The sequence below is a fragment of the Mycobacteriales bacterium genome, from assembly GCA_035690485.1.
Taxonomy (GTDB): Bacteria; Actinomycetota; Actinomycetes; order JAFAQI01; family DASSKL01; genus DASSKL01.
In genome coordinates this window covers 57672-105317 of sequence record DASSKL010000043.1, presented here as the reverse complement: position 1 = coordinate 105317, position 47646 = coordinate 57672, and the positions used below count along the sequence as shown (strand labels likewise).

The window sequence follows — 47646 nt, the reverse complement described above, 5'->3', positions numbered from 1 at the left end:
CGTAGGTCGTGCGCATCCGCAGTCGCTGCGCCTCGAGCAGCTTGCCCTGCTTGTCCAGCTCGGCCAGCCGATCCTCGAGCTCGGCCTCGATGCCGGCGATAGCGCGTTCCATCCGCTCGGGACCGGCGACGTAGTGCGTCGCCGGGAAGACGAACATCGTGTCGTCGTTGCTGACCACCTCGCCGGTCAGCGGGTGCAACGTCGAGATCGCCTCGACCTCGTCCCCGAACATCTCGATGCGGACGGCCAGCTCCTGGTAGACCGGGAACACCTCGATCGTGTCCCCGCGCACCCGGAACGTGCCGCGGGTGAACGACAGGTCGTTGCGGTTGTAGTGCACGTCGACGAGCCGGCGCAGCAGCACGTCGCGCTCGATCTCCTCGCCGACCCGCAGCCGCACGCACCGGTCGACGTACTCCTGCGGGGTGCCGAGCCCGTAGATGCAGGAGACCGACGCGACGACGACGACGTCGCGCCGGGTGAGCAACGACATCGTCGCCGAGTGGCGCAGCCGCTCGACCTCCTCGTTGATCGAGGAGTCTTTCTCGATGTAGGTGTCGGTCTGCGGAACGTAGGCCTCGGGCTGGTAGTAGTCGTAGTAGCTGACGAAGTACTCGACCGCGTTGTGCGGCAGCATGTCGCGCAGCTCGTTGGCGAGCTGGGCGGCCAGCGTCTTGTTGGGCGCCATGACCAGTGTCGGCCGCTGCAGCCGCTCGATCAGCCACGCGGTCGTCGCCGACTTGCCGGTGCCGGTGGCGCCGAGCAGCACGATGTCGCGCTCACCCGCCCGGATGCGCCGCTCGAGCGCGTCGATCGCCTCGGGCTGGTCGCCCGACGGCGCGAACTCCGACACCACCTCGAAGCGACCGTCGCGGCGCGGCAGCTCGAGCTTCGGCTTCTGCGGCGTCACGGTCACGACATCGACGGTACGCCGGACCGCCGACAGTCCGGGAACGCGAGAACCCGCCGCGAGCGCTACGTGGCGACGCCGGCGTTCTGGGCGACCAGGGCGCGCCACACCTCGTCGACCTGTGCGTCCAGCTCGTCCAGCGCGACGTCGTTCCAGATCACGTGCGTGGCCACGGCCAGCCGGTCCTCGAGCGACGCCTGGGCCGCCATCCGGGCCCTCGCGTCGGCCTCGGTCATGCCGCGCAGGGCGACCAGCCGGTGCAGCTGGGTCTCGGGGCGGGCGGCGACGACCACCACCGCGTCGTAGGCCCGGCCGAGCCCGGACTCGACGAGCAGCGGTACGTCGTGGACCACGATCGCGGCGGGGTCGGCGGCCAGCGCCGCCTCGAAGCGGGCCGTCGTGGCCGCGCCGACGAGCGGGTGCACGATCGCGTTGAGCCGCTTGCGCTGCTCGGGGTCGGCGAAGACGATCCGGCCGAGCGCCTCCCGGTCGAGCGCCCCGTCGGCGAGCAGCACCTCCCGGCCGAACGCCTCGACGATCGCGGCGAGGCCGGGGGTGCCCGGCTCGACGACCTCGCGGGCGAGCAGGTCGGCGTCGATCAGGACGGCCCCGCGCGCGACGAGGCGCCGGGACACCTCGCTCTTGCCGGACCCGATCCCGCCCGTCAGGCCTACGCGCAGCACGGCGCGCAGTCTGCCATCCGCGGCCGGTCGGGTCGGGCTCGGAGGAGGGCTACTCCTCCGAGCCGCCGCCGGTCAGCTTCTCGCGCAGCGCAGCGAGCGCCTCGTCGGAGGCCAGCGCACCGGTTGCCTCCTCGCCCTCGGAGCTGTAGCTCGAGGACTGGGCGGCCTCGGCCTCGGCCTGCTGCGCCTCGGTGACCTGCTTCTGGTGGGCCTCCCAGCGGGCGTGCGCCTCGGCGTACTGCCGCTCCCACTCGGCCTGCTGCTCCTCGTAGCCCGGCAACCACTGCTGGCTGTCGGAGTCGAAGCCCTCCGGGTAGAGGTAGTTGCCGGCCTCGTCGTACTGCGCCGGCATGCCGTACTGCGTCGGGTCGAAGGAGCCCGCGACGGCCTCGCCGATGGTGCCCTCGTTGGCCTGCTTCAGCGACAGCGAGATGCGCCGGCGCTCCAGGTCGATGTCGATGACCTTCACGAAGATCTCGTTGCCGACCTGCACGACCTGCTCGGGGATCTCGACGTGGCGCTCGGCCAGCTCCGAGATGTGCACCAGGCCCTCGATGCCCTCGTCGACGCGGACGAACGCGCCGAACGGCACCAGCTTGGTGACCCGGCCGGGCACGACCTGCCCGATGGCGTGGGTGCGGGCGAACTGCTGCCAGGGGTCCTCCTGCGTCGCCTTCAGCGACAGGGAGACCCGCTCGCGGTCCATGTCGACGTCGAGGACCTCGACGGTGACCTCCTGGCCGACCTCGACGATCTCCGACGGGTGGTCGATGTGCTTCCACGACAGCTCGGAGACGTGCACGAGACCGTCGACGCCGCCGAGGTCGACGAACGCGCCGAAGTTGACGATCGACGAGACCACGCCGTTGCGGATCTGGCCCTTCTGCAGCGTGGTGAGGAACGTCTGGCGCACCTCGGACTGCGTCTGCTCGAGCCAGGCGCGGCGGGAGAGCACGACGTTGTTGCGGTTCTTGTCGAGCTCGATGATCTTGGCCTCGAGCTCCTTGCCGACGTAGGGCTGCAGGTCGCGGACCCGGCGCATCTCGACGAGGGAGGCGGGCAGGAAGCCGCGCAGGCCGATGTCGAGGATCAGGCCGCCCTTGACGACCTCGATGACCGTGCCGGTGACAATGCCGTCCTCGTCCTTGATCGTCTCGATCGTGCCCCAGGCGCGCTCGTACTGCGCGCGCTTCTTGGACAGGATGAGGCGCCCTTCCTTGTCCTCCTTCTGGAGGACGAGGGCCTCGATGTGGTCACCCAGGGTGACGACCTCGTTGGGGTCGACGTCATGCTTGATCGACAGCTCGCGCGAGGGGATGACGCCCTCGGTCTTGTAGCCGATGTCGAGCAGCACCTCGTCGCGGTCGACCTTGACGATGACCCCGTCGACGATGTCGCCGTCGTTGAAGTACTTGATGGTCAAGTCGACGGCGGCGAGGAAGTCCTCGGCCGAGCCCACGTCGTTGATGGCGACCTGCGCGAGGGCGTGTGCGGGCTGGGAAGAGTCGGGACGTGCGTCGGTGGCAGTCGTCATGGAGTGGGTCGGTCTCCGGCTGGATGGTGGCTCGGGCGGACGCGCGGGGGGCCCTTTCGTTGCGGCTGCCGAGACCAGATTTCCGAAGACTTCGATATCGACACAACGAGCGCGAGCCTGCTCCGTCCGAGGTCGCGGCGAAGGCCCACAGCGCTCCGATCAGGATAGGGGCACGCCTCCGCACAGGTCAACGCGGGCATAGCGTGTGCCGCCGTGGACGATCGCGACGACAGCGCGCCCGGCACCGCGGCGGTCGTACGCCGGCCCGTGAGCCGTCCGGAGACCACCAGGGCCAACCTGCGCTGGTGGGACGGGGCCGCGGACGACTACCAGGCGGAGCACGGCGAGTTCCTCGGCGACGCCGACTTTCTCTGGTGCCCCGAAGGGCTGCGCGAGAGCGAGGCCCGGCTGCTCGGCGACGTCCGCGGCCGGCGGGTTCTGGAGGTCGGCTGCGGCGCGGCGCAGTGCGCGCGCTGGCTCTCCGGCGCCGGGGCGCGGGTGGTCGGCGTCGACCTGTCGGCCGGGCAGCTGGAGCACGCCCGGCGCTTGGCCGGGCGCACCGGGGTCGTCGTACCTCTGGTGCAGGCCGACGCGCAGCTGCTGCCGTTCGCGGACGGGGTGTTCGACCTGGCGTGCTCGGCGTTCGGCGCGGTGCCCTTCGTGGCCGACTCGGCGGCGGTGATGCGCGAGGTCGCGCGGGTGCTGGCCCCCGGCGGCCGGTGGGTGTTCGCCGTGACCCACCCGATCCGATGGTGCTTCCCTGACGACCCCGGGCCCCGCGGGCTGACCGTCGAGACGTCGTACTTCGACCGCACCCCCTACGTCGAGGTCGACGGCACGGGGGCGGCCACCTACGTCGAGCACCACCGCACGATGGGTGACCGCGTGCGTGAGATCACCGACGCCGGGTTCGACCTCGTCGACCTCGTCGAGCCGGAGTGGCCGGCAGATCACGACCGGCCGTGGGGGCACTGGAGCCCGCTGCGCGGGCGGCTCCTACCCGGTACCGCCATCTTCCTCTGTCGGCGGCGCGCGGAACCGGCCACATCCGTGCGATGAGCCGGATGAGGACGTAGCCTCTCCGCTTGCCGGCGGCCGCGCGTCCGGGTTCGGCCGGCATCCCCCTTCGCAAACCCCTCACCGCCCCATCGCGAGGACCACGTGCTTCGTCCCGTTACGCGTAAGCATCGCCGTTTCCTACGCCCCCGTGTCGTCGTGCCCGTTGTCGCGGTCGGCGTGGTCGCGGCCGCCGTCCCGGTCACCGTGCAGCTGAGCCGGGTCTCGTTGCGGGTCGACGGGCCCCGCGACGGCGCGCTCGTCGGTGCGTCCGAGCTGAAGACGGCGTCCTTTCACGTGGTCGCCGACGGCAACTCGAGCGACCGCGTGACGATGCGGCTCGACGGCAAGCCGGTGACCGGCGAGCACGAGGGCAAGGCCGTGGTGGTCCCACTTGCCGGCCTCGCCGACGGCGCCCACCGGCTGGTGGTCGAGCTGCCCGGCAAGTTCCCGGGTGCCGGCGCGACCGTGCGCCGCTCGTTCACGGTCGACACGACCCCGCCGACGCTGCGCGTCGACGTGCCGAAGGCCACGTCACTGAAGCAGGCGGTGACCGTGACCGGCACCGCGGCGGGCGCGTCGTCGGTGCTGGCCGACGGCAAGAAGGTCGCGGTCGACGCCGGCACGTTCTCCGTGCACTACGCCACTCCCCCGGTCGCCGCGAAGATCGTGGCCCGCGACGCCGCCGGCAACACGACCGAGCAGACGATCGACGTGCCCGTGCGCTACCCCAACAAGATCCGCGCTATCCACGAGACCGGCCTGTCGTGGACGTTCGACCGCGACCGCAACGAGGCGCTGCAGCTGGCTCGGCAGCACAAGATCAACGCGGTGCAGCTCGACATCAAGGACGAGGACGGCATCGTCAACTTCGACCCGGGCGTGGCGCTCGCGTCGCAGGTGGGCGCGGTGCGCAAGTACTACGACCCGGCGAAGGTCGCCGCGCAGCTGCACGCGCTCGGGGTGCGGCTGATCGGCCGCATCGTGGCGTTCCGCGACCCGGCCCTCGCCGGCTGGGCCTGGAACCACGGCCACAAGGAGTGGGTCATCCAGACCCCGACCGGTCAGCCGTGGGGCAACGGCGGCTACGGCAAGGCGTCGTTCACGAACTTCTCCGACCAGCACGTGCGCGACTACAACATCGCGATCGCGAAGGCGGCTGCGAAGGCCGGCTTCGACGACGTCATCTTCGACTACATCCGCCGGCCCGACGGCAACTGGAACGCCATGCGGGTGCCGAAACTGCCGCACACCAACGCCGCCGCCTACCAGGCGATCAACCAGTTCGCGGAGCAGTCGCGGGCGGCGCTGCGGCCGCTCGGGGCCTTCGTCGGAGCGGCGCTGTTCGCCCAGGCCGTCAACGCCCCGCAGGACACCGCGCAGAACGTCCCGCAGCTGGCGAGGTACCTCGACGTCGTCACGCCGATGGACTACCCGTCGCACTGGTTGCACGGGGAGTACGGCGTACCGGATCCGAACGCCGGCCCGCAGGCGACCTACGACATCGTGCACCGCTCACTGACCGACTGGGCCAAGGCGGTGAAGGGCACCAACTGCGAGGTCGTCCCGTGGCTGCAGGCCGAGGACTTCCGCGGCAACTACACGCCAGCGATGATCGCGTCGCAGATCAAGGGCGCCCGTGACAGCGGCATGCCGGGGTTCATCCTCTGGAATGCCAACGCCTACTACCTGAAGTGGGAACCGGCCCTGACGGCCGACGCACCGCGCGTCATCGGCTGACCGCACCGTCGGGCTGCAGCGCGTGATGGGATGCGGTGTCGTGACGACATCCTCCGAACATCCGCTGGCCGCCGAGGGGTTCTCGCCGCCGGGGACCGGTCTCGACCACACCTTCGGGGTGGAGTACGTCGAGGTGACCGGCGACCGCGTGGTGCTGCGCTGCGAGGTGAAGCCGACCATGCTGCAGCCCTACGGGATCGTGCACGGCGGCGCCTACTGCGCGCTGGTCGAGTCGGCGGCGAGCATCGCGGCCGGCACGTGGTTCCGTGGCCGCGGCCAGGTCGTCGGGGTGGCCAACCACACGAACTTCGTCCGGGCCACCCGGGCGGGCACGCTGACCGCCACCGCGACCCCGGTGCAGCGCGGCCGCACCCAGCAGCTCTGGCAGGTCGACATCGTCGACGACACCGACCGGCTCGTCGCCAAGGGCGAGGTGCGCCTCGCCAACGTCACCGACGCGGACCGCCTGGGCCGCTAGGCCACCCGACATCGACGCCGGGCGGGGCGGCCTAGTGGCCGGCGTCGTCCCAGGTGGTGCCGAAGCCGACCGAGACGTCGAGCGGGACGTCGAGCCGGTAGGCGTTGCCCATCTCGCGGCGTACGAGCGCCTCGACCTCGTCACGCTCCCCCGGCGCGACCTCGAGCACGAGCTCGTCGTGCACCTGCAGGAGCAGCCGGCTGCGTAGGCCGGCGTCCTTCAGCGCCACGGCCACGTGGAGCATCGCGATCTTGATGATGTCGGCCGCGGAGCCCTGGATCGGAGCGTTGAGCGCCATCCGCTCGGCCATGGCCCGGCGCTGACCGTTGTCGCTGGTGAGGTCGGGCAGGTAGCGCCGCCGCCCGAGGATCGTCTCCGTGTAGCCGTCGCGCCGCGCCTGGTCGACCACTCCGGTGAGGTAGTCGCGGACGCCGCCGAAGCGCGAGAAGTAGGCGTCCATCTGCCCGCGCGCCTCGTCGGGACTGATGCCGAGCTGCTGGGCGAGGCCGAACGCGGACAGCCCGTAGGCCAGGCCGTAGGACATCGCCTTGATCCGCCGGCGCAGCTCGGGGTCGACCTCGCCGAGGGGCAGGTCGAAGGCCTTCGACGCGACGTAGGCGTGCAGGTCCTCGCCGGAGTTGAAGGCCTCGATGAGCCCGGCGTCGCACGACAGGTGGGCCATGATGCGCATCTCGATCTGGCTGTAGTCGGCGGTCATCAGCTCGTCGAAGCCCGCGCCGACGACGAACCCCTGCCGGATCTCGCGGCCCTCGGCCGTGCGGATCGGGATGTTCTGCAGGTTGGGATCGGTGCTCGACAGCCGGCCGGTCGCCGCGATCGTCTGGTTGAAGGTGGTGTGGATGCGGCCGTGGTCGTCGACCATCGGCATCAGCGAGTCGACGACGGTCTTGAGTCGCGACACGTCGCGGTGGCGCAGCAGCAGCGGGATCAGCGGGTGGTCGGTCTGCGTCGCCAACCAGGCGAGTGCGTCAGCGTCGGTGGTGTAGCCGGTCTTGATCTTCTTGGTCTTCGGCAGGCCGAGCTCGTCGAAGAGGATCTGCTGCAGCTGCTTGGGCGACCCGAGGTTGAACTCCCGGCCGACGCAGCCGTAGGCGTCGTCGGTGACGCGCTTGACCTGGTCGCCGAACCGGTCGGACAGCGTGGCGAAGTGCTCGAGGTCGGCGGCGATGCCGGTCTGCTCCATCTCGGCGAGCAGGAACAGCAGCGGCAGCTCGACGTCCTGCAGCAGGCGCGCGCCCCCGCGACGGTCGAGGTCGGCGTCGAGCGCGTCGGCGAGGTCGACGACAGCCCGGGCCCGCACGACCTCGGCCTGCGCCGTGTCGGCCTCGTCACCGCCGTCGAGGGAGAGCTGACCGTCGCTGGGGGCCTCCGCGCGCAGCTCGCGGCGCAGATAGCGCAGGGACAGGTCGGCGAGGTCGAAAGCCCGCTGCCCGGGCAGCACGAGGTAGGCGGCCAGCGCGGTGTCGCTGCTGATGCCTGCCACGGTCCAGCCGCGCTCGGCCAGCGCGTGCAGCGGTCCCTTCACGTCGTGGGCGGCCTTGGGTACGCCGGGATCCGCGAGCCACCCGGCCAGGGCCCGCTCGTCGTCGTCGGTCAGCTGCGTCGGGTCGATCCAGGCGCCGCTGCCGTCGGCGGCCGCCAGCGCGAGGCCGGTGACGACGCCGGTGCCGCGCCCCCAGGTGCCGTGCACCGACAGCCCGACGCGACCCGCGCCGCGGGCGTGCGCGTCGAGCCACTGCGCGACGTCGCCGGGCCCGAGGACCGCGCCGTCGACGTCGAACCCCTCGTCGGCCTCGGGCTCGACGGCCTGGAGGGTCTGGTAGAGCCGCTCCCGCAGCACGCGGAACTGCAGGGTGTCGAAGAGCTGGTGCACCTCTTCCCGGTCCCACTGGCCGAGGTGCAGGTCGTGCGGGCCGACCGGGAGCGCCACGTCGCGGGCGAGCTCGGTGAGCTGCCGGTTGCGCAGCACACCGGCCAGCCCGGCGCGCAGCGCGTCGCCCGTCTTGCCGGTGACCTCGTCGACGCGGTCGACCAGCGCGGCGAGCGAGCCGAACTCGCGGACCCACTTGGCCGCGGTCTTCTCCCCCACCCCGGGGATGCCGGGCAGGTTGTCGGACGGGTCTCCGCGCAGGGCGGCGAAGTCGGGGTACTGCGCCGGGGTCAGGCCGTACTTGTCCTGCACCTCGTCGGGCGTGAACCGCGTCATGTCGCTGATGCCCTTGCGCGTCATCAGCACGGTGACCTGGTCGTCGACGAGCTGGAGCGCGTCGCGGTCGCCGGTGACGATCAGCACCTGCATGCCGTCGCGCTCCGCCTGCGTGGCCAGCGTCGCGATGACGTCGTCGGCCTCGTAACCCTCGGCGCTCACGATCGGGATCGCCAGCGCGGTCAACACCTCCTGGATGAGGCTGACCTGGCCACGGAAGTCGGCGGGAGTCTCGGACCGACCCGCTTTGTACTCGGCGTAGACCTCGCTGCGGAAGGTCTGCCGCGACACGTCGAACGCGACGGCGACGTGGGTCGGCGCCTCGTCGCGCAGGACGTTGATGAGCATCGAGGTGAAGCCATAGACCGCATTGGTCGGCTGCCCGGTCGTCGTCGCGAAGTTCTCGACCGGCAGGGCGAAGAACGCCCGGTAGGCCAACGAGTGCCCGTCGAGCAGCAACAGCCGCTCGCCCTGCGCGTCCACCACGCCGCCATCGTAGGTGCGCGGGCCGACAGCCCCGCGGCCCGCCGAAACCTCACGGTCCGTCGAAACGGCGCGGGCCGCCGGCCTTCGCCGAGCCCGACGGTCAGCTGCGGCCGGCGCGCGTCAGCCGCCGGCGGGAGATGTCGTCGATGAGCGAACGCTGCCGGGGGGCGGCCAGCCTGCGGCGCAGCGTGGACACGTGAGCGACCCGCCGTACGCTCAGCGGCGCGAACCCGAGCCGCGCGTAGAAGCGGTTCGCCTCGCGCAGCGCGGGATAGGCGCCGACGAGGACATGGTCGAGCCCGATCTCGTCGGCGTAGGCCGCCGCCGCCGCGAGCAGGGCGTGGCCGATGCCGCGCCGGCGGAAGCGGTGGCGTACGACGAGGTGGCTGACCGTCAGGGCGCGCTCGTCGGTCAACGGCCCGAGCGAGGCGGTCGCGAGCACGGCCATCCCGGCCGGGACCTCGTCCTCGGTCGCGACGACGACGCGGTAGCCCGGGTCGGCGAGCGCGCGGTACAACCGGCCCTCGACGTCGTCGGCAGGCCACCCGGGATCAACGGCGAGGGACTCGCGGCCCTCGACCGCGCGCAGCTCGCCGAGCAGCTCGACGAGCTGGGGCACGTCGACCGGTAAGGCGACGCGCGTGACCACCGGCGAACGGCTCACGGAAGCACCCCTCGACACCCGGCCGACTCGAGGTCGGACCACGCAAGTAGGAAGCAGGCTTCCCCGCAAGCCCGACGGAGCGTACGCCGTCTGTCACTCACTGTGCAGGCGACGTCCGCAACGTCCGCATGTGAGCGGTCTGCCCGCTGACGCCCCTACCCGCGCCGGGTGTGGTCGAACTCCCTTGATACGCAAGGAAAATATGACGAGGTCGAGTGCCCCGGAGCGTTGACCGGAGGCCGCGGACCTCGCTACCTTGCGCTAAGCGACGGGGCCCGGACTCTGAGTAGACAACGTCTACGCGCGGGGAAGGCGCAGACGGCACCAAAGGACCGGGCCCCGCTGCGCGCTCGAGGCCCTCGTGCCTCGCCGCCCGTTACGCGCCGGGCACGAAGGTGCCGTCGACGACACCCTGGGCGACTTCGCGCATCGAGCGCCGCCCGTCCATCGAGACCTTCTGGATCCAGCGGAACGCCGCCGGCTCGGTCATGCCGTGCTCGGTCTGCAGCACACCCTTGGCCCGGTCGATGATCTTGCGGGTGGCGAGCCGCTCCTGCAGGTCGGAGACCTCGGACTCCAGCGCGGCGATCTGGGCGTAGCGGCTCAGCGCGATCTCGATCGCGGGCAGCAGGTCGGACTTGGAGAACGGCTTGACCAGGTACGCCATCGCGCCGGCCTCACGAGCCCGCTCCACGAGGTCTCGTTGCGAGAACGCCGTGAGCATGACAACCGGCGCGATGCGGTCGCGGGCGATCTGCTCGGCGGCGGTGATGCCGTCCATCACCGGCATCTTCACGTCGAGGATGACGAGGTCGGGCTTTGTCTGCTGCGTGAGCGAAACCGCCGTCTCGCCGTCGCCCGCCTCGCCGACGACCTCGAAGCCCTCCTCCTCGAGCATCTCCTTGAGATCGAGGCGGATCAGCGCCTCGTCCTCGGCGATGACGACCCGCCGACCCTCCTGCTCGGTCACACGTCCGACCCTACCGAGCGGCGCCGGGGCCGGAGTCGAGCGCCACGATCACCCGGCGGACCGGCGTACGGCGGAGGTCCTCGGCAGCGCGCGGCGGGTGACGTGAGGCGTCAGTCGTCGCCCTCCCAGCGGCGGTCCTCCGCCTCCCATGCAGCGTTGCGTTGCTCGACCCGCTCGCGCCAGTGCTCGGCCTCGTCCCGGGAGTCGTAGGGACCGAGCCGGTCCCACATGCGGCAGGCCTCGCTCTCGGGCTCAGCCCGGCCGTGGCGCATGCACCAGAACCACCGCTCGTCCGCCATCCGCGCAGCGTACGCAGGCTCGGCCGACGCGGCCGCGGTAGCCGGAGAGCACGGGGCCGGCTGTGCAGCAACCCGGTAAACTGTCGGTGTGCCATGAGAAATCAAAAGTATTGCCCCGGTATCCCAACGGCAGAGGAAATGGATTCAAAACCCATCAAGTGTCGGTTCGAATCCGACCCGGGGCACTGAGCCGGTCATTTTGTCGATGGCGTCGTCGACAATGCCGCAATGTACGACGCTCACGTCCGTCGGCACGCCCTCGCACTGCTCGGCAGCGGCCTGTCAATCGCGGCCGTCAGTCGCCTCACCGGCGTCAGCCGAGTCGTGATCGCCGACTGGCGAAGAGATCCGCGACGCGATGAAGGCTTGTCTGCCGAACCATGTGTGTGCCGTCCACTCGCAGGGCTGCACGGCTCTCACGGCGTACTCGCAGCGTTGGCCGTGCCTTTTCCCGCAACACGGGCCGGCCCTGAAGCACGAGAGGCCGATTGTCGTGGACGAGTGGCAGGTCCTGCTCGTGAAGGCGCAGCCGCAGCAATTTCTTCGGGGCTTGATCCATTCCGACGGAAGTCGGTGCCTGAACACGGTGATGGTCAAGGGCCGACGCTACTCGTACCCACGCTGTTTCTTCACCAACAGGCCTCGCAACATCCTCGATCTCTTCGTGTGGGCGTGCGGGCTCATCGGCGTACAGGCCCGGCAGAACAACCGCTGCAACGTCAACGTGGCGCGGCGAGCAGACGTAGCGCTACTCGACACGTTCATCGGACCGAAGGCCTGAACCCCGTTCGGCCGTAGCGCGCGGCAAGATGTGACCGGTGAGCACTGACAGGTACGTCGAGCCGGGTTGGTTCACCCGCAACGTGTTCAACCGAGCCGTTGCGATGGCGACGCGGGCGGGGCTCAGCGTGTGGGGGTCCCGGGTGCTGGTCGTCCGCGGCCGCACCAGCGGCGAACCGCGCGAGACCCCGGTCAACCTGCTGACCTTCGAGGGCGAGCGCTACCTGGTGGCGCCGCGGGGCGTCACGCAGTGGGTGCGCAACCTGCGCGTCGCCGGCACCTGCGGGCTGCGGCTCGGTCGAGCCGTCGAGCAGGTCCGGGCCACCGAGCTGACCGACGACGAGAAGCCGCCCGTGCTGCGTGCCTATCTCAAGCGGTGGAAGGCCGAGGTGGGTGCGTTCTTCGGCGGGGTGGGGCCGGCGGCGAGCGACGCAGACCTGCGCCGCATCGCCCCCGACCACCCGGTGTTTCGCATCGAACCGTTGGCCTGACGGCAGCGGACCAAGGGCCGGTCCGCTCGGTCAGGCGGCCTGGGCCACATGGTGCGCGAACTGCTTGACCAGCTCGCCGCAGAACGCGTCGAGGTCGTCGGGCTTGCGGCTGGAGACCAGCACGTTGCCGCCGCCCGGGCACACGACGACCCGCTCGTCGACCCAGGTGGCGCCGGCGTTGCGCAGGTCGGTCTGCAGGCTCGGCCAGGACGTGATCTTCCGGCCGCGGACGACGTCGGCCTCGATCAGCGTCCACGGGCCGTGACAGATCACCGCGACCGGTTTGCCCGCGCTGAAGAAGTCCTTCACGAACCGCACGGCGTCGGGCTTCATCCGCAGCTGGTCGGGGTTGGCCACTCCCCCGGGCAGCACGAGCGCGTCGAACTGCGCCGGGTCGGCGTCGGCGACCGTCACGTCGACCGGGAACGTGTCGCCCTTGTCCAGGTGGTTGAAGGCCTGGATCTCGCCGGCCTCGGGGGCCACGAGCTTCGGCGTACCCCCGGCGTCTTTCACGGCCTGCCAGGGTCGGGTCAGCTCGGCCTGCTCGGCACCTTCGTTGCTGCAGAGGAAAGCAATGGTCTTGCCAGTGAGCTCGGACACGGGTGAGCCCTCCTTCGATATCGCGTACGGCGGACCAACCTGGTATGCCCGAAATACCCGCCTGCCACCGTGCCGACCGAGCACTACTGCCGCGGTGTGGGGCCAAAAGAAGATCGTCAAGGCCCCACACGGCGGCAGTAGACATAACGCAGCGCCGGCTCAGCGACGCCTCAGGAAGACGGTTCAGAAAGAGGGCTCAGCGACGACTCAGGAAGACCGCTCAGCGACGACTCAGCGACGCCTCAGGAAGACGGCTCAGCGCCGGCTCAGCGACGCCTTAGGAAGACGGCTCAGGCGATGGGGCGATCGGTCGGTTGCACCGGCGCCGGCAGCCGGGAGTCCCCGGTGAGCGATTGGTCCACCGCCACCGCGCACGCCCGCCCCTCGGCGATCGCCCACACGATGAGCGACTGACCGCGCCCCATGTCGCCGCAGACGTAGACGCCTGGCACGTCGGTCGCCCAGTTGCCGTCGCGGGCGACGTTGCCGCGCGCGTCAAACGACACGCCCAGATCCTCGACCAGCGGTCCGCGCTCGGCACCGGTGAAGCCCATGGCGAGGAGAACCAGGTCGGCGGGCAGCTCGATGTCGCTGCCCTCGACCTTCTCGAAGCGGCCGTTGACCATCCGGACCTCGTGCAGCAGCAGCGCGCGCACCCGGCCGTTGCCGTCGTCGAGGAACCGCTCGGTGTTGACCGAGAACAGCCGCTCGCCCCCCTCCTCGTGCGCCGAGGAGGTGCGCAACATCAGCGGCCACATCGGCCAGGGGGTCGAGGCGTCACGGGTCTCCGGCGGCCGGGGCAGGATCTCGAGCTGCGTCACCGACGCGGCCCCCTGCCGGTGCGCCGTGCCGAGGCAGTCGGCACCGGTGTCGCCGCCGCCGATGATGACGACGTGCCGGCCGGCGGCACTGATCTCCGGCTCGTCCTGGTCGCCCGCGGCGACCCGGTTGGCGATCGGCAGGTAGTCCATGGCCAGGTGGATGCCGTCGAGCTCGCGGCCCGGCACCGGCAGGTCGCGGCCGACGGTCGCCCCGCCGGCAAGCACGATCGCGTCGAAGCCGTCGCGCAGCTCGGCGGCGGTCACGTCGACGCCGACGTTGACGTTGGGCCGGAACGTCGTGCCTTCCGCCTCCATCTGCGCCAGCCGCCGGTCGATGACCCGCTTCTCCATCTTGAACTCGGGGATGCCGTAGCGCAGCAGCCCGCCGATGCGGTCGGCCCGCTCGAAGACGGTCACGGCGTGACCGGCCCGGGTGAGCTGCTGGGCCGCGGCGAGGCCCGCCGGCCCGGAACCCACGACCGCGACCTTGTGGCCGGTGCGTTGCGGCGGCACCTGCGGGGTCATCCAACCCTCGTCCCAGGCCCGTTCGACGATCGACTCCTCGACCAGCTTGATGGTGACCGGCTCGTCCCCGATGCCGAGCACGCAGGCGCTCTCGCACGGCGCCGGGCACAGCCGCCCGGTGAACTCCGGGAAGTTGTTGGTCGCGTGCAGCCGCTCGCTCGCCTCGCGCCAGTCCTTGCGCCAGACCAGGTCGTTCCACTCGGGGATCAGGTTGCCGAGCGGGCAGCCCTGGTGGCAGAACGGGATGCCGCAGTCCATGCAGCGGCCGGCCTGCTGCTCGATGTGGTTGTGCTGGATCTCTTCGTAGACCTCGCGCCAGTCGCGGATGCGCACGTCGACCGGGCGCCGCGGCCGGTTCTCCCGCGGAGTCTTGAGGAAGCCCGTCGGATCAGCCATGGGAAGCCGCCATGATCGCCTCGTCCACCGATTCCCCCGTCTGCTCGGCCTGCGCCATCGCGGCGAGCACCCGCTTGTAGTCCCTGGGCATGACCTTCGCGAACCGCTCCACCGCGGTGTCCCAGTCGGCGAGCAGCCGCTTGGCGACGTCGGAGTCGGTCTCCGCACCGTGCCGGGCCACGACCTCGCGCAGGAACTCCCGGTCGTCGTCGTCGAGCGGGTCGAGGTCGACCATCTCGCGGTTGACCCGCGCCGGGTCGAGGTCGAAGAAGTACGCCGTACCGCCGGACATGCCCGCGGCGATGTTGCGGCCCGTCGGCCCGAGCACCACGACGTGACCGCCGGTCATGTACTCGCAGGCGTGGTCGCCAACGCCCTCGACAACGGCGACCGCGCCCGAGTTGCGGACGCAGAAACGCTCGCCGACGACGCCACGGACGTAGAGCTCGCCGCTGGTCGCGCCGTAGCCGACGACGTTGCCGGCGATGATGTTGTCCTCGGCGCGGAACGTCGCCTCCACCGGCGGGCGCACCACGATCCGGCCGCCGGACAGCCCCTTGGCGAGGTAGTCGTTGGTGTCGCCGTACAGCCGCATCGTGATGCCGGGCGGCAGGAACGCCCCGAACGACTGCCCGGCCGACCCGGTGAACGTGATGCGGATCGTGTCGTCGGGCAGCCCGGCGCCGCGGAACCGCTTGGTCACCTCGTGGCCGAGCATGGTGCCAACCGTCCGGTTGACGTTGCGGATCGGCAGCTCCAGCGTCACCGGGGACCCGTCGGCGAGTGCGCCCTCGCACAGCTGGATCAGCGTGTTGTCGAGCGCCTTGTCGAGGCCATGGTCCTGGGTCGTGACGCAGTGCCGCGGACCGGGGACGTCGGGCACGTGCAGGATCGGCGAGAGGTCGAGCCCCGCGGCCTTCCAGTGCGCGACCGCCGCGCTGGTGTCGATCAGCTCGACGTGGCCGATCGCCTCCTCGAGGCTGCGGAAGCCGAGCTCGGCGAGCAGCTCGCGCACCTCCTCCGCCAGGAACTCGAAGAAGTTGACGACGAACTCCGGCCGGCCGGTGAACCGCTTGCGCAGCTCCGGGTTCTGCGTCGCGACGCCCACGGGGCAGGTGTCGAGGTGGCAGACCCGCATCATGATGCAGCCCGACACGACGAGCGGCGCGGTCGCGAAACCGAACTCCTCGGCGCCGAGCAGCGCGGCGATGACGACGTCGCGGCCGGTCTTCATCTGCCCGTCGACCTGCACGACGATCCGGTCGCGCAACCCGTTGAGCAGCAGCGTCTGCTGCGTCTCGGCCAGCCCCAGCTCCCACGGCCCGCCGGCGTGCTTCAGCGACGTCAGCGGCGAGGCGCCGGTGCCGCCGTCGTGCCCGGAGATCAGCACGACGTCGGAGTGCGCCTTGCTGACTCCGGCCGCCACCGTGCCGACCCCGACCTCGGCGACGAGCTTCACGTGGATGCGCGCCGACGGGTTGGCGTTCTTCAGGTCGTGGATGAGCTGGGCGAGGTCCTCGATCGAGTAGATGTCGTGGTGCGGCGGCGGTGAGATCAGCCCGACGCCGGGCGTGGAGTGCCGCGTCTTCGCGATCCACGGGTAGACCTTGTGGCCGGGCAGCTGGCCACCCTCGCCGGGCTTCGCGCCCTGGGCCATCTTGATCTGGATGTCGTCGGCGTTGGTGAGGTACTCGCTGGTGACGCCGAACCGGCCCGACGCGACCTGCTTGATCGCGCTGCGCCGGTCGTCGTACAACCGCTCGGGGTCCTCGCCGCCCTCGCCGGTGTTGGACTTGCCGCCGATGCGGTTCATCGCGACGGCGAGGGTCTCGTGCGCCTCGGCGCTGATCGAGCCGTAGGACATCGCGCCGGTCGCGAACCGCCGGACGATCGCGCTGACCGGCTCGACCTCGTCGATCGGCACGGCCGGGCGGGCACCGGTGCGCAGCTTGAACAGGCCGCGCAGCGTCATCAGCCGCTCGGACTGGTCGTCGACGGCCCTGGTGTACTCCTTGAAGACGTCGTAGCGGCGGGCGCGGCTCGCGTGCTGGAGCTTGAACACCGTGTGCGGGTTGAACAGGTGCAGCTCGCCCTCGCGCCGCCACTGGTACTCCCCGCCCACCCACAGCCGCCGGTGCGCGGCGGGGATCGGCGGGTAGGCGAGCTTGTGCCGCTCGGCGACCTCGGCCGCGATGACGTCGAGCCCGACCCCGCCGAGCCGGCTGGTGGTGCCGGTGAAGTACTCGTCGACCAGCTCCTGCGACAGGCCGAGCGCCTCGAAGATCTGCGCGCCGGTGTAGGACGCCACCGTCGAGACGCCCATCTTCGACATGACCTTGAGCACGCCCTTGCCGAGCGCCTTGATGAGGTGGTGCACCGCGGTGTCGGCCGCGAGACCGGGGAAGACGCCGGCGGCGACCATGTCCTCGACGGTCTCCATCGCCAGGTAGGGGTTGACCGCGGCCGCGCCGTAGCCAACCAGCAGCGCGACGTGGTGGACCTCACGCACGTCACCGGCCTCCACGATGAGGCCGACCTTGGTGCGGGTCTTCTCCCGGATCAGGTGGTGGTGGACCGCGCTGGTCAGCAGCAGCGACGGGATCGGCGCCCACGCCGCGTCGGAGTCGCGGTCGGACAGCACGATCAACCGGGCGCCGTTGTCGATCGCGGCGCTGACCTGCGCGCGCACGGTCTCCAGGGCCTCGCGCAGCCCGTCGCCACCGCGGGCGACCTCGAACAGGCCCTTGACCACGACACTGCGCAGGCCCGGCAGGTCGCCGTCGTCGTTGATGTGGATGATCTTGGCGAGGTCGTCGTTGTCGATGACCGGGAACGGCAGCACGATCTGCCGGCAGCTGGCCGGGGTCGGGTTGAGCAGGTTGCCTTCGGGCCCGATCGTCGTCTGCAGCGACGTGACCAGCTCCTCGCGGATCGCGTCGAGCGGCGGGTTCGTCACCTGCGCGAACAGCTGGGCGAAGTAGTCGAACAGCAGCCGGGGCCGCTGCGACAGGACCGCGACCGGCGTGTCGGTGCCCATCGACCCGATCGGCTCGGCGCCGTTGCGCGCCATCGGCGTGAGCAGGATGCGCAGCTCCTCCTCGGTGTAGCCGAACGTCTGCTGGCGGCGCAGCACCGACTCGTGCCCGTAGACGACGTGCTCGCGCTTGGGCAGGTCGTCGAGGTGCAGCAGCCCGGCGTGCAGCCAGTCCTCGTAGGGGTTCTCCGCGGCCAGGCTCGCCTTGACCTCGTCGTCCGGGATGATCCGGCCCTGGCCGGTGTCGACGAGGAAGATGCGCCCGGGCTGCAGGCGGCCGCGGTGCACGATGCTCGCCGGGTCGATGTCGAGCACTCCGGTCTCGCTCGCGAGCACGACGAGCCCGTCGTCGGTGACCGTGTAGCGGGAGGGCCGCAGGCCGTTGCGGTCGAGCACCGCCCCGATGACGTCGCCGTCGGTGAACGCGACGCACGCCGGGCCGTCCCACGGCTCCATCAGGCAGGCGTGGTAGGCGTAGAAGGCGCGCCGGGCGGCGTCCATCTGCTCGTGGTTCTCCCAGGCCTCCGGGATCATCATGAGCACCGCGTGCGGCAGGCTGCGCCCGCCCATGTGCAGCAGCTCGAGCACCTCGTCGAAGCTGGCGCTGTCGCTCGCGCCGGGGGTGACGACGGGGAACAGCCGCGACAGGTCGCCGGGGATGTCGGCGCTGCGCAGCAGCGCCTCGCGGGCCCGCATCCAGTTGCGGTTGCCCATGACCGTGTTGATCTCGCCGTTGTGGGCGATGTAGCGGTAGGGGTGGGCCAGCGGCCAGCTCGGGAACGTGTTGGTCGAGAAGCGGCTGTGCACCAGGCCGATCGCGCTCGAGAGCCGCTCGTCGGTCAGGTCCGGGAAGAACGTGCCGAGCTGGTCGGTGGTGAGCATCCCCTTGTAGACCAGCGTGCGGCAGGACAGCGAGGCGAAGTAGACGCCGGTCTCCCGCTCGGCCCGCTTGCGCAGGCAGAACGCGCGCCGCTCGAGCGCCAGGTCGGTCTCGCCCGCGTTGCCGGCGACGAAGATCTGCCGGAACCGCGGCATGACCTTCTGCGCGGTGGCGCCGACGCCGGTGACGTCGGTGGGCAGCTGCCGCCAGCCGAGGACGCGCAGCTCCTCCTCGCCGGCGATCGCCTCGATGCGACGCATCGCCTCCTGCTCCTGCGCGTCGTCGGCGGGCAGGAAGGCCGTGCCGACCGCGTAGGCGCGCGCCGGCGGCAGCGCGAAGTCGACGACCGCGCGCAGCAGCGCGTCGGGCACCTGGAGCAGGATCCCGGCCCCGTCGCCGGTCTCCGGCTCGGCGCCCTGGGCGCCGCGGTGCTCGAGGTTACGCAGCGCGGTCAGCGCCTTGACGACGATGTCGTGCGACGCGCGGCCGTGCATGTCGGCGACGAAGGCGACCCCGCAGGCGTCGTGCTCGTGGGCGCCGTCGTAGAGGCCCTGGGGGGCAGGGAGATCAGCAGTCATCGGCGATCCCGTCGTCTCGGCTTGGTCGTGCTGGCCAGGGACGACGTCGGCCCTGCTGAAGTACGGGGTCAGTCTACAACCGGACGGCCAGGGATTTTCCGAACCGGCCCGAGCCGGCCGCCGATGCTCCGGTCAGCCGCCGACGCCGGTGCCCACGAGGGTGCCGATGGCATAGGTGACGCCGGCGGCAGCCACCCCGAAGGCCAGCTGGCGCGCACCGCTGAACCACGGCGAGCGCTCGGTGAACCTCGAGACGGTCGCGCCGAGGGCCAACAGCGCCACCGCGCTGACCGCGAACGCGATCGCGAGCAGGTGCGCGCCCCCGACCAGGTAGGGCAGCAGCGGCAGGAGGGCGCCGGCCGCGAACGCGGCGAACGACGACCCAGCCGCCACCAGCGGGTTGGGCAGCTCGTCGGGGTCGATCCCGAGCTCCTCGCGGGCGTGGATGCGCCACACCTGCTCGGGGTTGGCGGACAGCTGCCTCGCGACCTCGCGGGCCAGGTCGGGGGTGAGCCCGCGCGACTGGTAGAGCAGCGCGAGCTCGTGCTCCTCCGCGTGCGGGCGCCGGGCCAGCTCGCGGCGCTCGGTCGCGATCTCGGCCTCGATCATCTCCGCCTGCGACGCGACCGAGGTGTACTCGCCGGCGGCCATCGAGAACGCGCCGGCGAACAGCCCGGCCAGACCGATCAGCGCGACGGTGCCCCGCGCCACCGATCCGCCCGCCGCACCGGCGATCAGCGACCCGTTGGACACCAGGCCGTCCATCGCACCGAACACCGCGGGCCGAAGCCAGCCGCCGTTGACGTTGCGGTGGGTGTGGTGGATCTCCGGCCGGTCGTCGCTCACGGGTCCTGCTGAGGCGTCGTCATGCCGGATCGCGGGGGCGTCGCGCGGTCACGTCACGCCGGCCGGGGTCTGCGGGGTGTCCTCGACCGACGCCCCGTCGGCCACCGGCTCCTGGACGACCTCCTCGCGGCCGCTCCCCCGGCGTAGGACCAGGTAGGCCACGGCGGCGAGGAACACCGCGATGCTCACGTAGTCGTTGAGCCGCAGACCCAGGTAGTGGTTGGCGTGGTCGATGCGCAGCGCCTCGATGCACGCCCGACCGGCCGTGTAGGCGGCGACGTAGAGGGCGAACGCACGACCGAAGCCGAGGCGGAACCTGCGGTCGGCCCAGATCACCAGGCCGGCCACCCCGAGGTCCCAGATCGACTCGTAGAGGAACGTCGGGTGGTAGAGGCCGGGCGGGTTCGAGCCCTCCGGCTGCGTCACCCGCAGCGCCCACGGCAGGTCGGTGTGCCGGCCGAACAGCTCCTGGTTGAAGTAGTTGCCCCACCGGCCGATCGCCTGCGCGATGACGACGCCCGGCGCGGCCGCGTCGAGGAACGGCAGGACCCGTACGCCGTAGCGCCGGCAGGCATAGATCGCCCCGAGCGCGCCGCCGGCGACGGCGCCCCAGATGCCGAGGCCGCCGTGCCAGACGTAGAAGATGTTGACCCAGTCCTTGCCGGCGCCGAAGTACAGCTCCGGGTCGGTGATGACGTGGTAGACGCGCGCGCCGACGAGTCCGGCCGGGACGGCCCAGGCGGCGATGTCGGCGGGGGTGCCGCGCCGGCCGCCGCGGTCGATCCAGCGCCGCTCGGTCAGCCAGACCGCCACGATGACGCCGAGGATGATGCAGGCCGCGTAGAGGCGGATCGTCAGCGGGCCGACGTGGACCGCGTTGGTCGGCGGTGGCGGGAAGTAGGCCAGGACCACGGCTACGACCGTACGTCAGCGCGGGGTGCGGCGTACGTCACCGCGCTGGCCCTGGGCCGCGTCATCGGCGCGGCCGGCGGACGCCCTCGGCGAGCCGACCCGCGAGGTCGCGCACGGCATCGGGCCCACCGCCGTCCAGGAGCCGGCGCACGAACGCCGACCCGACGACGACGCCGTCGGCGTAGCCCGCGATCTCGGCGGCCTGGTCGGCGTCGGACACGCCGAGACCGACCGCGACCGGCAGGTCGGTGGCGGCCTTGACCCGAGCGACCAGCTTGGGCGCGAGGTCGCTGACCGCTTCGCGGGTGCCGGTGACGCCCATCGTGGAGGCGGCGTAGATGAAGCCCCGGTTGGTGCGCGCGACCAGGTCGATGCGCTCGTCGGTCGACGAGGGCGCGACGAGGAAGACGGGGTCGAGACCGTGCGCGTCGACCGCGGCCAGCCAGTCGCCGGCCTCCTCAGGAATGAGATCGGGTGTGATCACCCCGGCCCCGCCGGCGGCGGCCAGGTCGCGGGCGAACCGGTCGACGCCGTAGCGCTCGACCGGGTTCCAGTAGGTCATGACGACGGCCGCTGCGCCGTCGGCGGCTACGGCCTCGACCGTGCGCAGCACGTCTTTGATGCGGGTGCCCGCGGCCAGCGAGCGCTCGACGGCGGCCTGGATGGTGGGCCCGTCGATCAGCGGGTCGGAGTAGGGCAGCCCGATCTCGACGACGTCGGCGCCGCCGTCGAGCATGGCGCGGAGCGCGGCGATGCCACCGTCGACGGACGGGAAGCCGGCCGGCAGGTAGCCGACCAGTGCGGCTCGGCCCTCGCGGCGCGCGCGGGCGAACGCGTCGGAGAGGCGAGTCACCCGGGGCCCCTGCGGGACCGCGAGCTCGGCGAGGGGCGCGGGGTCGTCACCAGCCCTCCCCTGCGTCGTCGGCGCTGCGTTCGAGCGCGGCCTCGGCGACCTCTCCGCCGGTGACCAGGCCGAACCAACGCGCCGCGGTGTCGACGTCCTTGTCTCCGCGACCGGACAGGTTGACCAGCACCACGCCCTCGGGGCCGAGCGCGCGGCCGACGTCGAGCGCCCCGGCGACCGCGTGGGCGCTCTCGATGGCCGGGATGATCCCCTCGGTGCGGCAGAGCAAGGAAAAGGCGGCCATCGCGGCGGCGTCGTCGACCGGCCGGTAGGTCGCCCGGCCGGTGTCGTGCAACCAGGCGTGCTCGGGCCCGACGGCCGGGTAGTCGAGCCCGGCGGAGATCGAGTGCGACTCGATGGTCTGCCCGTCCTCGTCCTGCAGCACGTAGGTCCGGGCGCCGTGCAGCACCCCGGATGCGCCGCCGGTGATGGACGCCGCGTGCCGGCCGGTGCTCACGCCGTCGCCGCCGGCCTCGAAGCCGTAGAGCGCCACGTCGGCGTCGTCGAGGAACGCCGTGAAGATGCCGATCGCGTTGGACCCGCCGCCGACGCAGGCGCACACCGCGTCGGGTAGCCGGCCGACGAGCTCGAGCACCTGCGCCCGCGCCTCGTCGCCGATGACCCGGTGGAACTCGCGCACCATCACCGGGAACGGGTGCGGCCCGGCGACGGTCCCCAGCAGGTAGTGGGTGTGCTCGACGTTGGTGACCCAGTCGCGCATCGCCTCGTTGATGGCGTCCTTGAGCGTGCGGCTGCCGGTGGTGACCGGCACCACCTCGGCGCCGAGCAGGCGCATCCGGGCGACGTTGAGCGCCTGCCGCCGGGTGTCCTCCTCGCCCATGTAGACCACACAGTCGAGCCCCAGCAGCGCGCACGCGGTGGCCGTCGCGACGCCGTGCTGGCCGGCGCCGGTCTCCGCGATCACCCGGGTCTTGCCCATGCGGCGGGTCAGCAGCGCCTGCCCGAGCACATTGTTGATCTTGTGAGAACCGGTGTGGTTGAGGTCCTCGCGCTTGAGCAGGATGCGCGAGCCGCCCGCGTGCTCGGACAGCCGCGCGGCCTCGGTGAGGATGCTCGGCCGGCCGGTGTAGGTCTTCTCGAGGTGCGCCAGCTCGGCGCGGAACGCCGCATCGACCCAGGCGGTCTCGAACGCCGCCGTCAGCTCGTCCAGCGCCGCGACCAGGGCCTCGGGCACGAACCGCCCGCCGAACGGGCCGAAGTGCCCGGCGGCGTCCGGCAGTGCGGCGTGGGTCATCGCGAGACGTGCCGCGCGGACGGGTGCGCCCCGGCGGCGACGAGGTCGGCCACGGCCTGCCGCGGGTCGCGACCGGTCACGAGGCCCTCGCCGACCAGGACGGCGTCGGCGCCGGCGGCCGCGTAGGCGAGGAGATCGTGCGGGCCGCGTACGCCGGACTCGGCGACCTTGACCACGTCGTTCGGGATTCGCGGGGCGAGCCGGGCGAACGTCGTACGGTCGACCTCGAGGGTGCGCAGGTTGCGCGCGTTGACGCCGACGACCTTCGCGCCGCCGTCGAGAGCCCGCGCCAGCTCCTCCTCGTCGTGCACCTCGACCAAGGCGGTCATGCCGAGGCTCTCGACCCGGTCGAGCAGGCCGACGAGGACGTTCTGCTCGAGGGCCGCGACGATCAGCAGCACGAGGTCGGCGCCGTGGGCCCGGGCCTCCCACACCTGGTAGGGGGTGACCACGAAGTCCTTGCGCAGCACGGGGACGTCGACCGCGGCCCGCACGGCGTCCAGGTCCTCGAGCGAGCCGCCGAAACGCCGGCGCTCGGTCAGCACGCTGATCGCGTGCGCGCCGCCCGACTCGTAGTCGCCCGCCAGGCCGGCGGGATCCGCGATCGGGGCGAGGTCGCCCGCCGAGGGGCTGCGCCGCTTGACCTCCGCGATGACCGCGACGCGGCCGGACTGGCAGAGGATCGGCGCCGCGTCGAGCGCCGACGGCTGGCGGCCGGCGCGCTCCTTGACCGCCTCGAACGACACCGACTGCTCGCGCTCGGCGAGGTCCTCCCGCACTCCGGCCAAAATGTCGTCGAGCACCGTCACTGGGTCAGGGTAGCCAGCGCGCGGGCGCGGGTTACTGCCGGTCATGCCCGACCGTCGGGTCCTCGCCGCGGTCGAGGGCCTCCCACGCCGACACGTCGGGATCGACTGCCTGGGCAGCAGGAGCCGCGGCCGGCTCCCCCGGCGCTTCGTAGCGGGCGCCCATGCCCGGCCAGCGCCGGCCGCGGGCGACGACGGCCGCGCCGGCGAGCACGAGAAGAGCCGCGCCGGCGACGGCGGCCCACCGCCAGCCCGTGAACGAGACGGGCACCCGAGCGCCGGTGAGATCGGCGGCCGTACGGGCACCGGCGGCGTCGCCGGCGGTGGCGCTGACCACGGCCGCCGCCAGGCCGGCGACGACGAGCGCAAGCCCGGCGGCTCGCCGGCCCCAGGAGCGGGTCGCCAGGACGCCGGCGACGGCGGCCAGGCCGAGCAGCCCGACCGCGGTGGTCACCGCGGTGAGCTGGTGCCCGGTGACCGCGACCGTGCCGTGGAAGGGCGCGGGGCGCACCACCGTCGCCCACGTGCGCCCGCCCGCGATGAGCAGCAGCGCCGCCCCCGCGAGGCAGCCGAGGACGACCGCGACGAGCTCGCGGCGGCCGGTCACTGGGCCGGGGTGAGCGTCTCGGCGGCTGCGATCGCCGAGAGCACGGTGGCCGCCTTGTTGCGGCTCTCCTGGTCCTCCGCCTCGGGGTCGGAGTCGGCGACGATGCCGCCGCCGGCCTGCACGTAGGCGACGCCGTCACGCATCAGCGCGGTGCGGATCGCGATGGCCATGTCGAGGTCGCCGGCGAAGTCGAGGTAGCCGACCGTCCCGCCGTAGAGGCCGCGGCGCACCGGCTCGAGCTCCTCGATGATCTCCATCGCCCGGACCTTCGGGGCGCCGGACAGGGTGCCGGCGGGGAGCGTGGCCGCGAGGGCGTCGTAGGCGGTCCGGCCCTCGGCGAGACGGCCGACGACGGTCGAGACGATGTGCATGACGTGGGAGTAGCGCTCGATCTGCATGAACTCCACGACGTCGACGCTGCCCGGCTCGCAGACCCGGCCGAGGTCGTTGCGCCCGAGATCGACGAGCATGACGTGCTCGGCACGCTCCTTCTCGTCGTCGAGCAGCTCGGCGGCCAGCCGTGCGTCGTCCTCGGGGGTGGCGCCGCGGGGGCGGGTGCCGGCGATCGGGTGCAGCAGCGCCCGGCGGCCGGTGACCTTCACGTGCGCCTCCGGCGAGGAGCCGACGACGTCGATGCCGTCGGGCAGCCGCAGCAGGTACATGTAGGGGCTCGGGTTGGCCGAGCGCAGCACCCGGTAGACGTCGAGCGGGTCGGCCCCGGTACGCACCTCGAACCGCTGGCTCGGCACGACCTGGAAGATGTCGCCGGCGCGGATGTAGTGCTTGGCCCGCTCGACCGCGGCCTGATAACCCCCGGGCGGCGTGCGGGCCGGGTCGACCTCGCGCCGCGGGCGTTGCAGGGTGGCGACACTGGGATCGGCGGGCTTGGCCAGGTCGGCGGTCATCACGTCGAGGCGGGTGACCGCGTCGGCGTAGGCCGCGTCGGGTTCGTCGGCGGCGAAGACGTTGGCGATCAGCAGCACCGAACCGTCGGCGTGGTCGAGAACCGCGAGGTCGGTGGCGAGCATCATCGCCAGCTCGGGCAGGTGCAGGTCGTCCTCGGCCGTTGCGGGCAGCCGCTCGAACCGGCGTACGGCGTCGTAGCCGACGAAGCCGACCAGCCCGCCGGTGAGCGGCGGCAGGTCGGGCAGCCGCGGCGAGCGCAGCGCCTCGACCACCGCGCGCAGCGCCCGCAGCGGGTCGTCGTCGTAGGGCAGGCCGGGCGGCGGCTCGCCCAGCCAGACGGTGCGGCCGTCCCGTGCGGTCAGCGTCGCCGGGCAGCGCACCCCGACGAACGAGTAGCGCGACCAGACCCCGCCGTGCTCCGCGGACTCGAGCAGGAAGGTGCCGGGCCGCCCGGCGGCGAGCTTGCGGTAGGCGCCGACCGGGGTCTCGCCGTCGGCGAGCAGCCGCCGGGTGACGGGGACGACGGCGTGCGTGCGGCGCAGGTCGAGAAACGCCGCGTGGTCAGGCGTCACCGCCCCGGTGGTCATGGCGCGGGGATGCCGACGACCGCGTCGAGCCGGCCGCCGGCCGCCAGGCAGATCCGCTCGCCGGTGTGGCAGGCGGGCCCGATCTGGTCGACCTGGACGAGGACCGCGTCGCCGTCGCAGTCGAGGGTCACGCCCTTGACCCACTGGAGGTTGCCGGACGTCTCGCCCTTGACCCAGTACTCCTGCCGGCTGCGGCTCCAGTAGGTCGCCTTGCCGGTCGTCAGCGTGCGGTGCAGCGCCTCGTCGTCCATCCAGGCGAGCATCAGCGCCTCGCCGGTGTCGTACTGCTGCACGACCGCGGCGATCAGGCCGTGCTCGTCGCGCTTGAGCCGGGCGGCGATCGCAGGGTCGAGGTTGGACGGGCGGACCGGGGCGGACATGGCTTCAGTATCTCCGTTTCGACGGTGCAGCGGTCAGCGGTGCTGTGCGGCCCACGCGGCGTGCAGCCCGGCGTAGACGCCGTCCTGCCCGACCAGGGCGGCGTGCGGCCCGCGCTGCACGATGCGGCCGGCGTCGACGACGATCACCTCGTCGGCGGCTTCCGCGGTGGCCAGCCGATGCGCGATCGTGAGCGAGGTGCGCCCGGCGAGCAGCCGGTCGAGCGCGCGGGTGAGCCGGACCTCGGTGGCCGGGTCGACCGCGCTGGTCGCCTCGTCGAGGACGAGCACGTCGGGATCGGCGACGTAGGCGCGCACGACCGCGACCAGCTGCCGCTCGCCGACCGACAGCGAACCGCCGCGCTCGCCGACGCGGGTGCGCGGGCCGTCGGGCATGGTGTCGAGCCAGTCCCCGAGCCCGAGGTCCTGGAAGACCTCGGCCACCTGGGCGTCGGTCAGTCCGGGCCGGCCGTAGCGGACGTTGTCGGCGATCGAGGTGTCGAACAGGAAACCGTCCTGCGGCACCATGACGACCCGGTCCCGCAGCGAGTCGAACCGAACGTCGGCCAGCGGGACACCGCCGACCAGCACGCGGCCCCGGCTCGGGTCCATCAACCGGGTGAGCAACTTGGCGAACGTCGTCTTGCCGCCGCCGGTCTCGCCGACGATCGCGACCCGGCTGCACGGGGCGATCTCGAGGTCGACGTCGACGAGCACCGGGGGCCCGCCGGGGTAGGCGTAGTGCACCTTCTCGAAGCGCACCCCGAGCGGCCCGGCGGGCAGCACCCGGCCGCCGGACGGCGCCTGCGCGGGGTCGTCGACGTCGGTCGGGGTGTCGAGCACGCCGATGACGCGGCGCCAGCCGGCGATGGCGTTCTGCGCCTGGTCGAGCACCTCGGTCGCGACCTGCACGGGGCTGACGAACAGCGTGACCAGGAACAGGAAGGCCACCAGCCTGCCGGCGCTGATGTGACCGCCGACACCGAGCAGCACGCCGACGACGACGATCGCGGCGTTGGCGATGCCGGCGACGAGCTCGACCGAGGAGAACATCACGGCGCCGAGCGACTGCGCCCGGATCTGCGCGCCCTGGTAGCGCCCGATCGCGGAGTCGATGCGGTCCGCCGTACGCCGTTCGACGCCGTAGGCCCGGATCACCTGCGCGCCCACGACGGACTCGCCGACGGCGCCGAGCATCTCGCCGACCCGCTCGCGCACCGCGTTGTAGGCGGTCGCGAGGCGCGGCTGCACGACCCGGATGGCAAGGACCAGCGGGACGAAGCAGGCGTAGACGAGCAGCGCGAGCGGCCAGGAGTAGAAGAGCATCAGCCCGGTCGCGAGCACCAGCTGCACGGCGGCGACCATCATCCGCAGCCCGCCCCACTGCACGAACTGGCTGATCTGGTCGACATCGCTGGTTACCCGGCTCACCAGCGCGCCGCGTTGCTCCGCCGCCTGGTGCAGCACCGAGAGGTCGTGCACGTGCCGGAATGCGCGGACCCGCAGCCGGGCGAGCGCGGTCTCGGCGACGGTGAACAACCGGACGTTCATGACGTACGCCGCGAAGGCGGTGACGACGAGTGCGACGGCGGCGATCAGCGAGGCCCAGCGCACGAGGGCGAGGTCGGGGTGGCCGGGTGTCTTGAGCCCGCGGTCGATGACCTGCTGCACCATCACCGGGATGACCACCTGGCCCGCTGTCGCGACCAGCGCCAGGCCGAGGGTCCCGGGCAACCCGGTGCGCAGCTCCGGCGACAGCTGCACGCCGCGGACGAACGTGCCCCACGTGGAGGCCGGCTCGTAGGTCGTGCTGCCGCGCAGCTCGTCGACAGTCGCGCTGCTCACGCGACGACCTCGGCCTGCTCGCGGCGCCGCTCGGCCTCGGCGTCGGCGTAGGCCTGCACGATGCGCCGGTAGGCCGGGACGCGGCCGACCAGCTCGGCGTGCGTGCCTCGGGCCAGCACCTCGCCGGCCTCGAGCAGGACGACCTCGTCGGCGAGGGCGATCGTCGCCCGGCGGTAGGCGACGACGAGCACCGTGCAGCCGAGCGACTTGTCGCGCAGGCCGCGCAGGATGGCGGCCTCGACGGCCGGATCGACGCTGCTGGTGGCGTCGTCGAGCACGAGCAGCCGCGGCCGGCGCACCAGCGCGCGGGCCAGCGCGATGCGCTGGCGCTGGCCGCCGGACAGCGACGTGCCCCGCTCCCCGACCGGGGTGTCGAGGCCGGCGGGCAGGGCGCGGACGAACCGGTCGGCCTGGGCGAGGCCCAGGGCCGACCAGACCTCCTCGTCGGGCAGGTCGGCGCCGAGCGTGACGTTGCCGCGCACGGTGTCGTCGAAGAGGAACGTCTGCTGCGGCACGACCGCGACGTGGCGGGACAGCTCACCCGCGGCCAGGTCGCGCAGGTCCGCGGCGTCGAGGGTGACCTCGCCGTCGGCCGGGTCGACCAGGCGTACGACGAGGTTGACGAGCGTCGACTTGCCGGCGCCGGTGACGCCGACGACCGCGACGGTGCGGCCGCTCGGCACGTCGAACGTCACGTCGCGCAGCACGTCTCCCACGCCGTAGGAGAAGCGCACCTGCTGCAGGGCGATCTGCGCCGGTTCGGCCGCCCCGCCGTGCCGGTGGCTGCCGTGCGGCAGCCGGCCGTCAGCGGAGAGCACCCGGCGCACGCGGTCCCACCCGACGACGGCACGCGGCAGCTGGCCGAGCACGTAGCCGATCGCGTCGAGCGGCATCGCCAGGATGCTGAACAGGTAGGCGACCCGCACCAGCGTGCCGGCGTCGATGGCGCCCGACGCGATGCGCATGGAGCCGACCCAGAGGACGACGACGATGCCGAGGTTGGGCACGGCCTGGACGAACGCCTCGAACGCGCCCTGCACCCGGCCGACGCCGATGAGCGCGTCGCGGAGATCCTCGGCCTTGCGGGCGAACCGCTCGGTCTCCTCCGCCTCGCGGCCGAGCGCCTTGACGACCAGTGCGCCGTCGAACGACTCGTGGGCCACCCCGCTCGCGTCGCCGCGCAGCTGCTGCGCGGCGGCGACGCGGTCGCTCATGCGCCGCGACATGACGAACGAGCCGATGCCGACGAGCGGGAAGACGACGAAGCCGACCACGGCGAGCACCGGGTCGGTGAGCAGCAGTGCCGCGCTGGTGATCGCGATCATGAAGGTGACCCCGCAGGCGAACGGCAGCGGCGCCATCGGGTACCACATCGACTCGACGTCGGAGTTGGCGTTGCTTAGCAGCTCGCCGGTCGGGTGGCCCTGGTGCCAGGCGATGGGCAGCCGGAGGTACTGCCGAGTCACCCGCCGCCGGTAGGTCGCCTGCAGGCGGTACTGCGTGACGCCGGCGAAGATGCGCCGGAACGTGATGCCGGTCGCCTTGAGCAGGGCGACCCCGGCGATCGCGGCCGCGGCGGCGGCGAGCGCGCCGCCGGTCGTGTGCCCGGACCGCACCGCCGGCAGCACGACCCGGCCGACGACGTCACCGATGACGTAGGCGGACCCGACGGTCATCGTGCCGTAGAGCGCGCTGCCGACCACGGCGATCGTGAAGACCCGCCACTGCTCCCGCGCGCCCATCCGGAGCACGCCGAAGCCGCGCCGGATCACGGCGACCGACGGCAGGTCTGCGGGCATGCGGGAACTCCGGAAGTTGCGGGGCGGTAGATCAGGTCTAGCAGACCCCCGCCGCGCCGCGAAGCGAATAAGCCGTCAGCGGACGAGGTGCCCGGCGGCGCGCAGCGTCTCCTTCACCTCGCCGATGCGCAGCTGCCCGAAGTGGAAGACGCTCGCGGCGAGCACCGCGTCGGCGCCGGCGTCGACCGCCGCTGGGAAGTCGTCGAGCCGGCCCGCGCCGCCGCTGGCGATGAGTGGCACGGTGACGACGGCGCGCACCGCTTTGGTCATCTCCAGGTCGTAGCCGTCGCGGGTGCCGTCGGCGTCCATGGAGTTGAGCAGGATCTCGCCCGCGCCGAGCTGCTCGCCGCGCGCGGCCCACTCGACCGCGTCGATGCCGGTGCCCCGCCGCCCTCCGTGGGTCGTGACCTCGAAGCCGCTCGCGGTGCCGGCGGCCCGGCGCGCGTCGACCGAGAGCACGATGCACTGCGCGCCGAACCGGTCCGCGCACTCGGTCAGCAGCTGCGGGCGGTCGACCGCCGCCGTGTTGATGCCGACCTTGTCGGCGCCGGCGCGCAGCAGCCGGTCGACGTCATCGGCGCTGCGTACGCCGCCACCGACGGTCAGCGGGATGAAGACCTGCTCGGCGGTACGGCGTACGACGTCGTAGGTGGTCTCCCGGTTGGCGCTGGACGCGGTGATGTCGAGGAAGACCAGCTCGTCGGCGCCCTCGGCGTCGTAGACCTTCGCCATCTCCACCGGGTCGCCGGCGTCGCGCAGCTGCCGGAAGTTGACGCCCTTGACGACCCGGCCCGCATCGACGTCGAGGCACGGGATCACACGGACGGCCACCGCCATGTCAGGAGACCGCCGCGAGTGCCTCGGGCATGGAGAACGCCCCTGCGTAGAGCGCCTTGCCGACGATCGCCCCCTCGACCCCGACACCGGTCAGGCCGGCGATCGCGCGCAGGTCGTCGAGGCTCGACACTCCCCCGCTGGCGATCACGGGCCGGTCGGTGGCCGCGCAGACGCTGCGCAGGAGGTCGAGGTTGGGCCCGGTCAGCGTGCCGTCGCGGTTGACGTCGGTGACGACGTAGCGGGAGCAGCCGTCGCGGTCGAGCCGCTCCAGCACCTCGAACAGGTCGCCGCCCTCGCGGGTCCAGCCACGCCCGGACAGCGTGCGGCCGCGGACGTCGAGGCCGACCGCCAGCCGGTCGCCGACCCGGCCGATGGCCCGGCGCACCCAGTCCGGGTCCTCCAGGGCCGCGGTGCCCACGTTGACGCGGGCCGCGCCGGTCGCGAGCGCCGCGTCGAGCGAGTCGTCGTCACGGATGCCGCCGGACAGCTCCACCTGGACGTCGAGCGCCGCGACGACTTCGCGCAGCAGCTCGCGGTTGGAGCCGCGGCCGAACGCCGCGTCGAGGTCGACGAGGTGCACCCAGGCGGCCCCGGCCTGCTGCCAGGCGAGGGCGGCGTCGAGCGGGTCGCCGTAGACGGTCTCGGAGCCGGCCTCGCCGCGGACGAGGCGTACGGCGCGGCCGTCGGCCACGTCGACGGCGGGCAGGAGGATGAGGCTCACGGGTGCGGCACCTGCTCAGCGGATCGAGTCGAGCCAGTTGCGCAGCAGCGCAGCGCCGGCGTCGGCGGACTTCTCGGGGTGGAACTGCGTCGCGGCGACGGACCCCGCCTCGACGGCGGCGACGAACCGCTCACCGTGCTCGGCCCAGGTCACCTCGCCGGAGGACGTCCGCGCCGCGTAGGAGTGCACGAAGTAGAAGCGCTGGTCCTCGATGCCGCGGAACAGGGTGGATCCCCGGGGCGGGCTGACGGTGTTCCAGCCCATGTGCGGCAGCACGCCGGCCTCGAGCCGGGAGACCAGGCCGTCGAGGACGCCGATGCCGGCCGTGTGCCGGCCGTGCTCGTCGCCCGCCCCGAAGAGCACCTGCATGCCGACGCAGATGCCGAGCACGGGGGCGCCGGCCGCGACCCGGTCGTGGACGACGGCCGCGCCGCCGACCCGGTCGATGCCCGCCATGCAGGCGGCGAACGCGCCCACGCCCGGCACGACGAGTCCGTCGCAGCGCGCGGCGGCAGACGTGTCGTCGGTGACCGTGACGTCGGCACCGGCACGGGCGAGCGCCCGCTCGGCGGAGCGCAGGTTGCCCGAGCCGTAGTCGAGGACGACGACGCGCGGGGTCACGAGTTGAGCACCCCGCCGGAGGCCGCGATGGCCGCGATCACGCCGAGGACGACCGCCAGCGCTCGCCCGACCGTGCTCGGCTGGTTGCGCCACACCGAGATGGCGCCGCCGAGCAGGAAACCGGCGAGGACGTAGAGCAGGAGGGTCACAGCACGCCCTTGGTGCTGGGCACGCCGGCGACCCGAGGGTCGAGCGCCACGGCGTCGCGCAGCGCGCGGGCGACGGCCTTGAACTGCGCCTCGACGACGTGGTGCGCGTTGCGTCCGGACAGCACCCGCACGTGCAGGCAGATCCGCGCCTCCGCGACCAGCGACTCCCAGATGTGGCGGGTCAGCGTGGTGTCGTAGCTGCCGATCAGCTCGACGACCTCCGGCTCGACGTGGACGACGTAGGGCCGGCCGGACAGGTCGACCGCCGCCTGGACGAGCGTCTCGTCGAGCGGCACGAGCGCGTCGCCGAACCGCCGGATGCCGGCCTTGTCGCCGAGCGCCTCGCGCAGCGCCTGCCCGACCGCGAGCGAGGTGTCCTCGACCGTGTGGTGGGCGTCGACCTCGAGGTCGCCGGAGGTGCGGACGGCGAGGTCGAACCCGCCGTGCCGGCCCAGCTGGGCGAGCATGTGGTCGAAGAACGGCACCCCGGTCGACACGTCGGTGGTGCCGCTGCCGTCGAGGTCGAGCGTCACCTCGACGCGCGACTCCTTGGTGGCCCGCTCGACCCGCGCCTGGCGCGCCATCTACAACACCTCTCGCAGTGCGGTCAGGAAGGCGTCGACCTCCCGGGGCACGCCGGCGGTGACCCGCAGCCAGCCGGGCAGGCCGACGTCGCGCACCAGCACACCGCGGTCGAGCAGCGCCTGCCACACCTTTTCCTGGTCGTCGAAGCGGCCGAAGAGCACGAAGTTGGCGTCGGAGTCGACGACCTCGAGGTCCAGGTCGCGCAGGGCCGCGATCATCCGGTCGCGCTCCTGCATGACCCGCGCGACCGTCGCGAGCGTCTCCTCGGCGTGCGCGAGCGCGGCGAGCGCGGCGGCCTGCGTGAGAGCCGAGAGGTGGTAGGGCAGCCGCACCAGCTGCAAGGCGTCGACGACGGCCGGGTCGGCGGCGAGGTAGCCGAGACGGGCCCCGGCGAAGGCGAACGCCTTCGACATCGTGCGCGTGACGACGAGCCTCGGGTGGCCGGGCAGCAGGTGCAGCGCCGAGGGCTGGGCGGAGAACTCGGCGTAGGCCTCGTCGACCACGACCATGCCCGGCGCGGCCTCCACGACCGCCGCGACGACCGCCGGGTCGAGCGCGGTGCCGGTCGGGTTGTTGGGCGAGCACAGGAACACCAGGTCGGGCCGGTGCTCGGTGATCGCGGCGGCGGCCGCCTCGGCCTGCAGGGAGAAGTCCTCGGCCCGGTAGGCCGAGATCCACCGGGTGCCGGTGGCCCGGGCGATGAGCTCGTGCACGGAGTAGGACGGGACGAAGCCGAGCGCGCTGCGTCCGGGCCCCGCGAACGCCATCAGCAGGTGCTGGATGATCTCGTTGGACCCGTTGGCCGCCCAGACCTGCGCCCCGGTGAGACCGTGGCCGAGATAGGCCGCGAGCGCAGCGCGCAGCGCGACGGCATCGCGGTCCGGGTAGCGGTTGAGGGCGGTCGCCGCCGACACGACGGCCGTCGTCAGGTCGTCCACCAGCGCCGGGGGCGGCGCATAGGGGTTCTCGTTGGTGTTGAGCCGCACCGGCACGTCGACCTGCGGCGCGCCGTAGGGCGAGCGGCCGCGCAGGTCGTCGCGCAGCGGCAGGTCCTCCAGGCCGCTCATCGCGCGCGGCCCGTCTCGTCGCCGGGCCGGGACCGCAGGCGCACCTGGACGGCCTCGACGTGGGCAAGGAGGTCTTCGGCGCCCCCGAGGGCGATGACGTGCGGACCCACGCCGGCGAGGGCGTCGCGGGAGTAGTCGACGACGTGGATGCCGCGCAGGAACGACTGCACCGACAGACCGCCGGTGTGCCGCGCCGTGCCGCCGGTGGGCAGCACGTGGTTGGAGCCGGCGAGGTAGTCGCCCAGCGACACCGGCGCGTAGGGCCCGACGAAGATCGCGCCGGCGTTGCGCACGCGCGCGGCGACCGCGGCTGCGTCGGCGGTGACCACCTCGAGGTGCTCCGCGGCCCAGGTGTCGACGACGGCGAGCCCGGCGTCGACGTCGTCGACGAGGACGGTCGCGGACTGCGGGCCGCCGAGCGCGGTCTCGACCCGCTCGCGGTGGCGGGTGACCGGTACCTGCTTGCCGAGCTCGACGTCGACGGCGTCGGCCAGCTCGACCGACGGCGTGACCAGCAGGCACGCGGCGAGCGGGTCGTGCTCGGCCTGCGCGACGAGGTCGGCGGCGACGTAGGCCGCATCCGCCGTGTCATCGGCGAGGATGGCGATCTCGGTCGGCCCGGCTTCGGAGTCGATGCCGACGATCCCGCGCAGCAGCCGCTTGGCGGCGGCGACGTAGACGTTGCCCGGACCGGTGACGAGGTCGACCGGTGCCACTCCCTCGACCCCGTAGGCGAACATCGCGATCGCCTGCGCGCCGCCGACGGCGTAGACCTCGTCGACGCCGAGCAGCGCGCACGCGGCGAGCACGGCCGGGTGCGGCAACCCACCGTGCTCGCGCTGCGGCGGCGAGGCGACGGCGAGGGATCGCACGCCGGCGACCTGGGCGGGTACGACGTTCATGACGACCGACGACGGGTAGGCGACGAGACCGCCCGGCACGTAGAGGCCGACCCGCTGCACCGGCAGCCAGCGCTCGGTGACCCGCCCGCCCTCGGCCACCTGCACGGTGACGTCGTCGCGGCGCTGGCCCTCGTGCACGGCGCGGGCCCGGCGGGTCGCCTCCTCCAGCGCCGTACGCACTGCGGGGTCGAGCCCGTCGAGCGCCGCGCGCAGGGCCGGCGCCGGCACCCGCAGCTCGCCGACCCGGACACCGTCGAAGCGCTCGGTCAGCGCGCGCACCGCCTCGGCGCCCCCGACGCGCACCTGCTCACAGATCGGGCGCACCGCCTCGACGGCGGCCTCGACGTTGAAGCCGGCCCGGGGCAGCGAACCGCGCGCCTCGGACCGCAGCGCGTGGCCGGGACGGCCCCGCAGGTCGATGCGCGCGAGCACGGCGGACTCCAGGAGGCAACGGGCGGAAACGGGAGACTCCAGGGTAGAGGCACCACGGGCCGCCTCAGCCCGGACGGCCGGCCCGCGGCGCGGATGCCCGCCGCTCGAGGCGACCGGGAAGGGGCCGGAACGCCCTAGGCTCCACTGCATGCGCGCCCGGCTGCCGCTCTTCCCGCTCGGCACGGTGCTGTTCCCGGGGCTGCTGCTGCCGCTGCACGTCTTCGAGGAGCGCTACCGGCTGCTGGTCGAGGAGCTCACGGCGCTGCCCGCGAACGAGCCGAGGCGGTTCGGGGTCGTCGCGATCCGGCGCGGTCGCGAGGTCGGCGAGGACGGCGTCGACGCGCTCTACGACGTCGGGTGCACCGCCGAGCTGCGCCGGGTCACGGCCTACGACGACGGCCGCTACGACATCATCACCAGCGGCGTCGCGCGGTTCCGGGTGCTGGAGACCGACGACTCGCGCCCGTACCTGTCGGCCGACGTCGACCTGCTGCCGGAGACGGTGGGGGCGCAGGCCGCGGTGAAGATGCTGGCCGAGCAGGTGCGCTCGCAGTTCGGCCGCTACCTGGAGGTGGTGGCGGAGGCGCAGGCCTCCCCCGTCGACGCGCCGACGATCCCCGGCGACCCGCTGGTGCTGTCGTACCTGGTCGCGGCGACGATGCTGCTCGACCTCGGCGACCGGCAGCGGCTGCTCGCCGAGGAGACCGCTGAAGGGCGCCTGACTGCCGAGCTGGCGATGCTGCGCCGCGAGACCGCGATGCTGCGCACGCTGCGCGCCGCCCCCGCGACCGACCTCTCCCAGGGGACCCATCACAACTGAGACCGGTTACGTGCGCCGGATCGGTTCCCGTTCGAAGATCGCGACGAGCAGGCCGTAGCCGAGCGCGGCGGCGAAGCCCCAGACGAAGAGCGCCGGTTGCGCCCGCACGGACACGTACAGCAACACGTGGTGCCCCGCCGCGACCGCGGTCTCGGCGTGGTGGAAGCCCGGCAGGTAGAGCCGCCGGCCTACCTGCGCGGCGACCGCCGCCGCGCCAAGGCCGCCCGCGGCGAGGCCGGCGACCAGCCCCGGCCCGTAGCGCAGCCGGCCGATCCGGTAGGCCAGGATCCCGCAGGCGATGCCGACCACGGCGGTGATGAAGACGAAGTAGCCGTCGGCGGCGACGAGCGCCTCCGACTCGGGGTTGACGAGGTCGAGGCCTTGACCGCCGGCGGTCACCACGAAGTCGAGCCGGGGCGCGAGCGCGCCCCAGATCAGCCCGACCGGGGCGCCGAGCAGGACGAGCGCGCAGGCGGCGGTGACGGCGGCACCGGCCTGCCGCCGCCAGGCTGGCAGCGTCACCCGGCGACCGCTCGACGGAACGCCATCGACGCGACCGCCAGGCCGGCGGCGGCGACGGCCGCGCAGACCGCGAGGTGCCAGCCGATCCACACCCAGTCGGGGTGGTTGAGGAACGACCCGGCCAGCGCGTCGACAGCGTACGTCGACGGCACCGCCGCGCGCACGACGCGCACGGCGAGCGGGAGCCGGTCGGCGGGGATCACGCCGAGGAAGAGTACGGCGGTCATGCCGAGCTGCCCCGCGACGGTCGCCAGCTCGGGTCGGGGCATGAGCAGGCCGATGAGCGCGCCGAGGCCGGCGAGCGCGGCGCCGGCGAGCGGGATGACGACGACGAGCACCCACAGGTGCCCGATCGGCAACCCGTAGAGGAGGCCGCCCACCACCGCGGTCAGCGCGGTGCCCGGCACGGTGAACGTCGCGTAGGACGCGGCGATGCCGAGGACCACCGCGCTCGGCGCGACCGGCACGGCGGCGTAGTAGTCGAGCGCCCGTGCGGCCTTGAGCATGCCGAGGCGCTGGGCCAGCAGGTTCAGCGCGACGAACGCGATGACGAGGATCGCCGAGCCGGCGACCACCGACTCCTTCGTCACCTCGCTGCTGGTGTCGACCACCCCGCGGACCAGGACCAGGATGCCGAGCGACTGCAGGGTGGCGACGAACAGCAGCGACGCCCGCGCGACCTTGGCCCGCGACAGCTGCCCGGCGAAGACGGCGGCGAACGCCGAGAGGAATGGCGTCGTCGGAGACGGCGTCACGGTGCCCGCAGCGGTGCCGCTCGGGGCGGTGAGCGTCACACCCGCTCCAGGTCGTCGGCCATCCCGCCGAGCGCGAGGTAGACGTCCTCGAGCGTCGGGGTGGCCAGCGTGAAGTCGTCGAGCGCGCCGAAGGCCGCCCCCCCGGTCAGGTGACCGAGAGCCTCGCGGGCGACCTCGTGCGGCAGCCGGGTGCTCCACCGGCGGCCCGTGACCTGGGCCCGCCCGGCGAGCATGGCGACGGTCGCGTCGGTCATCGGCGGCTCGCCGCGCCAGACCAGGTCGAGGCGCACCTCGTCGTCCACGGCAGCCTTCAGCCGGCCCGGGCTGTCGCAGGCGATGACCCTGCCCCGGTCGAGGACGGCGACCCGGTCGAGGACCGTCTCAGCCTCGAGCACGTTGTGGGTGACGAGGACGGCGGTGGTCCCCCGCTCGGCGCGCCGGCGCTCGACCGCCGACCAGACGGCCCGCCGGGCGACCGGGTCGAGGCCGGTCGTGGGCTCGTCGAGCACGAGCACCGGGCGGTCGCCGGTGAGGGCGGCGGCGACCGACGCCAGCCGGCGCTGCCCGCCGGACAGTCGCACGAGCGGCCGGGCGGCGATCGGGGTCAGGTCGAGCTCGTCGAGCAGGTCGGCGGTCTGCCGGCGGGCGGCGGCGCGGGGCACCCCGCGCAGCCGGGCGGTGGTCTCGACGGCCAGGCCGACCGGGAGCTCGGCCAGCGCGACCTCGTCCTGGGCCAGGTAGGCGGCGCAGCGGGCGGCGATCTGCGGCCGGCGTACGAGGTCGTGGCCGAACAGCGTGATGCTGCCCGAGTCGGGCCGGGTGAGACCGATCAGCTGGCGGACGAGCGTCGACTTGCCGGCGCCGTTGGGGCCGAGGATGCCGAACACCTCGCCGCGGCCGACGCTGAGATCGATGCCGTCGTTGGCCGGCACGACCGCCCCGCGGGCACGGTAGGTGCGCACGAGGTCGCGGACGACGTAGGAGTTCATGCCTCGGCTCGGACTGGGGCGGCAGGCTCGACCTGCAGGGTACGCCGGAAGATCCTGTTGCCCGGGGCCGCGGGCCTAGAACCGGATGCCGTGCTCGCGCAGCGGTCCGACCGTCAGGCCGAGTCGGGCCGCCTCCTCGGCGAGCAGCGGAAGGGCGCCGAGGGCGGCCCGCCACGCCCCCGGGACAGAGGTGACGTCGGAGTCATGCAGGAGCGCCGTGCCACCGTCCAGGACACCGGCGGTCAGGTCGTCGAGCACGCTCGCGGCGGTGGCCTCTGCCCGCCAGTCGCGGCCCCAGGCCGACCACAGCACCGGGCGCAGGTGCAGCCGGCGGGCGGCGAGCAGGCCGCTGCCGGACAGCACACCGTAGGGCGGCCGGAACCACGCCGGCGGGTGGCCGAGCAGGTCGCCGACCGCGTCGCGGCCGCGGGTCAGGTCGTCGCGCGCGGCCGCAGGGGTGCGGGCGAGCAGGTAGCGGTGCCGGTCGCCGTGCAGGCCGATCTCGTGCCCGGCGGCGGAGAGGTCGCGGAGCAGGCCGGGCGCGCGGCGCAGCTGCTCGCCGAGGACGAAGAACGTCGCCCGCCACCCCAGGTCGTCGAGCGCGTGCAGGAACTGCGGGGTCGACGCCGCATCGGGCCCGTCGTCGAACGTGAGCGCCAGATGCCCCGGGCGGCCGAGCCCGGCCAGGGCGGGCGCCAGGCGGATGCGCACCCCGGGGATCCAGGTGGCCGCGGGCAGCACCTGCGAGGCCACCGCGACGGCCGCCGCGCGCCGCAGCAGGCGGCCGCTCACGACGCGTCGACGAGGCGGAGCACCTCGTCGGCCACATCGCCGGTGACGATCGCCCGCCCGCGCCCGACCTGCGCCGTGCGCGCCGCGTCGTCGTCGAGCAGCCCGCGCACCGCTGGTCCGAGGTCGTCGTCGCGGCGGGCCCAGACCGCGAGCCCCGACGCGTGCAGCGACCGGGCGTTGAACCGGCCGTGCCCGGGCAGCGGGCGGAAGACGACCACCGGCAGTCCGGTGACCAGGGCCTCGAGGCAGGTCAGCCCGCCGGCGTTGTCGATGAGCACGTCGGCGGCGGCCATCAGGCCCGGGACGTCGTCGACCCAGCCGAGCGGGCGGCCGAGCCGGTGCCGCTCGAGCCTCCGGCGCAACCGGTCGTCTCGGCCGCACAACACGACCGGCAGCACCCCGGGCACCGCCGACAGGACCCGGACGGTGTGCTCGACATGCCCGTAGGCCTCGGAACCCGCGGCGACCAGCGCGAGGGCGCCGGTCTCGGGCAGCCCGTGCCGCCGGCGCGCGGCCGCTCCCACCGAGGCAAGGTCGGGGACGGCGGCGAACCCGGGTCGCACCAGGGGTCCCGTTGCCGCGACCCGCCGGGCGCCCATCGCGGCGAGGGCGACCGCCGTGTCGGGGGTGACCGCGAGGTGCAGGTCGACCGCCGGGTGGACCCAGTAGGGGTGGGCACCGGGATCGGTGACGTAGGTGACGATGGGCACCGTCGCGCGGCCGTCGGCCCGCATCCGCCCGAGGCACTGGCTGGACAGGTTGAACGTCGAGACGACGACGTCGGGCCGGCTGCGCTCGATGGCCGCCGCCAGCCCCCGCTCGTAGGGGCCGGCGCCGGCAGCGGTCACCGCCTCCAGGGGACGCGGCCACCGGGCCCAGAACCGCATGGCCGCGTCGTAGACCACGGGCGCGCGGCGCAGCAGGAGGCCGTAGAACGCCCGCAGCCGCGGCCCCTGCCCCCCTGCCGGCAGCTCGAGCAGGTTGACCGAGTCGACCACGTGGCCGCGGCCGGTCAGCCGGCGGGCCAGCTCGGCGGCGGCGTTGTCGTGGCCCGCGCCCATGCTGGCCGAGACGAGCAGGACGCGGCGGGACGGCTCCCCGGGGGCGTCGGTAGTCAACTGACCACGGCAGTCGGGCCCAGCAGCTCCTTGAGGTCGCCCATCAGCGCGGGGCTCGGGGCGACGCGCAGGCCGTCGTCGAGCCGGAGCACCCGCGTGCGCGGGCCGGTCTGCAGCTGCAGGCGCACCTCGGTGGTGCCCGGGTGCGCCGCGAGCACCTCGCGCAGCCGCTCGACGAGCGGCGGGGTGCAACGCGCCGTCGGCAGGCTGACGACCACGGGCCCGCGGACCTGCTGGGACAGGTCCGGCAGCGACAGCTCCATCGCCACCAGTCGCGGCACGTCCTCCCGCAGGTCGAGCCGTCCGCGGACCAGCACGATGGCGTCGTCGGCGAGCAGGTGACCCACCTGGCCGTAGGTCGCCGGGAAGAACATCACGTCGATGGCGCCCTCGAGGTCTTCGATCATCGCCATCGCCCAGGGGGCGCCCTGCTTGGTCATCTTGCGCTGCAGCCCTGCGACCAGCCCGCCGACCGTGACGATCGAACCCTCGGGACGGCCGTCGCCGGAGGTGAGCGCGGCGACCGTGCAGTCGGCCGCACCGGCGAGGACGTGCTCGACACCGAGCAGCGGGTGGTCGGAGACGTAGAGACCCAGCATCTCGCGCTCGTAGGCGAGCAGCAGGGACTTGTCCCACTCGTGGACCGAGAAGTCGATGGCGACCCCGGGCGGCGCCGCCGACCCGCCGCCACCGTCGTCGCCGGTCGCGAACAGGTCGAACTGCCCGACCGCCTCGGCCCGCTTGGTCTCGACGAAGGCGTCGATGGCCTGCTCGTGCCGCTCGAGCAGCGCCCGCCGGGTGTGCCCGAGCGAGTCGAAGGCACCGGCCTTGATCAGTGACTCGACGAGCCGCTTGTTGCAGACCGGCGCCTCGACCTTGGCGAGGAAGTCGAGGAAGTCGGTGAAGCGGCCCTTCGCCTTGCGCGTGGCCACGACCGAGGCGACGACGTTGTCGCCGACGTTGCGGACGGCAGACAGCCCGAACCGGATGTCACTGCCGCGCGGCGTGTAGTCGGAGTCGGAGTCGTTGACGTCGGGCGGCAGCACCTTGATGCCCATGCGTCGGCACTCGTTGAGGTAGAGCGCGGACTTGTCCTTGTCGTCCTTGATGCTGGTGAGCAGGGCCGCCATGTACTCGGCCGGGAAGTTGGCCTTGAGGTAGGCGGTCCAGTAGGACACCAGGCCGTAGGCCGCGGAGTGGGCCTTGTTGAAGGCGTAGTCGGAGAACGGGACGAGGATGTCCCAGAGCGTCTTGATGGCGTCGTCGCTGTAGCCGTTGGCGCGCATGCCGTCGCGGAACGGGACGTACTCCTTGTCGAGGATCTCCTTCTTCTTCTTGCCCATCGCCTTGCGCAGCAGGTCGGCGGCCCCCAGCGAGTAACCGGCGACCTTCTGCACGATCGCCATGACCTGCTCCTGGTAGACGATCAGGCCGTAGGTCTCCCCCAGGATCTCGGCGAGCGGCTCGGCCAGCTCGCGGTGGATGGGCACGACAGGCTTGCGTCCGGTCTTGCGGTCGGCGTAGTCGTTGTGCGCGTTGGCCGCCATCGGGCCAGGCCGGTAGAGCGCGCCCACGGCGGAGATGTCGTCGAACGAGTCGGGGTTCATCGAGCGCAGCAGCGCGCGCATCGGCCCGCCGTCGAACTGGAAGACGCCGAGCGTGTCGCCCCGCGAGAGCAGCTCGTAGGTGGGGCGGTCGTCGAGGGCGAGATCCTCGAGGCGCAGCTCGATGCCGCGGTTGGCCTTGACGTTGGCCAGGCAGTCGTCGAGCACGGTGAGGTTGCGCAGGCCGAGGAAGTCCATCTTGAGCAGGCCGAGCGACTCGCAGGCGCCCATGTCGAACTGCGTGATGATCGCGCCGTCCTGCTCGCGGCGCTGGATCGGGATGACGTCGATCAGCGGCTCGCGGGAGAGGATGACGCCGGCGGCGTGCACGCCCCACTGCCGCTTGAGCCCCTCGAGCCCGCGAGCGGTGTCGACGACGCGCTTGGCGTCGGGGTCGCTCTCGTAGAGGGAGCGGAACTCGCCCGCCTCGTTGTAGCGCGGGTGCGCGGAGTCGAAGATGGCCGCGAGCGGCAGGTCCTTGCCCATCACCGGCGGCGGCATCACCTTGGTCAGCCGCTCGCCGACGGCGTAGGGGTAGCCGAGCACCCGGGCGGAGTCCTTGATCGCCTGCTTGGCCTTGATCGTGCCGTAGGTGATGATCTGCGCGACCCGCTCCTCGCCGTACTTCTCCGTCGCGTAGCGGATCATGTCGGCGCGCCGGCGCTCGTCGAAGTCCATGTCGATGTCGGGCATGGAGACGCGCTCGGGGTTGAGGAACCGCTCGAACAGCAGCTTGTGCTCGATCGGGTCGAGCTCGGTGATGCCGAGCGCGTAGGCGACCAGCGACCCGGCTGCGCTGCCGCGGCCCGGCCCGACCCGGATGCCGTTGTCGTGGGCGTAGCGGACCAGGTCGGCGACGACGAGGAAGTAGCCGGGGAAGCCCATCTGCACGATGACGTCGAGCTCGTAGTCGGCCTGGGCGCGCCGGTCGTCGGGGACCCCGCCGGGGTAGCGCCGCGCCAGCCCGCGGGCGACCTCCTGGCGCAGCCACGAGTCCTCGGTCTCCCCCGACGGCACCGGGAACTGCGGCATGAGGTCGGCGCCCTCGTCGAAGTGCACGTCGACCCGCTCGGCGATGAGCAAGGTGTTGTCGCAGGCCTCGGGGAAGTCACGCCACAGCGTGCGCATCTCGTCGGCGCTCTTCAGGTAGAAGTCGCGGGCGTCGAACCGGAAGCGCGTCGGGTCGGCGAGCGTCTTGCCGGTCTGCACGCAGAGCAGGACCTCGTGGGCCTCGGAGTCCTGCGGGTAGGTGTAGTGCAGGTCGTTGGTGGCGACGAACGGCAGCTCGAGGTCCTTGGCGAGGCGGATCAGGTCGTCGCGGTGGCGGCGCTCGATGTCGATGCCGTGGTCCATCAGCTCGCAGAAGAAGTTGCCGCGGCCGAAGATGTCGCGGTAGTCGGCGGCCGCGGCCCGGGCCTGGTCGTAGGCGCCGCGCTGCAGCAGCCTGTTGACCTCGCCGGACGGGCAGCCGGTCGTCGCGATGATGCCGCCGCCGTGCGCGGCGAGCAGCTCGCGGTCCATGCGGGGCTTGTAGTAGTAGCCCTCGAGGCTGGCCAGGCTCGACAGCCGGAAGAGGTTGTGCAGCCCCTGCTGGTTCTCGGCCAGCAGGGTCATGTGGGTGTACATCTCGCCGGGGTTGTCGTCGGAGGTCGCCCCGCCGACCGCGACCCGCCGCCGGTCGAAGCGGCTGCCCGGCGCGAGGTAGCCCTCCATGCCGATGATCGGTTTGACCCCCGCCGCGGTGGCCTGCTTGTAGAAGTCGTAGGCGCCGAAGACGTTGCCGTGGTCGGTCATCGCGAGGGCCGGCATGCCCATGCGGGCGGCCTCGGCGAAGAGGTCCTTGAGCCGGGCGGCGCCGTCGAGCATGGAGTACTCGGTGTGCACGTGCAGGTGCACGAACTCCGTGCCCGACATCAGGACGGCCTCCTTCGGCGACGCGAACGCGGTGACACCACCCAACGGGCGAGCGGCGCGGGGGAAGACGGCCAGCGGTGCTTCCGAGGTTGTAACACGGCGGGCGGACAGAATCGGCGCAACGGCATGACGGCACGGCGCGTCGCCTCGGCACGCCGCGCTCACAGCTCCTTGCGCATGGAGACATGCGGGATCCCGGCCTCGTCGTACTCGTCGCCGTACGCCGCGTAGCCGAGCCGCTCGTAGAAGCCGCGCACCGGCACCTGCGCGTGCAGCTCGACCTCGGTCATCCCGCGCTCGCGGGCCCGTGCCTCGAGCACCGACATCAGCGCCGCGCCCACACCGGTCCCCCGTAGCTCGGGCAGCACCGCCACGCGCTGGGCGACCCCGACGCCGGGCGCAGGTCCCCGCATGAGCCGGGCCGCGGCCACCGGGCGCCCGTCGAGCCGCCCGAGGAAGTGCTCGGTGCGGTCGTCGAGGCCGTCGCGCTCGAGGACGAGCGGCACCCCCTGCTCCTCCACGAAGACCGTGTGGCGCACGGCGTAGGCCGCCTGCACGTCGGCCTCCTCGGTCACGCGGGCGATCTCGACGGCGGTCATCGGAACCCCTGGTCGGCCGGGATCTCGGCGGTCACCTCGGGCAGCACCGCGATGATCGCCAGGTCGGCGAACGCCGAACCCGCGGGCGCCGGGTCGAGCACGCGCACCTGCGGCGCGGCCGCGAGCCGGCGCAGGGTCTCGCCGGTGCCCTGCACGACGACGGCGTAGACGCAGCGGCAGGCCGCGACCAGCCCCTTGGCCTCCGCCTCGGTGGCCGCGACCCGCTCGGCGTAGACCGCCTGCACGGCCTTGTCGCGCGCGCTGGTCGGTTGCCCGATCACGTCGAGCAGCTGGCGGTAGCCCTTCGCCTCAGCGGCCGCCACCTGCCCGCTGCGGACGATTGCCTGCGGCAGCTCGGCGACCGAGCCCACGTCGAGGACGTGGACCGGGGTGCGCAGCCCGGACGCCGTCACGTGCACGTAGGCGCGGACGACGCGGCGCGGCCCGGCGATCGCGGCCACCTGGCCCGGGGTGAGGTAGCCGTGGAAGTCGACGACCGCGTAGGTCGGCGTGGCGGGGTGAGCGCGCGCGTAGCGGGCGAGGCGGGCGGCGGCGGCGTGCTGGTAGGCCGACACCGGCTGGCCGGCCGTCGGGCCGAGGTCGACCACGCTCTGGGTGGCAGCGGCCGGTGCCGGGCTCTCGGGCCGGTGGGTGGCGATCGCGCCCAACGACACCACGACGACCAGCGCGAGCACCGCGGCGATCAGCGCCTGCGGGTGGTTGCGGACCGCCGTGACCGGGTCGGCGCGCAGGGCCTCGGTCTCCGGCAGCCAGTGCCGCGCCTCGGCCCGGGCGGCGGCGACCGCGGCCTGCAGCCGTCGCGCGGCCTCCGGGACCAGCGAGTCGTCGAGGTCGGCGAGGCCCCGCCCGGTGCGGCGGCCGGTCACGACTCCCCCGCCACGACGTCCAGCGCGTGCTGCAGGTCGGCGGGGAACGGGCTCTCGAACTCCACCCACTCGCCGTGGCCGGGGTGCGCGAAGCCGAGCCGCGCGGCGTGCAGCCACTGCCTGGCCAGCCCGAGCCGGGCCGCGAGAGTGGGATCGGCGCCGTACGCCAGGTCGCCGACGCAGGGGTGGCGGACCGCGGCCATGTGCACGCGGATCTGGTGGGTGCGGCCGGTCTCGAGGCGTACGTCGAGCAGCGAGGCCGCCCGGAACGCCTCGACCGTGTCGTAGTGGGTCACGCTCGGTTTGCCGCCGGCGACGACCGCGAACCGGTAGTCGTGACCGGGATGGCGGTCGATCGGGGCGTCGATCGTGCCGCGCAGAGGGTCGGGGTGCCCCTGCACGAGCGCGGCGTAGCGCTTGTCGACGGTGCGCTCGCGGAACTCCCGCTTGAGCGCGCTGTAGGCCGCCTCGCTCTTGGCGACCACCATGAGGCCGCTGGTGCCGACGTCGAGCCGGTGCACGATGCCCTGGCGTTCGGCCGCCCCGGAGGTCGCCACCCGGTAGCCCGCGCCGAGCAGGCCGCCGACGACGGTGGGCCCGGTCCAGCCGGGGCTCGGGTGCGCCGCGACTCCGACCGGCTTGTCGACGACGACGATGTCGTCGTCCTCGTGCACGACCCGCAGCCCCTCGACGACCTGAGGGACAGCGGTGGGCGCGCCGGGGGCGGCGGGCAGCTCGACCTCGAGCCAGGCGCCGGCGTGGACCCGGTCGGACTTGCCGGCCCGGCTGCCGTCGACGAGCGCGCCGCCGCTCTCGATGACGTCGGCGGCGGCGGTGCGGGACAACCCGAACATCCGGGCCACGGCGGCGTCGAGGCGCAGCCCTTCGAGGCCGTCGGGCACCGGCAGGGTGCGCCTGTCGGGCGCGGGTGAGCCGCTCATGTGGGGGTTGCCGCGGAGTTGTGAGCATCGGTCAACACCTGCGTGGGCCGACTCACCGCCCGCCCCGCCGGTGGCCACCGGCCTCGTCGGAGGTGCCTCGGGTGCCGTCGAGGTTGACGAGCAGCAGGGACAGCAGGACGGCGACGACGCCGCCGACCACGATGCACGAGTCGGCGACGTTGAACACCGGCCAGTGGTGCAGGTGGATCCAGTCGACGACGTGCCCGCGCAGCGGGCCGGGGCTGCGCACGAAACGGTCCACCAGGTTGCCGAGCGCGCCGCCGAGCAGCAGCCCGAGGGTGAAAGCCCAAGCCCGGCTGCGCAGCCGGGACGCGGTGCGCACGATCGCGATGACGACACCGGCGGCGATCGCGGTGAACAGCCAGGTGGCGCCGGTGCCGATGCTGAACGCCGCGCCGCCGTTGCGGACGACGTCGAGGTCGAGCACGCCGGGCACCAGGGTGACCGGCGCGTGGTGCTCGAGGTGGGCGACGACGAGGACCTTGCTGACCTGGTCGGCGGCCAGCGCGACCACGGCGGTCACGACGAGCCCGACGATGCGACGGGGCGCCGCCGACCCGGTGGTGGGCCGGTCGGCGGCGTGCTGGTCGGTGGCCGCCGTCAGCGGCGTTCCTCGCGTTGCTTGCATTCCATGCACAGGGTTGCACGCGGGAACGCCTGCAGGCGTCCCTTGCCGATCGGCTTGCCGCAGCTCTCGCAGACGCCGTAGGTGCTGTCGTCGATGCGCTGCAGCGCCCGCTCGACCTGCGACAGCAGGTCGCGGCTGTTGGCGGCGATCGACAGCTCGTGCTCCCGCTCGAAGGTCTTGGTGCCCGCGTCGGCCTGGTCGTCGCCGGCACCCTCGCCGCTGTCGCGCTGCAGCGCCGCCCACGCCGACTCGGCGTCGGTGATCTCGCCGCGGAGGTCGACGGCCTGGGTCTCCAGCTCACCGCGGATCTCGGCGAGCTCGCCCTTGGTCCAGGGAGACTCGCCGGGCAGGACGGCCGCTCGGCCGCCGGTGGCCTTCGCGGGTGGCTTGGGCGCGGTCGAGACCGAGGCCTTGGAGGGGGTGGGGACGCGGCCCGCCTCCTGCCGCCCGTCGGGCGCCGGCACCATCGCCGCCGACGTCTGGGCGGCGGCGGCCTTGGCCGGCGCGGCCTTCGCCGCGGTCTTCCGGGCCGTCTCGCGGACCGCAGCCTCGGCGGGCGCCGCCTTCTTCGTCGCCGCTGCCTTCTTCGCGGCTGCAGCCTTGGCGCCGGTCGCCGTGGTCGACTTCGCGGCCTTCGCGGGTGCCTTGGCGACGGAGGACGCGCCGCCCGGAGCCTTGCCCGCCCTGGCGGGCGCGCCCTTGGTCGCCGCCTTCGCCGGTGTCTTGGCCGGACTCTTGCTGGTCTT

Annotated in this window: 43 protein-coding genes, 1 tRNA gene and 1 pseudogene (1 of these 45 cut by a window edge); 7 read left to right on the top strand and 38 right to left on the bottom strand. The window is 73.0% G+C overall.

Annotation, left to right across the window (positions count from 1 at the left end; translation table 11 throughout):
* The 3 genes and pseudogenes from VFJ21_05865 to rpsA all read right to left on the bottom strand — a co-directional run.
* The coding region (locus VFJ21_05865) for a DEAD/DEAH box helicase family protein (protein ID HET7406649.1) at positions 1-916 on the bottom strand (916 nt) is incomplete at its 3' end.
* 98 nt (positions 917-1014) lie between these two features.
* A pseudogene (gene coaE, locus VFJ21_05860) lies at positions 1015-1593 on the bottom strand (dephospho-CoA kinase).
* A gap of 49 nt (positions 1594-1642) precedes the next feature.
* Positions 1643-3127 carry a 30S ribosomal protein S1 gene (gene rpsA / locus VFJ21_05855; protein HET7406648.1) on the bottom strand — a complete coding sequence of 495 codons (1485 nt, stop codon included), beginning with the start codon at positions 3125-3127 and terminating at the stop codon, positions 1643-1645.
* 267 nt (positions 3128-3394) lie between these two features.
* Here rpsA and VFJ21_05850 point away from each other — a divergent pair, with 267 nt between their 5' ends.
* The 3 genes from VFJ21_05850 (at position 3395) to VFJ21_05840 (ending at position 6401) form a co-directional block, all read left to right on the top strand.
* On the top strand, positions 3395-4186 hold the full coding sequence (locus VFJ21_05850; GenBank protein HET7406647.1) for a class I SAM-dependent methyltransferase: 792 nt from the start codon (positions 3395-3397) through the stop codon (positions 4184-4186).
* A gap of 156 nt (positions 4187-4342) precedes the next feature.
* On the top strand, positions 4343-5923 hold the full coding sequence (locus VFJ21_05845; GenBank protein HET7406646.1) for a putative glycoside hydrolase: 1581 nt from the start codon (positions 4343-4345) through the stop codon (positions 5921-5923).
* Between the two features lie 64 nt (positions 5924-5987).
* A complete protein-coding gene (locus VFJ21_05840) occupies positions 5988-6401 on the top strand; it encodes a PaaI family thioesterase (protein ID HET7406645.1) in 414 nt (137 codons plus the stop codon).
* Between the two features lie 31 nt (positions 6402-6432).
* Here the strand turns inward: VFJ21_05840 and polA are convergent, their stop codons facing one another.
* The 4 genes from polA to VFJ21_05820 form a co-directional block, all read right to left on the bottom strand.
* Positions 6433-9114 carry a DNA polymerase I gene (gene polA, locus VFJ21_05835; protein HET7406644.1) on the bottom strand — a complete coding sequence of 894 codons (2682 nt, stop codon included), beginning with the start codon at positions 9112-9114 and terminating at the stop codon, positions 6433-6435.
* A 100-nt stretch (positions 9115-9214) separates the two neighbouring features.
* Complete coding sequence (locus VFJ21_05830; GenBank protein HET7406643.1) at positions 9215-9778, bottom strand: GNAT family N-acetyltransferase; 564 nt, start codon at positions 9776-9778, stop codon at positions 9215-9217.
* 376 nt (positions 9779-10154) lie between these two features.
* The gene (locus VFJ21_05825) at positions 10155-10748 is read right to left on the bottom strand and encodes a response regulator (protein HET7406642.1); all 594 of its coding nucleotides are present in this window, start codon (positions 10746-10748) and stop codon (positions 10155-10157) included.
* Between the two features lie 110 nt (positions 10749-10858).
* Positions 10859-11047: a hypothetical protein gene (locus VFJ21_05820; protein ID HET7406641.1), complete on the bottom strand. Its 189-nt coding sequence runs from the start codon at positions 11045-11047 to the stop codon at positions 10859-10861.
* 112 nt (positions 11048-11159) lie between these two features.
* Between VFJ21_05820 and VFJ21_05815 the strand changes: the two genes are divergently transcribed.
* The 3 genes from VFJ21_05815 (at position 11160) to VFJ21_05805 (ending at position 12318) form a co-directional block, all read left to right on the top strand.
* Positions 11160-11232, top strand: a tRNA-Leu gene (locus tag VFJ21_05815).
* 308 nt (positions 11233-11540) lie between these two features.
* Positions 11541-11828: a hypothetical protein gene (locus VFJ21_05810; GenBank protein ID HET7406640.1), complete on the top strand. Its 288-nt coding sequence runs from the start codon at positions 11541-11543 to the stop codon at positions 11826-11828.
* Positions 11829-11865: 37 nt separating this feature from the next.
* Entirely contained in the window at positions 11866-12318 is a 453-nt protein-coding gene (locus tag VFJ21_05805; GenBank protein HET7406639.1) for a nitroreductase/quinone reductase family protein, read from the top strand.
* Between the two features lie 30 nt (positions 12319-12348).
* Here the strand turns inward: VFJ21_05805 and VFJ21_05800 are convergent, their stop codons facing one another.
* From VFJ21_05800 to hisD, 20 genes are all read right to left on the bottom strand, one after another.
* Complete coding sequence (locus VFJ21_05800; GenBank protein ID HET7406638.1) at positions 12349-12918, bottom strand: type 1 glutamine amidotransferase domain-containing protein; 570 nt, start codon at positions 12916-12918, stop codon at positions 12349-12351.
* Between the two features lie 290 nt (positions 12919-13208).
* A complete protein-coding gene (locus tag VFJ21_05795; protein HET7406637.1) occupies positions 13209-14660 on the bottom strand; it encodes a glutamate synthase subunit beta in 1452 nt (483 codons plus the stop codon).
* Positions 14653-19152 carry a glutamate synthase large subunit gene (gene gltB / locus VFJ21_05790; GenBank protein ID HET7406636.1) on the bottom strand — a complete coding sequence of 1500 codons (4500 nt, stop codon included), beginning with the start codon at positions 19150-19152 and terminating at the stop codon, positions 14653-14655. Before gltB ends, VFJ21_05795 begins: the two co-directional genes overlap by 8 nt.
* Positions 19153-19284: 132 nt before the next feature.
* Positions 19285-19998 carry a VIT1/CCC1 transporter family protein gene (locus VFJ21_05785; GenBank protein HET7406635.1) on the bottom strand — a complete coding sequence of 238 codons (714 nt, stop codon included), beginning with the start codon at positions 19996-19998 and terminating at the stop codon, positions 19285-19287.
* A 48-nt stretch (positions 19999-20046) separates the two neighbouring features.
* Positions 20047-20910 (bottom strand): prolipoprotein diacylglyceryl transferase, encoded by an 864-nt coding sequence (gene lgt / locus VFJ21_05780; protein HET7406634.1) that lies wholly within the window; start codon positions 20908-20910, stop codon positions 20047-20049.
* 61 nt (positions 20911-20971) lie between these two features.
* On the bottom strand, positions 20972-21763 hold the full coding sequence (trpA, locus tag VFJ21_05775; protein HET7406633.1) for a tryptophan synthase subunit alpha: 792 nt from the start codon (positions 21761-21763) through the stop codon (positions 20972-20974).
* A 46-nt stretch (positions 21764-21809) separates the two neighbouring features.
* The gene (gene trpB / locus VFJ21_05770; GenBank protein HET7406632.1) at positions 21810-23069 is read right to left on the bottom strand and encodes a tryptophan synthase subunit beta; all 1260 of its coding nucleotides are present in this window, start codon (positions 23067-23069) and stop codon (positions 21810-21812) included.
* Positions 23066-23878 (bottom strand): indole-3-glycerol phosphate synthase TrpC, encoded by an 813-nt coding sequence (gene trpC, locus VFJ21_05765; GenBank protein ID HET7406631.1) that lies wholly within the window; start codon positions 23876-23878, stop codon positions 23066-23068. Before trpC ends, trpB begins: the two co-directional genes overlap by 4 nt.
* 31 nt (positions 23879-23909) lie before the next feature.
* Positions 23910-24482, bottom strand: a complete 573-nt coding sequence (locus VFJ21_05760; GenBank protein HET7406630.1) for a Trp biosynthesis-associated membrane protein — start codon at positions 24480-24482, stop codon at positions 23910-23912.
* Complete coding sequence (locus VFJ21_05755; GenBank protein HET7406629.1) at positions 24479-25975, bottom strand: anthranilate synthase component I; 1497 nt, start codon at positions 25973-25975, stop codon at positions 24479-24481. Before VFJ21_05755 ends, VFJ21_05760 begins: the two co-directional genes overlap by 4 nt.
* Positions 25972-26355, bottom strand: a complete 384-nt coding sequence (gene hisI / locus VFJ21_05750; GenBank protein ID HET7406628.1) for a phosphoribosyl-AMP cyclohydrolase — start codon at positions 26353-26355, stop codon at positions 25972-25974. The genes VFJ21_05755 and hisI overlap by 4 nt, the downstream gene beginning before the upstream one ends.
* Before the next feature lie 33 nt (positions 26356-26388).
* Positions 26389-28197 (bottom strand): ABC transporter ATP-binding protein, encoded by a 1809-nt coding sequence (locus VFJ21_05745; GenBank protein HET7406627.1) that lies wholly within the window; start codon positions 28195-28197, stop codon positions 26389-26391.
* Positions 28194-29996, bottom strand: a complete 1803-nt coding sequence (locus VFJ21_05740; protein ID HET7406626.1) for an ABC transporter ATP-binding protein — start codon at positions 29994-29996, stop codon at positions 28194-28196. Before VFJ21_05740 ends, VFJ21_05745 begins: the two co-directional genes overlap by 4 nt.
* Positions 29997-30071: 75 nt before the next feature.
* Positions 30072-30833: an imidazole glycerol phosphate synthase subunit HisF gene (hisF, locus tag VFJ21_05735; GenBank protein HET7406625.1), complete on the bottom strand. Its 762-nt coding sequence runs from the start codon at positions 30831-30833 to the stop codon at positions 30072-30074.
* 1 nt (position 30834) lies between these two features.
* Positions 30835-31554, bottom strand: a complete 720-nt coding sequence (priA, locus tag VFJ21_05730) for a bifunctional 1-(5-phosphoribosyl)-5-((5-phosphoribosylamino)methylideneamino)imidazole-4-carboxamide isomerase/phosphoribosylanthranilate isomerase PriA (GenBank protein ID HET7406624.1) — start codon at positions 31552-31554, stop codon at positions 30835-30837.
* 15 nt (positions 31555-31569) lie between these two features.
* Positions 31570-32175: an imidazole glycerol phosphate synthase subunit HisH gene (hisH, locus tag VFJ21_05725; GenBank protein HET7406623.1), complete on the bottom strand. Its 606-nt coding sequence runs from the start codon at positions 32173-32175 to the stop codon at positions 31570-31572.
* Positions 32172-32324, bottom strand: coding sequence for a hypothetical protein (locus VFJ21_05720; protein HET7406622.1), 153 nt, complete (start codon positions 32322-32324; stop codon positions 32172-32174). Before VFJ21_05720 ends, hisH begins: the two co-directional genes overlap by 4 nt.
* Entirely contained in the window at positions 32321-32908 is a 588-nt protein-coding gene (gene hisB, locus VFJ21_05715) for an imidazoleglycerol-phosphate dehydratase HisB (protein HET7406621.1), read from the bottom strand. Before hisB ends, VFJ21_05720 begins: the two co-directional genes overlap by 4 nt.
* Entirely contained in the window at positions 32909-33976 is a 1068-nt protein-coding gene (locus tag VFJ21_05710) for a histidinol-phosphate transaminase (protein HET7406620.1), read from the bottom strand.
* Entirely contained in the window at positions 33973-35310 is a 1338-nt protein-coding gene (gene hisD / locus VFJ21_05705) for a histidinol dehydrogenase (GenBank protein ID HET7406619.1), read from the bottom strand. The genes VFJ21_05710 and hisD overlap by 4 nt, the downstream gene beginning before the upstream one ends.
* Positions 35311-35458: 148 nt before the next feature.
* On the opposite strand from hisD, the gene VFJ21_05700 reads away from it, so the two are divergent.
* Positions 35459-36130: an LON peptidase substrate-binding domain-containing protein gene (locus VFJ21_05700; protein HET7406618.1), complete on the top strand. Its 672-nt coding sequence runs from the start codon at positions 35459-35461 to the stop codon at positions 36128-36130.
* Positions 36131-36136: 6 nt separating this feature from the next.
* Here VFJ21_05700 and VFJ21_05695 read toward each other — a convergent pair whose 3' ends face one another.
* From VFJ21_05695 to VFJ21_05645, 11 genes are all read right to left on the bottom strand, one after another.
* On the bottom strand, positions 36137-36652 hold the full coding sequence (locus VFJ21_05695; GenBank protein HET7406617.1) for a DUF2567 domain-containing protein: 516 nt from the start codon (positions 36650-36652) through the stop codon (positions 36137-36139).
* The gene (locus VFJ21_05690; protein ID HET7406616.1) at positions 36649-37446 is read right to left on the bottom strand and encodes an ABC transporter permease; all 798 of its coding nucleotides are present in this window, start codon (positions 37444-37446) and stop codon (positions 36649-36651) included. Before VFJ21_05690 ends, VFJ21_05695 begins: the two co-directional genes overlap by 4 nt.
* Entirely contained in the window at positions 37443-38396 is a 954-nt protein-coding gene (locus VFJ21_05685) for an ABC transporter ATP-binding protein (protein ID HET7406615.1), read from the bottom strand. Before VFJ21_05685 ends, VFJ21_05690 begins: the two co-directional genes overlap by 4 nt.
* Positions 38397-38471: 75 nt before the next feature.
* Positions 38472-39188: a polysaccharide deacetylase family protein gene (locus VFJ21_05680; protein HET7406614.1), complete on the bottom strand. Its 717-nt coding sequence runs from the start codon at positions 39186-39188 to the stop codon at positions 38472-38474.
* The gene (locus VFJ21_05675; protein HET7406613.1) at positions 39185-40306 is read right to left on the bottom strand and encodes a hypothetical protein; all 1122 of its coding nucleotides are present in this window, start codon (positions 40304-40306) and stop codon (positions 39185-39187) included. The genes VFJ21_05680 and VFJ21_05675 overlap by 4 nt, the downstream gene beginning before the upstream one ends.
* Positions 40303-43824, bottom strand: coding sequence for a DNA polymerase III subunit alpha (gene dnaE / locus VFJ21_05670; GenBank protein ID HET7406612.1), 3522 nt, complete (start codon positions 43822-43824; stop codon positions 40303-40305). Before dnaE ends, VFJ21_05675 begins: the two co-directional genes overlap by 4 nt.
* 161 nt (positions 43825-43985) lie before the next feature.
* A complete protein-coding gene (locus VFJ21_05665; GenBank protein ID HET7406611.1) occupies positions 43986-44423 on the bottom strand; it encodes a GNAT family N-acetyltransferase in 438 nt (145 codons plus the stop codon).
* Positions 44420-45310, bottom strand: coding sequence for a hypothetical protein (locus tag VFJ21_05660; GenBank protein ID HET7406610.1), 891 nt, complete (start codon positions 45308-45310; stop codon positions 44420-44422). Before VFJ21_05660 ends, VFJ21_05665 begins: the two co-directional genes overlap by 4 nt.
* Complete coding sequence (locus VFJ21_05655) at positions 45307-46251, bottom strand: RluA family pseudouridine synthase (GenBank protein ID HET7406609.1); 945 nt, start codon at positions 46249-46251, stop codon at positions 45307-45309. The genes VFJ21_05660 and VFJ21_05655 overlap by 4 nt, the downstream gene beginning before the upstream one ends.
* A gap of 52 nt (positions 46252-46303) precedes the next feature.
* The gene (gene lspA / locus VFJ21_05650; GenBank protein HET7406608.1) at positions 46304-46900 is read right to left on the bottom strand and encodes a signal peptidase II; all 597 of its coding nucleotides are present in this window, start codon (positions 46898-46900) and stop codon (positions 46304-46306) included.
* Positions 46873-47646: the 3' portion of a TraR/DksA family transcriptional regulator gene (locus VFJ21_05645; protein ID HET7406607.1), read on the bottom strand. It continues 432 nt past the right edge of the window; only the last 774 of its 1206 coding nucleotides appear in the window; its start codon lies beyond the right edge, outside the window — the gene reads right to left on this strand; it ends in the stop codon at positions 46873-46875. The genes lspA and VFJ21_05645 overlap by 28 nt, the downstream gene beginning before the upstream one ends.

Bases quoted from the DNA above. Each gene is read 5' to 3' on its own strand.
- rpsA (HET7406648.1), bottom strand. From the start codon at position 3,127: ATGACGACTGCCACCGACGCACGTCCCGACTCTTCCCAGCCCGCACAC.
- VFJ21_05820 (HET7406641.1), bottom strand. From the start codon at position 11,047: ATGGCGGACGAGCGGTGGTTCTGGTGCATGCGCCACGGCCGGGCTGAG.
- VFJ21_05795 (HET7406637.1), bottom strand. From the start codon at position 14,660: ATGGCTGATCCGACGGGCTTCCTCAAGACTCCGCGGGAGAACCGGCCG.
- gltB (HET7406636.1), bottom strand. From the start codon at position 19,152: ATGACTGCTGATCTCCCTGCCCCCCAGGGCCTCTACGACGGCGCCCAC.
- trpB (HET7406632.1), bottom strand. From the start codon at position 23,069: ATGACCCACGCCGCACTGCCGGACGCCGCCGGGCACTTCGGCCCGTTC.
- VFJ21_05755 (HET7406629.1), bottom strand. From the start codon at position 25,975: ATGACCACCGGGGCGGTGACGCCTGACCACGCGGCGTTTCTCGACCTG.
- hisI (HET7406628.1), bottom strand. From the start codon at position 26,355: ATGTCCGCCCCGGTCCGCCCGTCCAACCTCGACCCTGCGATCGCCGCC.
- VFJ21_05740 (HET7406626.1), bottom strand. From the start codon at position 29,996: ATGCCCGCAGACCTGCCGTCGGTCGCCGTGATCCGGCGCGGCTTCGGC.
- hisF (HET7406625.1), bottom strand. From the start codon at position 30,833: ATGGCGGTGGCCGTCCGTGTGATCCCGTGCCTCGACGTCGATGCGGGC.
- hisB (HET7406621.1), bottom strand. From the start codon at position 32,908: ATGGCGCGCCAGGCGCGGGTCGAGCGGGCCACCAAGGAGTCGCGCGTC.
- VFJ21_05710 (HET7406620.1), bottom strand. From the start codon at position 33,976: ATGAGCGGCCTGGAGGACCTGCCGCTGCGCGACGACCTGCGCGGCCGC.
- VFJ21_05700 (HET7406618.1), top strand. From the start codon at position 35,459: ATGCGCGCCCGGCTGCCGCTCTTCCCGCTCGGCACGGTGCTGTTCCCG.
- VFJ21_05685 (HET7406615.1), bottom strand. From the start codon at position 38,396: ATGAACTCCTACGTCGTCCGCGACCTCGTGCGCACCTACCGTGCCCGC.
- dnaE (HET7406612.1), bottom strand. From the start codon at position 43,824: ATGTCGGGCACGGAGTTCGTGCACCTGCACGTGCACACCGAGTACTCC.
- VFJ21_05665 (HET7406611.1), bottom strand. From the start codon at position 44,423: ATGACCGCCGTCGAGATCGCCCGCGTGACCGAGGAGGCCGACGTGCAG.
- VFJ21_05655 (HET7406609.1), bottom strand. From the start codon at position 46,251: ATGAGCGGCTCACCCGCGCCCGACAGGCGCACCCTGCCGGTGCCCGAC.
- lspA (HET7406608.1), bottom strand. From the start codon at position 46,900: ATGCAAGCAACGCGAGGAACGCCGCTGACGGCGGCCACCGACCAGCAC.